This is a genomic window from Geodermatophilus sp. SYSU D00815 (assembly GCF_054050035.1).
On the sequence record NZ_JBJGYO010000022.1, the window covers coordinates 1 to 56382 of the forward strand.

General features: G+C 76.1%; 54 protein-coding genes (1 of these 54 only partly in view). 26 read left to right on the forward strand and 28 right to left on the reverse strand.

What is annotated here, in order from left to right:
• Positions 1-47: 47 nt before the first annotated feature.
• Together ACI78S_RS19530 and ACI78S_RS19535 are read right to left on the reverse strand one after the other, a co-directional pair.
• On the reverse strand, positions 48-1550 hold the full coding sequence (locus ACI78S_RS19530) for an MFS transporter (protein ID WP_456976405.1): 1503 nt from the start codon (positions 1548-1550) through the stop codon (positions 48-50).
• 121 nt (positions 1551-1671) lie between these two features.
• On the reverse strand, positions 1672-2517 hold the full coding sequence (locus ACI78S_RS19535; RefSeq protein ID WP_456976407.1) for an SDR family oxidoreductase: 846 nt from the start codon (positions 2515-2517) through the stop codon (positions 1672-1674).
• Positions 2518-2634: 117 nt separating this feature from the next.
• On the opposite strand from ACI78S_RS19535, the gene ACI78S_RS19540 reads away from it, so the two are divergent.
• Together ACI78S_RS19540 and ACI78S_RS19545 are read left to right on the forward strand one after the other, a co-directional pair.
• Positions 2635-3648: an iron-containing redox enzyme family protein gene (locus ACI78S_RS19540; RefSeq protein WP_456976409.1), complete on the forward strand. Its 1014-nt coding sequence runs from the start codon at positions 2635-2637 to the stop codon at positions 3646-3648.
• A gap of 65 nt (positions 3649-3713) precedes the next feature.
• Positions 3714-5270 (forward strand): methyl-accepting chemotaxis protein, encoded by a 1557-nt coding sequence (locus ACI78S_RS19545; protein WP_456976411.1) that lies wholly within the window; start codon positions 3714-3716, stop codon positions 5268-5270.
• Here the strand turns inward: ACI78S_RS19545 and ACI78S_RS19550 are convergent, their stop codons facing one another.
• The 3 genes from ACI78S_RS19550 to ACI78S_RS19560 all read right to left on the reverse strand — a co-directional run bounded on the left by ACI78S_RS19550 (position 5271) and on the right by ACI78S_RS19560 (position 7431).
• The gene (locus ACI78S_RS19550; RefSeq protein ID WP_456976413.1) at positions 5271-6155 is read right to left on the reverse strand and encodes a bile acid:sodium symporter family protein; all 885 of its coding nucleotides are present in this window, start codon (positions 6153-6155) and stop codon (positions 5271-5273) included. It abuts the gene before it with no gap.
• A 96-nt stretch (positions 6156-6251) separates the two neighbouring features.
• Positions 6252-6578 (reverse strand): CDGSH iron-sulfur domain-containing protein, encoded by a 327-nt coding sequence (locus ACI78S_RS19555; protein ID WP_456976415.1) that lies wholly within the window; start codon positions 6576-6578, stop codon positions 6252-6254.
• Positions 6579-6684: 106 nt separating this feature from the next.
• Positions 6685-7431: an aquaporin gene (locus ACI78S_RS19560; protein WP_456976417.1), complete on the reverse strand. Its 747-nt coding sequence runs from the start codon at positions 7429-7431 to the stop codon at positions 6685-6687.
• A 175-nt stretch (positions 7432-7606) separates the two neighbouring features.
• Here ACI78S_RS19560 and ACI78S_RS19565 point away from each other — a divergent pair, with 175 nt between their 5' ends.
• Both ACI78S_RS19565 and ACI78S_RS19570 read left to right on the forward strand, forming a co-directional pair.
• The gene (locus ACI78S_RS19565; RefSeq protein ID WP_456976419.1) at positions 7607-8272 is read left to right on the forward strand and encodes a chemotaxis protein CheB; all 666 of its coding nucleotides are present in this window, start codon (positions 7607-7609) and stop codon (positions 8270-8272) included.
• A 75-nt stretch (positions 8273-8347) separates the two neighbouring features.
• Positions 8348-9055, forward strand: a complete 708-nt coding sequence (locus ACI78S_RS19570) for a Crp/Fnr family transcriptional regulator (protein WP_456976421.1) — start codon at positions 8348-8350, stop codon at positions 9053-9055.
• Between the two features lie 5 nt (positions 9056-9060).
• On the opposite strand, the gene ACI78S_RS19575 is transcribed toward ACI78S_RS19570, so the two are convergent.
• The 5 genes from ACI78S_RS19575 to ACI78S_RS19595 form a co-directional block, all read right to left on the reverse strand.
• Positions 9061-12156, reverse strand: a complete 3096-nt coding sequence (locus ACI78S_RS19575) for a bifunctional [glutamine synthetase] adenylyltransferase/[glutamine synthetase]-adenylyl-L-tyrosine phosphorylase (RefSeq protein ID WP_456976423.1) — start codon at positions 12154-12156, stop codon at positions 9061-9063.
• Position 12157: 1 nt separating this feature from the next.
• Entirely contained in the window at positions 12158-12910 is a 753-nt protein-coding gene (locus ACI78S_RS19580; protein WP_456976425.1) for a type 1 glutamine amidotransferase, read from the reverse strand.
• A gap of 125 nt (positions 12911-13035) precedes the next feature.
• Positions 13036-14376: a glutamine synthetase family protein gene (locus tag ACI78S_RS19585; protein ID WP_456976427.1), complete on the reverse strand. Its 1341-nt coding sequence runs from the start codon at positions 14374-14376 to the stop codon at positions 13036-13038.
• A gap of 82 nt (positions 14377-14458) precedes the next feature.
• A complete protein-coding gene (locus tag ACI78S_RS19590) occupies positions 14459-15541 on the reverse strand; it encodes a flavin-containing monooxygenase (RefSeq protein WP_456976429.1) in 1083 nt (360 codons plus the stop codon).
• Between the two features lie 59 nt (positions 15542-15600).
• Positions 15601-18318, reverse strand: a complete 2718-nt coding sequence (locus tag ACI78S_RS19595; RefSeq protein ID WP_456976431.1) for an ATP-binding protein — start codon at positions 18316-18318, stop codon at positions 15601-15603.
• A 241-nt stretch (positions 18319-18559) separates the two neighbouring features.
• Here ACI78S_RS19595 and ACI78S_RS19600 point away from each other — a divergent pair, with 241 nt between their 5' ends.
• From ACI78S_RS19600 to ACI78S_RS19640, 9 genes are all read left to right on the forward strand, one after another.
• Positions 18560-18793, forward strand: coding sequence for a heavy-metal-associated domain-containing protein (locus tag ACI78S_RS19600; protein WP_456976433.1), 234 nt, complete (start codon positions 18560-18562; stop codon positions 18791-18793).
• A 28-nt stretch (positions 18794-18821) separates the two neighbouring features.
• A complete protein-coding gene (locus ACI78S_RS19605; RefSeq protein WP_456976435.1) occupies positions 18822-19295 on the forward strand; it encodes a hypothetical protein in 474 nt (157 codons plus the stop codon).
• A 10-nt stretch (positions 19296-19305) separates the two neighbouring features.
• Positions 19306-22557 (forward strand): heavy metal translocating P-type ATPase, encoded by a 3252-nt coding sequence (locus ACI78S_RS19610; protein WP_456976437.1) that lies wholly within the window; start codon positions 19306-19308, stop codon positions 22555-22557.
• A 28-nt stretch (positions 22558-22585) separates the two neighbouring features.
• Entirely contained in the window at positions 22586-23038 is a 453-nt protein-coding gene (locus ACI78S_RS19615; RefSeq protein WP_456976439.1) for an N-acetyltransferase family protein, read from the forward strand.
• Between the two features lie 78 nt (positions 23039-23116).
• A complete protein-coding gene (locus ACI78S_RS19620; RefSeq protein ID WP_456976441.1) occupies positions 23117-23938 on the forward strand; it encodes a slipin family protein in 822 nt (273 codons plus the stop codon).
• Between the two features lie 21 nt (positions 23939-23959).
• Positions 23960-24442, forward strand: coding sequence for a SixA phosphatase family protein (locus tag ACI78S_RS19625; protein ID WP_456976443.1), 483 nt, complete (start codon positions 23960-23962; stop codon positions 24440-24442).
• A 46-nt stretch (positions 24443-24488) separates the two neighbouring features.
• The gene (locus ACI78S_RS19630; RefSeq protein WP_456976445.1) at positions 24489-26327 is read left to right on the forward strand and encodes an NAD+ synthase; all 1839 of its coding nucleotides are present in this window, start codon (positions 24489-24491) and stop codon (positions 26325-26327) included.
• Positions 26324-27154 carry a 3-methyl-2-oxobutanoate hydroxymethyltransferase gene (gene panB / locus ACI78S_RS19635; protein ID WP_456976447.1) on the forward strand — a complete coding sequence of 277 codons (831 nt, stop codon included), beginning with the start codon at positions 26324-26326 and terminating at the stop codon, positions 27152-27154. The genes ACI78S_RS19630 and panB overlap by 4 nt, the downstream gene beginning before the upstream one ends.
• 93 nt (positions 27155-27247) lie before the next feature.
• Positions 27248-28366, forward strand: a complete 1119-nt coding sequence (locus ACI78S_RS19640) for a nucleotide disphospho-sugar-binding domain-containing protein (protein ID WP_456976449.1) — start codon at positions 27248-27250, stop codon at positions 28364-28366.
• On the opposite strand, the gene ACI78S_RS19645 is transcribed toward ACI78S_RS19640, so the two are convergent.
• From ACI78S_RS19645 to ACI78S_RS19690, 10 genes are all read right to left on the reverse strand, one after another.
• Positions 28302-28706: a DUF2784 domain-containing protein gene (locus ACI78S_RS19645; RefSeq protein ID WP_456976451.1), complete on the reverse strand. Its 405-nt coding sequence runs from the start codon at positions 28704-28706 to the stop codon at positions 28302-28304. The genes ACI78S_RS19640 and ACI78S_RS19645 overlap by 65 nt on opposite strands.
• Before the next feature lie 4 nt (positions 28707-28710).
• On the reverse strand, positions 28711-29490 hold the full coding sequence (locus tag ACI78S_RS19650; RefSeq protein WP_456976453.1) for a helical backbone metal receptor: 780 nt from the start codon (positions 29488-29490) through the stop codon (positions 28711-28713).
• The gene (locus ACI78S_RS19655; protein ID WP_456976455.1) at positions 29474-30409 is read right to left on the reverse strand and encodes an FRG domain-containing protein; all 936 of its coding nucleotides are present in this window, start codon (positions 30407-30409) and stop codon (positions 29474-29476) included. Before ACI78S_RS19655 ends, ACI78S_RS19650 begins: the two co-directional genes overlap by 17 nt.
• A gap of 121 nt (positions 30410-30530) precedes the next feature.
• Positions 30531-31142: a YceI family protein gene (locus tag ACI78S_RS19660; RefSeq protein ID WP_456976457.1), complete on the reverse strand. Its 612-nt coding sequence runs from the start codon at positions 31140-31142 to the stop codon at positions 30531-30533.
• 81 nt (positions 31143-31223) lie between these two features.
• Positions 31224-32084: a dioxygenase family protein gene (locus ACI78S_RS19665; protein ID WP_456976459.1), complete on the reverse strand. Its 861-nt coding sequence runs from the start codon at positions 32082-32084 to the stop codon at positions 31224-31226.
• 19 nt (positions 32085-32103) lie between these two features.
• A complete protein-coding gene (locus tag ACI78S_RS19670; protein ID WP_456976461.1) occupies positions 32104-33075 on the reverse strand; it encodes a quinone oxidoreductase family protein in 972 nt (323 codons plus the stop codon).
• Between the two features lie 16 nt (positions 33076-33091).
• Positions 33092-33451: a hypothetical protein gene (locus tag ACI78S_RS19675; RefSeq protein WP_456976463.1), complete on the reverse strand. Its 360-nt coding sequence runs from the start codon at positions 33449-33451 to the stop codon at positions 33092-33094.
• Positions 33448-34323, reverse strand: coding sequence for a DODA-type extradiol aromatic ring-opening family dioxygenase (locus tag ACI78S_RS19680; RefSeq protein ID WP_456976465.1), 876 nt, complete (start codon positions 34321-34323; stop codon positions 33448-33450). Before ACI78S_RS19680 ends, ACI78S_RS19675 begins: the two co-directional genes overlap by 4 nt.
• On the reverse strand, positions 34316-35158 hold the full coding sequence (locus ACI78S_RS19685; RefSeq protein ID WP_456976467.1) for a citryl-CoA lyase: 843 nt from the start codon (positions 35156-35158) through the stop codon (positions 34316-34318). Before ACI78S_RS19685 ends, ACI78S_RS19680 begins: the two co-directional genes overlap by 8 nt.
• Positions 35148-36338 carry a CaiB/BaiF CoA transferase family protein gene (locus tag ACI78S_RS19690; protein WP_456976469.1) on the reverse strand — a complete coding sequence of 397 codons (1191 nt, stop codon included), beginning with the start codon at positions 36336-36338 and terminating at the stop codon, positions 35148-35150. The genes ACI78S_RS19685 and ACI78S_RS19690 overlap by 11 nt, the downstream gene beginning before the upstream one ends.
• A 249-nt stretch (positions 36339-36587) precedes the next feature.
• On the opposite strand from ACI78S_RS19690, the gene ACI78S_RS19695 reads away from it, so the two are divergent.
• From ACI78S_RS19695 to ACI78S_RS19705, 3 genes are read left to right on the forward strand one after another with little or no spacing between them, the layout of a single operon-like run.
• Positions 36588-38057 (forward strand): amidohydrolase family protein, encoded by a 1470-nt coding sequence (locus tag ACI78S_RS19695; protein WP_456976471.1) that lies wholly within the window; start codon positions 36588-36590, stop codon positions 38055-38057.
• Positions 38054-39859: an FAD-dependent monooxygenase gene (locus ACI78S_RS19700; protein WP_456976473.1), complete on the forward strand. Its 1806-nt coding sequence runs from the start codon at positions 38054-38056 to the stop codon at positions 39857-39859. Before ACI78S_RS19695 ends, ACI78S_RS19700 begins: the two co-directional genes overlap by 4 nt.
• 17 nt (positions 39860-39876) lie before the next feature.
• Positions 39877-40695 carry an IclR family transcriptional regulator domain-containing protein gene (locus ACI78S_RS19705; RefSeq protein WP_456976475.1) on the forward strand — a complete coding sequence of 273 codons (819 nt, stop codon included), beginning with the start codon at positions 39877-39879 and terminating at the stop codon, positions 40693-40695.
• A 6-nt stretch (positions 40696-40701) separates the two neighbouring features.
• Here the strand turns inward: ACI78S_RS19705 and ACI78S_RS19710 are convergent, their stop codons facing one another.
• Together ACI78S_RS19710 and ACI78S_RS19715 are read right to left on the reverse strand one after the other, a co-directional pair.
• Positions 40702-41106, reverse strand: a complete 405-nt coding sequence (locus tag ACI78S_RS19710; RefSeq protein ID WP_456976477.1) for a hypothetical protein — start codon at positions 41104-41106, stop codon at positions 40702-40704.
• Between the two features lie 11 nt (positions 41107-41117).
• Positions 41118-41528 carry a rhodanese-like domain-containing protein gene (locus ACI78S_RS19715; RefSeq protein ID WP_456976479.1) on the reverse strand — a complete coding sequence of 137 codons (411 nt, stop codon included), beginning with the start codon at positions 41526-41528 and terminating at the stop codon, positions 41118-41120.
• Positions 41529-41565: 37 nt separating this feature from the next.
• Between ACI78S_RS19715 and ACI78S_RS19720 the strand changes: the two genes are divergently transcribed.
• The 5 genes from ACI78S_RS19720 (at position 41566) to ACI78S_RS19740 (ending at position 46928) form a co-directional block, all read left to right on the forward strand.
• On the forward strand, positions 41566-41949 hold the full coding sequence (locus ACI78S_RS19720) for a VOC family protein (protein WP_456976481.1): 384 nt from the start codon (positions 41566-41568) through the stop codon (positions 41947-41949).
• 8 nt (positions 41950-41957) lie between these two features.
• Positions 41958-43130, forward strand: a complete 1173-nt coding sequence (locus tag ACI78S_RS19725) for a glycoside hydrolase family 3 N-terminal domain-containing protein (RefSeq protein ID WP_456976483.1) — start codon at positions 41958-41960, stop codon at positions 43128-43130.
• A 197-nt stretch (positions 43131-43327) separates the two neighbouring features.
• Positions 43328-44752, forward strand: coding sequence for a DUF222 domain-containing protein (locus tag ACI78S_RS19730; RefSeq protein WP_456976545.1), 1425 nt, complete (start codon positions 43328-43330; stop codon positions 44750-44752).
• A gap of 95 nt (positions 44753-44847) precedes the next feature.
• Positions 44848-45090 carry a hypothetical protein gene (locus ACI78S_RS19735; protein WP_456976485.1) on the forward strand — a complete coding sequence of 81 codons (243 nt, stop codon included), beginning with the start codon at positions 44848-44850 and terminating at the stop codon, positions 45088-45090.
• 389 nt (positions 45091-45479) lie between these two features.
• On the forward strand, positions 45480-46928 hold the full coding sequence (locus tag ACI78S_RS19740; protein ID WP_456976487.1) for an MFS transporter: 1449 nt from the start codon (positions 45480-45482) through the stop codon (positions 46926-46928).
• Between the two features lie 4 nt (positions 46929-46932).
• Here ACI78S_RS19740 and ACI78S_RS19745 read toward each other — a convergent pair whose 3' ends face one another.
• Genes ACI78S_RS19745 through ACI78S_RS19755 form a run of 3 tightly spaced genes read right to left on the reverse strand, consistent with a single transcriptional unit; the run spans position 46933 to position 48543 of the window.
• On the reverse strand, positions 46933-47373 hold the full coding sequence (locus ACI78S_RS19745) for a PaaI family thioesterase (protein ID WP_456976489.1): 441 nt from the start codon (positions 47371-47373) through the stop codon (positions 46933-46935).
• Positions 47370-48017 (reverse strand): TetR/AcrR family transcriptional regulator, encoded by a 648-nt coding sequence (locus tag ACI78S_RS19750; RefSeq protein WP_456976491.1) that lies wholly within the window; start codon positions 48015-48017, stop codon positions 47370-47372. Before ACI78S_RS19750 ends, ACI78S_RS19745 begins: the two co-directional genes overlap by 4 nt.
• On the reverse strand, positions 47989-48543 hold the full coding sequence (locus ACI78S_RS19755; RefSeq protein ID WP_456976493.1) for an N-acetyltransferase family protein: 555 nt from the start codon (positions 48541-48543) through the stop codon (positions 47989-47991). Before ACI78S_RS19755 ends, ACI78S_RS19750 begins: the two co-directional genes overlap by 29 nt.
• Positions 48544-48575: 32 nt before the next feature.
• Between ACI78S_RS19755 and ACI78S_RS19760 the strand changes: the two genes are divergently transcribed.
• From ACI78S_RS19760 to ACI78S_RS19775, 4 genes are read left to right on the forward strand one after another with little or no spacing between them, the layout of a single operon-like run.
• Entirely contained in the window at positions 48576-49478 is a 903-nt protein-coding gene (locus ACI78S_RS19760) for an NAD(P)-dependent oxidoreductase (RefSeq protein WP_456976495.1), read from the forward strand.
• Positions 49475-49654, forward strand: a complete 180-nt coding sequence (locus ACI78S_RS19765; RefSeq protein ID WP_456976497.1) for a hypothetical protein — start codon at positions 49475-49477, stop codon at positions 49652-49654. Before ACI78S_RS19760 ends, ACI78S_RS19765 begins: the two co-directional genes overlap by 4 nt.
• Positions 49641-50888, forward strand: coding sequence for a helix-turn-helix domain-containing protein (locus tag ACI78S_RS19770; protein ID WP_456976499.1), 1248 nt, complete (start codon positions 49641-49643; stop codon positions 50886-50888). The genes ACI78S_RS19765 and ACI78S_RS19770 overlap by 14 nt, the downstream gene beginning before the upstream one ends.
• Before the next feature lie 9 nt (positions 50889-50897).
• Complete coding sequence (locus tag ACI78S_RS19775) at positions 50898-51677, forward strand: DinB family protein (RefSeq protein WP_456976501.1); 780 nt, start codon at positions 50898-50900, stop codon at positions 51675-51677.
• Here the strand turns inward: ACI78S_RS19775 and ACI78S_RS19780 are convergent.
• The 3 genes from ACI78S_RS19780 to ACI78S_RS19790 are packed head-to-tail and all read right to left on the reverse strand — an operon-like array spanning position 51664 to position 54220.
• Entirely contained in the window at positions 51664-52383 is a 720-nt protein-coding gene (locus tag ACI78S_RS19780) for an FAD:protein FMN transferase (protein ID WP_456976503.1), read from the reverse strand. The two genes, ACI78S_RS19775 and ACI78S_RS19780, sit on opposite strands and share 14 nt — an antisense overlap.
• Positions 52384-52418: 35 nt before the next feature.
• Complete coding sequence (locus ACI78S_RS19785; RefSeq protein ID WP_456976505.1) at positions 52419-52835, reverse strand: FMN-binding protein; 417 nt, start codon at positions 52833-52835, stop codon at positions 52419-52421.
• 5 nt (positions 52836-52840) lie between these two features.
• Positions 52841-54220, reverse strand: a complete 1380-nt coding sequence (locus ACI78S_RS19790; RefSeq protein WP_456976507.1) for a ferredoxin reductase family protein — start codon at positions 54218-54220, stop codon at positions 52841-52843.
• Between the two features lie 110 nt (positions 54221-54330).
• On the opposite strand from ACI78S_RS19790, the gene ACI78S_RS19795 reads away from it, so the two are divergent.
• Positions 54331-56382 carry the 5' portion of a lysylphosphatidylglycerol synthase domain-containing protein gene (locus tag ACI78S_RS19795; RefSeq protein WP_456976509.1) on the forward strand. Its footprint extends 264 nt past the window's final position, so 2052 of the gene's 2316 nt are visible here — the first part of the coding sequence; it begins with the start codon at positions 54331-54333; its stop codon lies off the right edge, out of view.

Consider the following 56382-nt stretch of genomic DNA (forward strand, 5'->3'; position numbering starts at 1 on the left):
GGCGCCGAGAGCGGTTCTGCTCTCGGCGCCGGGAGCGGGACGTGGGCTCAGTAGCGCGGTGAGGCGGACCCCTCGGCCCGGACGCCGGCCCGGCGGACGGCGAGCGGGGTGGCGACGTCCTCGAGGGACTTGTTCTCCGCGGCGACCCCGAGGAACGCGGCGATCAGCCCGCCGAGGGCCATCACCCCGGCGCCGAGGAGGTAGCCGTAGAACAGCGGGGTGCGGTCCTCGCCCTCGCCGATCAGCGCGCTGTAGATCAGCGGGCCGAAGGTGCCGAAGATCTGCGCGATCGAGAAGAAGACGGCGATCGCCTTGGCCCGCACCTCCTGCGGGAAGATCTCGCTGACGGTCAGGTACGCCGAGCTGGCACCGGCCGAGGCGAAGAAGAAGATGATCCCCCAGGCGACGGTCTGCGTCGTCGCGTCGAGGACGTCGGCGCGGAACAGGAACGCCGTCACCGCCAGCAGGACGCCGGAGAGGATGTAGGTGCCGGCGATCATCTTCTTGCGGCCGATCGTGTCGAACAGGTGCCCGAGGACCAGCGGGCCGGCCAGGTTGCCCACCGCGAAGGCGATGAGGAACAGCGGGACGTCACCGGAGTCGACGCCGTAGAAGTTTCCCAGCACCAGCGCGTACGTGAAGAAGATCGCGTTGTAGAGGAACGACTGGGTGATCATCAGCGTGGCGCCGTAGACCGCCCGCCGCGGGTACTCCTTGAACAGCACCCGGGCGAGGGCGAGGTAACCGATGTTCTCGGCCGGTGTCAGGTCGATCGCCTTGTCGGCGGGCACCTCCGGCAGCTTCCGGCCACCGCGCTCGACCTCGTGCTCGATGTAGCCGATCGTCTCCTCGGCCTCGTGCTCGCGGCCGTGCATGATCTGCCAGCGCGGGCTCTCCGGCAGGTGCCGGCGGACGAAGAGGATGACGATGCCCAGCACCGGGCCGAGCAGGAAGGCCAGCCGCCAGCCGACGCTGGGCTCCATGGCGTTGAGGAAGATGAACGTGCCCAGCGTGCCGAGGATCGAGCCGGCCCAGTAGGTGCCGTTGACGGCGAGATCGGTCCGGCCCCGGAACCGGGCGGGGATCAGCTCGTCGATCGCGGAGTTGATCGCGGCGTACTCACCGCCGATGCCCATGCCGGCGATGAACCGGGTGAGGTACAGGAAGCCGACCCACCCCCAGCCGTTGTTGAGCGTCAGCGCGGTCAGGCCGCTGCCGATCAGGTACACGGCCAGGGTGATCATGAACAGCTTGCGGCGCCCGAGCTTGTCCGACAGGCGGCCGAAGAACAGCGCGCCGACCACCTCGCCCGCCAGGTAGACCGACGCGATCAGCCCGACCTGGGTCGAGGACAGCGCCAGGGTCTCCGGTTCGGTGAGCCGCTCCACGACGGCGCTGGCGACGGTGATCTCCAGCCCGTCGAGGATCCAGGCGGTGCCGAGGGCGGCCACCATGCGGGTGTGGAACGGGGACCACGGCAACCGGTCGATCCGCGCCGGGATGAGGCTGCGGATCACGCCGGGTGCTGGTGCCTCGCGAGTTGTCGTCATCGAGCGTCCTCCGGGCTGGGGCCGTGTTCTGTTGTGGGCCGTTGCAGACCGAAACCGTTGTTGCCCAGCCGGGAACTCGATCAACCCCCCGTTCGTTCGACTCTTCTCGGCGGTACCCGGGTCAGCCGACGCGCTCGGCGACCTCCCGCGCCGTCCGCTCCCGGATCCGGTCGACCTGCCGGGACAGGACGGCGTCGAGCAGCCGGTTCACCGGCGTCACCTCGCCCAGCCGGGCCAGGCCGAACCACCGCGGGACGGCGACGGTGCGCGACCGCGGCGCGTCCAGGCAGCGCGCCACCGCCTCCGCCACCCGCCGCGGGTCGATGCCCGGGGAGAGCCGGCCGCGGGCGTCGTCGTCCGAGGCCGGGGGGTGGCCGTGGCCGCGGGCCAGCCACTCGGTGGCCACGAACCCGGGGTTGACGGTGTGCACCCGCACCCCGCGGGCGGTCACCTCCCGGCGCAGCCCCTTGACGAACCCCTGCACGCCGGCCTTGGTGGCGGAGTAGACGGTCAGCGGCGGCACCTGCGCCCAGCCGGCCGCCGAGCCGATGGTGAGGACGTCGGCCCGCCCCCGCTCCCGGGCGGCGGCGAGCAGGTGCGGCAGCGCGAGGCGGGTGAGCTCGACGACCCCGGTGAGGTTGAGCGCGACCATGCCCTCGACCGCCTCGCCGGGCATGTCCTCGACCAGGCCGGCCCAGCCGAGCCCGGCGTTGAGGACGACGGCGTCGAGCCGGCCGTGCTCGGCGAGCACCCGCTCCAGCAGCCGGGCCCGGTCGCCGGCGTCGGCGACGTCGGCGGTCAGCCCGGTCACGCCCGGGACACCGGCGAGCGCCGCCGCCAGCCGGTCGCCGTTCCGGGCGCAGGTCACCACGCGGGCGCCGTCGCCGGCCAGCCGGTGCACGACGGCACGGCCGATGCCGGCGCTGCCGCCGGTGACGAGGACGATCCGGGCACCCGTCGAGGTCATGCGGCGGTCCTACCCCTGGGCGTCACGGCTCCCACCCCCGGCGGCACGGCTCCTCCCCCCGGGCGACATCGCGCACAGGTGTGCATCGAAACCATCCGCCCTGGGCATGCGGGGACCATGCAGTTGCCCGAGCCCAGGGGCCCGCTGACCAGCGCCCTCGTCGCCGACCTCGCCGGCGGCACCACCCTCACCCCCGCCACCCTCGCCGTCGCCGAGCGGGTCGCGGCCGCTTCGGCGCAGCCGCTCCTGGACGACGACCTGCAGGTGGCCCTGGCGGTCTGCTACGAGCTGCACTACCGCGGCTTCGACGGCGTGGCCGAGAGCTGGGAGTGGGACCCGGAGCTGCTGCGGCTGCGCGCGCTGCTGGAGGGGGCGCACACCCGCGCCCTGCGCGCGCTGGTGGGCCCGCTCGAGGTCACCGGCGAGCCCGTCGACCGGCAGCTGACCGCGCTGATCGCGGCCGACGACTCCCCCTCGCTGTCGTCGTACCTGTCGAAGAAGGCCTCGCTGGAGCAGTACCGGGAGTACCTGGCGCTGCGCTCGGTGTACCACCTCAAGGAGGGCGACCCGCACACCTTCGCCGTCCCGCGGCTGTCCGGGCGGGCGAAGTCGGCGATGGTGGAGATCCAGGCCGACGAGTACGGCGGCGGGGCCGCCGAGCGGATGCACAGCGAGCTGTTCGCCGGGATGATGCGCGACCTCGGGCTCGACACGACGTACGGCGCGCTCTGGGACGACGCCCCCGCGATCGCGTTCGCCCTGGTCAACACCATGTCGCTGTTCGGCCTGCACCGCCGCTGGCGCGGCGCGGCGCTGGGCCACCTCGCCGCGGTGGAGATGACGTCGTCCGAGCCGAGCCGTCGCCTCTCGGCCGGCCTGCGCCGGCTGGGCTTCGACGAGCGGACGACGGTCTTCTACGACGAGCACGTCGAGGCCGACGCCGTCCACGAGCAGATCGCCTCGGTGGACATGTGCGGCTCGCTGGTCGCCGACGACCCCGGGCTGGCCGGCGACGTCCTGTTCGGGGCCGCCTGCGCGCTCGCCGTCGACGGGTTGACCGCCCGCGAGCTGATCGCCGCGTGGGAGGCGGGCCGCTCGGCGCTGCGGGGGAGCCGGTCGCTGGCCGCCTGACCAGCAGAAACGATACGGCACCGTTTCGGCTTCACCGCCGCTCGCGGCGACCGATGTCCATGGGCATGTGGCGCCGCACGGACCCCTCGACGACCGCCGTCCTCCCGCCGGAGCGGATGCCGCGGGACGTCGAGGCGCTGGAGCACGTCATCGGGCTGCTCGACGCCGGCGTGTCCGACCCGCTCGAGGCCGTCTGCGTGATCACCCGGGGCCTGGTGGACGCCACCGGGATGGCCTACGGCGGCGTGTGGTGGCCGGCCGGCGAGAGGCGGTTCCTGCTGCTCCGGGAGCACGGCGACCTCGTGCCGGCGATGAGCGCCCGCTGGGACGCCGCCACGGTGCTCGACGAGCACGCCGGCTACGGCGGGCAGGCGCTGCGCGAGCGCGACACGGTGCTGCTCACCGGCGAGCCGGTGCGCGGCCGCTGCCTGCGCTGGGAGACCGCGCACGCGGCCGGCGCGCTGCAGGGGGCGTTCCTGCCGCTGCTGGACGGCGACCGGGTGGTCGCGATCATCGAGTACTACAGCCGCCGGGAGCTGCCCTTCGTCGGCGGCCGGCGGGAGAAGTGGCAGTCGATCGGCCGGATCCTGGCGCACGCCCGCAGGGCCGCGCTCGCGTCCGCGGCCCTGCAGGAGAGCCTCGACGACCGGGTCGCCGTCACCACGGTCGTCTCGCGCGTCGGCGAGGCCCGCGACGAGGCCACCGCGCTGCGGGTGGCCCTCGACACGGTGCGCACCGCGTTCGGCTGGGCCTACGGCTCGTTCTGGGCGCTGGACACCGACGCGCGGGTGCTGCGCTTCGGCGTCGAGTCGGGTTCGGCCGGCGAGGAGTTCCGGGAGGTCACCCTCGAGGCCAGCTTCGCCGAGGGCGTCGGGCTGTCCGGTCGCGCCTGGCAGCGCCGCGACCTGGTGTTCGTCCGCGACCTGGCCGAGGTGACCGACTGCGTCCGGGCGCCCGCGGCGCAGCGGGCCGGCGTCCGCTCCGGCGTCTGCTTCCCGATCACCGCCGGCGGGCGGGTCATCGGCACGATGGACTTCTTCGTCACCGAGACCATCGAGCTGTCGGAGTCGCGGGCCTCGGCCCTGCGCAACGTGCAGACGCTCGTCTCGCAGCGGCTGGACGTGCTGCGGCGCGGCGAGGAGGACGCCGAGAACGCCCGCGCGCTGCTGGAGACGGTCTCGCGGCTGCGCGACGCCGCCGCGGCCGCCGGCCGGGTCGCCGAGCGGGCGGTGGAGCAGGCCTCGGCGATGACCACCCAGGTCGAGTCGCTCGGCGAGGCCTCCGGCGCCATCGGGGAGGTCATCCAGGTCATCTCCGGCATCGCCGACCAGACCAACCTGCTCGCGCTCAACGCCACCATCGAGGCCGCCCGCGCCGGCGAGCTGGGCAAGGGGTTCGCCGTCGTGGCCAGCGAGGTCAAGGAGCTGGCGCGCGAGACCGCCCGGGCCACCCAGCGGGTCACCGACCAGATCGTCTCGCTGCAGGCCAGCAGCGAGTCGGTGTCGGCCGGCATCCACACGACCGGCGGAATCGTCGGGGAGCTCGACGCCGTCCAGGCCCGGATCGGCGAGGTCCTCGAGGAGCAGGTCACGATGGCGGCCCGGTTCGAGAACCGGGGCTGATCAGGCCTCCACCGCCTCCTGCGGCGAGCGCCGCCCGGCCCGGGTGATCGCCCAGCCGAAGGCCGCGGCCACCGGGAACATCAGCACGCCGTACACGGCCGCCGGGACCGCGAGCTCGACGCTGCCGAGCACGCTGATCGCGACCGTGATCGCCAGCGTGCTGTTGTGCACGCCGATCTCGAAGGCGCTGGCGATCGCCTGCCGGTGCACCACCCCCAGCGCCCGCGGGACGACGAACCCCGTGCCGAGGCTGAGCAGGCAGAACAGCAGCGCGGGCAGCCCGACGTCGCCGAGGTAGTCGGCGATGTTCTCCCGCTCGGCGACGATCGTGCCGACGATGACGAGGGCGAGCACGACCGCCGAGACGATCCGCACCGGCCGGTCCATGCGCTCGGCGAACCCGGGCGCGCGGCGCCGCGCCAGCATCCCGATCGCCACCGGCACCAGCACGATCGCGAACACCTGCACCGTCTTGCCGAACTGCAGGCCGATCGAGCCGGCGTCGGCCGGGTCGAACCACGCGATCGCCAGGTTGGTGACCAGCGGCAGGGTGACGACGGCGATCAGCGAGTTCACCGCGGTGAGCGTGATGTTGAGGGCGACGTCGCCGCGGAAGAGGTGGCTGAACAGGTTGGCCGTCGTCCCGCCGGGCGAGGCGGCGAGCAGCAGCAGGCCGACCGCGAGGAGGGGCGGCAGGTCGAACAGGAGGACGAGGCCGAAGCAGACCAGCGGCAGCACGACCAGCTGCAGCGCCAGCGCGATCACGACGGCGCGCGGCTGGCGGCCCACGCGGGCGAAGTCGGCGACGGTCAGCGAGAGCCCCAGGCCCAGCATGACCAGGGCCAGCGCGGCCGGGAGCAGGACGGTGGTCAGCGCCGAGCCCATGGCGGCCTCCGGATCGGGTGCACGGGCCTCCTCGTCGAGACCGTGACGTGCATCCTGGGGCACGCCGGGCGCGCGGTCGAGCGCGGCGCCCCGCGGTCACCCCTCCGGGGACGCCTCCCGCAGCCGCGCGGCGCTGCGGATCCGCGCCGCCGGGCGCGGTCGCGAGGGGGCGCTGGGCGCGGAGAAGCCGGTGCGCTTGTGCGTGCCGTCGCAGAACGGCTTGATACCGGACTTGCCGCACCGGCACAGCGCGATCGTGTCGCGGCCGGGGTCGATCTCCACGCCGTCCTGGTCGACCAGGCGGAAGTCGCCGCGGACGATCAGCGGGCCGTCCCGGTACGGGGTGATCGTGGCGCCGGCGCCGTCCCGGGGCGCCGGGTCGGCGTCCTCGGGCAGGTCCGGGCGGGCAGCGGGTCGCGACACGGCTCCACCCTGCCCCGCGACGGCGGCGCGCACACCTGCCTCACCCGGCCGGGGGGCTGCGCCGCTCCTGCGCCTCGACCTCGACGGCGAGCACCTCCTCGGTCCTCTACCGCGCCTCGGGCACCTGGGCGCCCGTGGCGTCGCGGGACTCGTCCAGCAGCGCGGCCTCGGTCGCCCGCGGCGGGGTCAGCGCCCGGACGACGCCGACGGCGAGCACCGCCCCGACCAGCGGGGCCAGGACGAACAGCCAGACGTGCGCCAGCGGGTCACCGCCGGCGAACAGCGCGGGCCCCAGCGAGCGGGCGGGGTTGACGCCGGTGCCGGTGAGCGGGATGCCGATCAGGTGGACGGCGGCCAGCGTGAGGCCGATCGCCAGGCCGGCGAAGCCTGGCGTGGCGGCGCGGCCGGTGACCAGCAGCACGACCGCGACCAGCACGAAGGTCAGCAGCGTCTCCAGCACGAACGCGCCGGCGCCGTTGACGGTCACGCCCCAGTCGTTGGCCCCCAGGACGCCGGTCTGGTCGGTCACGTCGCCGAACCCGCTGGTGAGCAGCGCCAGCAGCGCCGCCCCGGCGATGCCGCCGGCGAACTGGGCGACCCAGTACAGGCCGGCCTCGCGGGCGGTCATGCCGCGAGAGAGCAGCACCCCGAGGGTGACGGCCGGGTTGATGTGGCATCCGGAGACCGGGCCGATCGCGTAGGCCAGCGCCAGCAGGACCAGGCCGAAGGCCAGGGCGACGCCGGTGGCGCCGACCGCGTCGATGCCGCCGACCGCCGCGCCGACGGCGAGGAAGACCAGCAGCAGGGTGCCGACGAACTCGGCGACCAGCGAGCGGACGAGGGTAGGGGGCACGGCGGGACCTCCGCGGCACCGCAGCCGCTCCCCCGGTCGCCGTCGGCGACAGCGGTGCGGATCGGGTCCAGGCTTCTCCTCCCCGGTCGCGACACGCCAGGGTTTCCGGGAACACCGCGACCCGTTCGGCGTCGGCGCTATGTCAGGTGCCGTACACACGCGTACCGTCGGCTTCGTGACGACAGGGGGCCCGGCCGAGCGCCGGCCACCCTTCGACGTGGTCGTGCTGGCGGCGTCGACGGGCGGCGTGGCGGCCCTGCGCACGGTCCTGGGCGGGCTGCCCGCCGCGTTCCCCGTCCCGCTCGTGGTGGTGCAGCACCGCGCGCAGGACGCCGGCGATCTCCTCACCGGCATCCTCGCCCGCACCACCCCCCTGCCGGTGCGGTCGGCGACCCCGGGCCCCCTGCTGCCCGGGGTCACCGTGCTGCCGCCGGGCACGTCCGCCGAACCCACGTCCTCCGGCGGGCTGGTCCTGCACCCCTCCCCGACCATCGAGGCCGCCGACCGGCTGCTGACCGCCGCCGCCCGCGCGTACGGCGGCCGGGTGCTGGCCGTCGTGCTCACCGGCCGGCTGTCCGACGGCGCGGCCGGCGTCCGGGCGGTGAAGCGGGCCGGCGGGCGGGTGCTGGCCCAGGACCCCGCCGACGCGCAGGCGCCGGGCATGCCGAGCGCCGCGCTGGCCACCGGCTGCGTGGAGCACGTGCTGCCGCTCCGGCTGATCGGGCCCGCGCTGGTGGCCTACGCGATGGCCCCCGGCGCCGCCGACCTGCTCGCCGTGCCACCCGCGCCCTGGGCCCGGCTGAGCCCGGCTGGGCCTGCCTCCCCCGGCCCCCCGGCCTGATCCGCGCCGCCGCGCCTCGCCTGCCCCGAGCCGAGGGGTCCGGCCTCCTCCCGGAGGTGTCCCGTGTCCGCACCGGTGCCTGACCCCACGACCAACCTGCTCCTGCGCGGCCTCCCCTGGGAGGAGCTCGACCGGCTCACCGGCCTGCTCGAACCGGTGTCGCTGGACGTGAAGGACACCGTCTACGAGCGCGGCAAGCGCATCGACCACCTGTACTTCCCCCTCGACGGGGTGCTCTCGCTGATCGCCACCGTGGAGGGCGAGGCGGCCGTCGAGGTGGCCACGATCGGACGCGAGGGCGTGTCCGGGCTGCCGGTGTTCCTCGGCGCGACGAGCAGCCCGCACGACTGCTTCTGCCAGATCGGCGGGTGCTTGCTGCGCCTGGCGACGGAGGACCTGCGCACCTTCCTCGCCTCCGACGGGGCGCTGCACGACGTCCTGCACCGGTACACCCAGGCGACGATGGTCCAGCTGGCGCAGAACGTCGCCTGCAACCGCCTGCACACCACCGAGCAGCGGTGCGCGCGCTGGCTGCTGCAGACCCGTGACCGGGTGGGCGCGGACGAGTTCGCGCTCACCCAGGAGTTCCTCGCCCAGATGCTGGGCGTGCGGCGCGGCACCGTGTCCCTCACGGCGGGCGTGCTGCAGCAGGCCGGGCTGATCCGATACACCCGGGGGCGGATCACCGTGCTCGACGTCGAGCGCATGCACGAGGCGGCCTGCGACTGCTACGACATCGTCCAGGTCGAGTACGACGGGCTCAGCGGCGCCCCCGAGACCTGACCGGGTCAGCCGGCCTGCCCGTAGAACACCTCGTCGACCACGCCGCGGGCCCGCCGGGTGGTGCGGCGGTACTCGTCGACGAACCGGCCGGGGTCGGTGTCGGGCCCGTACCCGCAGGCCCGGGCGACGCCGGCCAGCTCCAGCCCGGCGCGGGGCAGCTGGTCGCTCGGCCGCCCGCGGACCAGGAAGATCGCGTTGCGGGCCCGGCTGGCCAGCTCCCACGCCGCCCGCAGCACGTCGGCCTGCTCGGCGGTCAGGTCGCCCCGCGCGGCCAGGGCCGCCAGCGCGTCGACCGTCGAGGGCACGCGGAGACCGCCGTCCGCGGCGGCGTGCTGCAGCTGCAGCAGCTGCACCGTCCACTCGACGTCGGCCAGCCCCCCGCGGCCGAGCTTGGTGTGCGTGGCCGGGTCGGCGCCCCGGGGCAGCCGCTCGCGCTCCACCCGGGCCTTGATCCGCCGGATCTCGGCCACCTGCTCCGCCGTCAGCCCGCCCTCCGGGTACCGCAGCGGGTCGACCAGGGCGACGAACTCGGCGCCGAGCTCGGGGTCCCCGGCCACGGGGACGGCGCGCAGCAGCGCCTGCACCTCCCAGACGTCGACCCAGCGCTCGTAGTACTCGCGGAAGGCGTCGAGGCTGCGCACCAGCGCCCCGTGCCGCCCCTCCGGGCGCAGGTCGGCGTCGACCTCGAAGGCGGGGTCGGGCGCGGGCGCGCCGAGCAGCCGGCGCAGCGTGTGCGCGACGGCGTTGGCCGCGGCGGCGGCCCTGCCCTCGTCCGCCCCCGGCCGGGCGCGGTGCACGAAGAGCACGTCGGCGTCGGACCCGTAGCCCATCTCCCCGCCGCCGAGCCGGCCCATGCCGATGACGGCGAGGTCCATGGGGACGTCGGCGACGTCGGCGCCGGCCTCCTCCGCGTGCGCCCGCAGCGCCGCGTCGAGCCCGGCCTGCAGCGTGGCGACGGCGATGTCGGTGAGCGCGCGGCCCACCCGGACGACGTCGAGCCGGCCCAGCAGGTCGGCGCTGGCCACGCGCAGCAGCTCCTGGCGGCGCAGCGCGCGGATGACGCGGATGCCCTCCTCGGGGTCGGGGGCCCGCCGGGCCGCCGCGCGCCAGGCGCCGGCGAGGGCGGCCGCGCCGCGCGGCTCGAGCTCGTCGTCGTCGGCCAGGATCTTCAGCGCCTCGGGCGTGCGCGTGAGCAGGCCGGCGACGTACTGGCTGGAGCCGAGGAGCAGGGCGAGCCGCTCGGCCACCTGCCCCTCGTCGCGCAGCAGCCGCAGGAACCACTGGTTGCCGCCGAGGGCCTCGCTCACCTTGCGGTAGGCGAGCAGGCCGGCGTCGGGGTCGGCGCACGAGGCGAAGGTCTGCAGCAGCACCGGGAGCAGGTACTTCTGCATCGACGCCGACCGCGACACCCCGCCGGTCAGCGCCGCCATGTGCCGCAGCGCGCCCTCGGGGTCGGCGAAGCCGAGGGCCCGCAGCCAGTCGCCGGCCGCCTTCGAGCCCAGCTGCATCTGCTCCCCCGGCACGCGGGCCACGGCCGAGAGCAGCGGCCGGTAGAAGAGCTTCTCGTGCAGCCGCCGCACCTCGCGGTTGTGCAGGGCGAGCTCGGCGCGCAGGACGTCGACGGCGTCCCCGCGGTGGTCGGGCTTGTAGCCGAGCGAGCGGGCCAGCCAACGCAGCTGCTGCTCGTCGGTGGGCAGCAGGTGGGTGCGGCGCATGCGCAGCAGCTGCAGGCGGTGCTCGACGGTGCGCAGGAACCGGTAGGAGGCGATGAGGGTGTCGGCGTCGTCGCGGCCGACGTAGCCGCCGGCGCGCAGCGCCATCAGCGCCGGCAGCGTGCCGCCGACCCGCAGCGACGCGTCGGCGCGGCCGTGCACGAGCTGGAGCAGCTGGACGGCGAACTCCACGTCGCGCAGCCCGCCGCGCCCGAGCTTGATCTCGCGGTCGGCCTGCGCCGGCGGGATGTTCTCCTCGACCCGGCGGCGCATGGCCTGCACCTCGGCGACGAAGCCGGGGCGGTCGCCGGCCTTCCAGACCTGCGGGAACAGCGCCTCGACGTAGGCGCGGCCGAGGTCGGGGTCGCCGGCGACCGGCCGCATCTTCAGCAGCGCCTGGAACTCCCAGGTGCTGGCCCACTGCTCGTAGTAGCTGGTGTGCCCGCGGAGGGTGCGCACCAGGGCGCCGGCCTTGCCCTCGGGGCGCAGCGCGGCGTCGACCTCCCAGGCCGCCTCCCGGCAGATCCGCATCAGGGCGGCGGCGACCCGGGTGGCGCTCTGCACCGCCGGGGCCTCCGGGTCGGTGGGGTCGACCGGCTCGGCCACGAAGACGACGTCGACGTCGCTGACGTAGTTGAGCTCGCGCCCGCCGGCCTTGCCGAGGGCGATGACGGCCAGCCGGCAGGCCGCGGCGTCGGCGGGCTGCTCGGCGACCGCGATCGCCAGCGCGGCGTTGAGCACCGCGGCGGCGATGTCGGCGAGCTCGCCGGCGACGTCGTCGGCGCCCAGGCTCTCGCCCAGGTCGCGTCCGGCGAGGCTGACCAGCGCGCGGCGGTAGGCCAGCCGCAGCGCCGTCACCCGGTCGGGCGCGGCGTCGGGCGCCCCCTTGCCCAGCCGCACGCCCCACGGCGGGTCGTCGGGGTCGGCGCCGACGGCGACCAGCATCTGCCGCTCGAGGGCGTGCGCGGTGGGGCGGGCGCTGCCCCGGCCGTCGCCGTCGAGGACCGTCCAGTCGGCGGGGTTGGCGGCCAGGTGGTCGGCCAGCCCGGCGCTGGCCCCCAGCAGGGAGAGCAGACGGGCGCGCAGCGGCGCCGAGCCGCGCAGCCGCGCCAGCAGGGAGGCCGCCGAGCCGCCGCCGGGGTCCTCCTGGTCGAGCGCCTCCACCAGGCGGTGCAGCGAGCGCGCGGCCAGGTCGGGGTCTCCGGCGCGGGCCAGGGCGCTCACGACGGGGCCGGCCTCGGGGTCGGCCGGCTCGTTGCGGTCGAGGTCCCACAGGCCGATCGCAGGGTCGGAGAGGATCCGGGCCGCTTGCTCGCCGTCGTCGAACCCGAACCGGGCCAGCCGGACGACGGCCCGCCGCGGCACCTCCCGCGCGCCGGGTGCGGTCATCTCAGGCGGCCAGCCGGGCGCTGCCGCGCACCAGCTCCGCGAAACGGGCCGCGAACGGCGCCCACACCTGCTCGACGTCGGGGTGGGCGAGGTCCATGCGCAGGCAGATCGTGTCGAGGTCGAGCGGGCTGGCCGCGATGCCCTCGGTGTCCCGCTCGGCCCACGCCCGGGCGATCTCGGGGGTGGTCTCGATGTGGAACTGCAGGCCGTAGACGTTGCGGCCGACGCGGAAGGCCTGGTTGCCGTAGACCGGGTTGCTGGCCAGCAGGGTGGCGCCGTCGGGCAGCCGGGAGATCTCGTCGTGGTGCCACTCGATGACGTCGGGCGTCATGGGCAGCGGCCCGAACAGCGGGTCGGCATCGGCGGCGTCGCGCTTGGCCACCAGCGAGGCGCCGACCTCGGGCCCCTCGACGCCCTTGCGGGTGGCGCCGCCGCCGGCCTGGGCCAGCAGCTGCGCGCCGAGGCAGACGCCGAGGGTGGGGACGTCGTCGGCGATCGCCCGCCGCAGCAGCGCCCGCACGCCCACCAGCTCGGGGTGGACGTCGTCGGGCTCCATCGACGTCTGCGGGCCGCCCAGGACGAGCAGGCCGTCGTGGCCGTCGAGGTCGGCGGGCAGCTCGTCGCCGCCGTCCTCGGGGCGCACGTAGCGCTCGTCGAGCTCGAGGCCGGCCGCCCGCAGCCACTTCCCCAGCCGCGCCGGCGGATCGGTGCGGCTGGGGACGACGACGAGCAGGCGGGCGGCGCGGGCTGACACGCGATCGAGCCTAGTTCGCCCCCGCCGGCCCGCTCCCGGGACCGAACTCGCGCTGCGGGTGTCCTGCAGCACCCCGGGGAGCGCGAGCTCGCCCCCCGCAGCGCCCGCTCCTGCGGCGAGGTCTCCTACAGGCCCGGGAGGTAGCGGCGCAGCTCGAACGGCGTCACGTTCTGCCGGTAGGAGGCGAACTCCTCGCGCTTGTTGCGCAGGAAGAAGTCGAAGACGTGCTCGCCGAGGGTCTCGGCGACCAGCTCGCTGCCCTCCATCGCGCTCAGCGCCTCGCCCAGGGAGACCGGCAGGTCCTCGTAGCCGGCGGCGCGCCGCTCGGTGTCGGTGAGCGACCAGACGTCGTCCTCGGCCTCGGGCGGCAGCTCGTAGCCCTTCTCGATGCCGCGCAGGCCGGCGGCCAGCAGGACGGCGAAGGTGAGGTAGGGGTTGCACGCCGAGTCGGGCGAGCGGATCTCCACCCGCGCGGAGTTGGCCTTCGACGGCTTGTACGACGGCACGCGCACCAGCGCCGAGCGGTTGGCCCGGCCCCAGGTGACCGCGGTCGGCGCCTCGGTGCCGGCGAGCAGCCGCCGGTAGGAGTTGACCGTCTGGTTGGTGATGGCGGTGAACTCGCGGGCGTGGGTGAGCAGGCCGGCGACGAACTGCTTGCCGGTGGTCGACAGCCGGATCGGGTCCGACGCGTCGTGGAAGGCGTTGCGGTCGCCCTCGAACAGCGACACGTGGGTGTGCATGGCCGAGCCGGCCAGGTCGGTGAACGGCTTGGGCATGAACGTCGCGTACACGCCCTGGGCCAGCGCGACCTCCCGGACGACGTGCCGCAGCGTCATGATGTTGTCGGCCATCGACAGCGCGTCGGCGTAGCGCAGGTCGATCTCCTGCTGGCCCGGCGAGACCTCGTGGTGGCTGAACTCCACCGAGATGCCCATGGCCTCCAGCGCGAAGACGGCCTCGCGGCGGAAGTCGTGCGCCACGTTGTGCGTGGACAGGTCGAAGTAGCCGCCGGTGTCGGCCGGCTCGGGCGGGCTGCCGTCGGTGGGCAGGTCCTTGAGCAGGAAGAACTCCACCTCGGGGTGGGTGTAGAAGGTGAAGCCCATGTCGGCGGCCTTCGACAGCGTCCGCCGCAGCACGTGCCGCGGGTCGGCCCAGGCCGGCGAGCCGTCGGGCAGGGTGATGTCGCAGAACATCCGCGCGGTGTCGCTGGGCCGCCCCTCGCGGGCCGGCATCACCTGGAAGGTGCCGGGGTCGGGCTTGGCCAGCATGTCGGACTCGTAGACGCGCGCGAAGCCCTCGATCGCCGACCCGTCGAAGCCGATGCCCTCGGCGAACGCGGCCTCGATCTCGGCCGGCGCGACGGCGACCGCTTTCAGGTAGCCGGTGACGTCGGTGAACCACAGCCGCACGAAGCGGATGTCGCGTTCCTCGAGGGTGCGCAGGACGAACTCCTGCTGTCGGTCCATGCTCGCCATGATCTGATCCGCTCGTTTCCGCTCTGTGACGTCGCCCGCTACAGCTTTGCAGGCTGCCCCTCCCGGGGGACGGTCACACGGCCCCGGCCGGGGAGAGTCGCGCGTCGGCGGTACCCAGCAGGCGCCCGGCCAGCCACGCGGCGTCCTCCCCGACGAACCCGAGCAGCGCCGAGCCGCGGGTCCACTGCCACGGCAGGCCCAGGAACGCCAGGCCGGGCACCGGGCTGATCCCGCGCTCGTGGACCACCTGCCCGTCGACCACCGCGCCGGGGACGTCGAGCCAGGAGTGGTCCGGCCGGTACCCGGTGGCCCACAGGACGGCGTCGAACGCGGCCGACGTCCCGTCGGCGAACCGCACCACCCGGCCCTCGCCCGCGACCGCCCGCGGCCGCAGCGCGATCCCCCGCGACCGCAGCCCGCGCCACGTCGTCCCGACGACGAGCTCGCGGCCGCGGAACCGGCGGCCGAGGCGGGAGCCGGCGGTCGCCCGGATCAGGCCGAGGGTGGTGAGCCACCAGAACAGGTCGCGGCCCAGCGGCCGCTGCGGGACCGTCGTCGGCCGGGTCCCGACCGCCACCGTGACCGCGCGCCCCGCGGCGGCGAGCTCCTCGGCGATCTGCAGCCCGGAGTTGCCGGCCCCCACGACCAGCACGGCGCCGGCCGGCAGGTCGTCCGGGCGGCGGTAGCCCGCGCTGTGCAGCTGGGGCACCTCGGGGGCGAGGCCGAGCGCCGGCACGTGCGGCGTCTGGAACGGCCCGGTGGCGACGACGACCTGCCGGGCGGTGATCTCCCCCGTCGTCGTCCCGGCCAGGAACCCCTCGCCGGCCCGCGACAGGCGGGTGACCCGGCAGCCGAGGCGCACGGGCAGGTCGAACGCCTCCGCGTAGGCGGCGAGGTAGGCGGCGACCTCGTCCTTGGTCGGGTAGGTGCCGGCCGGCGCGGGGAAGGGCAGGCCGGGCAGCGCGTCGTGCTCGGCGGCGGTGAACAGGCGCAGCGAGTCCCACCGCGAGCGCCACACGTGCCCGACGGCGTCGCCGGCGTCGACGAGCAGGAACCGGGCGCCGGCCCGCTGCAGGTGGTGGCCGAGGGCGAGGCCCGCCTGGCCGGCGCCGATCACGAGGACGTCCAGGGGGTGCTCCAGCGTGGAGGTCGTCATGCGCTCGACGCTAGGGACGGCGGACGCGGGCTCGGACCGGTGAAACCACCGGGATCGGCTCAGTCGAGGGCCAGCGCGGCCAGCTCGGTCCGGCTGCTGACGCCGAGCTTGGCGAACACGTTGCGCAGGTGGAAGTCGACGGTGCGGGGGCTCAGGAACAGCCGGGCGGCGATGTCCCGGTTCGTCAGGCCCTGCCGCACCAGCGTGGCGACCTGCTGCTCCTGCGGGGTGAGCGCGGGCACCTCGCCCTGGTCGCGGCGGCGGGCGGTCTCCCCGGACGCGCGCAGCTCCTGGCGGGCCCGCTCGGCCCAGGGCTCGGCGCCGAGGTCCTCGAAGGTCTCCAGCGCGGCGCGCAGCTGCGCCCGGGCGTCGACCCGCCGGCGCGAGCGGCGGAGGAACTCGCCGTAGGCGAGCTGGGTGCGCGCCCGGGCGGGCACCCGCGCCGACCGGCCGTGCGCGGCCAGCGCCCGCCGGAAGTGCTCCTCGGCCGCCGGCCCGTCGGCGAGCACCGCCCGGCCGTGCTCGACCAGCGCGGTGGCCCAGTCAGAGCCGGTGGCCGCGGCGAACTCCTCCAGGTCGGCCAGCCAGTCGCGGGCCAGGTCCTCCCGGCCGGCGTGGACGGCGGCCTCGACCCGGTCGAGGCCCGCCCAGCGCCGGGCCAGCGGGTGCTCGATCTGCGCCAGGTACCGCAGGGACGCCGCGGAGCCGGCGCCGGCCCGCACGGCCCGCGCCCAGCGGGCCAGGTCGGTCACCGTGCCGGCCAGGATCCCCAGCGGCTCGGTGGCGACGATCTCGTCCAGCGCGGCCAGGTGCTCGTCGGCGTCCTCCCCCCGCCAGGCGGCGACCACCGCCAGCACGGCGAGCGGCAGCGCGGTCAGCCCCCGCTGGCCGGTGTTCTCGGCCAGCGGCAGCGCCTCGGCCGCCCCGGCCACCGCCGCGGACCAACGCCCGGTCGCCAGTTGCGGGAAGGCCTTCCGGGTCAGCGCGTAGAGCACCATCACCAGCGCGCCGGTGCTGCGGGCCCGCGCCAGCAGCCGGTCGTCGAACCGGAACGCCGCCGCGTCGTCGCCGATGTGCATGGCGGCGATGCCGAGGTTCGGCAGCAGGTCCTGGTCGTCGTCGGCGAGGTCCTCGGCCAGCGCCATGGCCCGGCGCAGGTGGGTCGCCGCCGTCCGCCAGTCGCCGGCCGGGACGGCGGCCAGGCCGCGGAGCAGGTCGTCGAAGCAGCGCACCCGCACGGGGGCGTCCGGCGGGGGCACCGGCACCAGCGACGTCGGCTCGATGCCGGTGCCCGACCGCGCGCCGAAGGCGGCCAGCGCGGCGGCGAACATGGCCATCTCCCGCGCCCGCTGCTCGTCGTGCGGCGCGACCTCGGCGGCGGCCTCCAGCACCAGCCGGTGCCCGAGGTCCAGCGACCCGGTGTTCCACTCGATCCGCGCCCGCAGCCGCCGCACGTCGGCGAGCAGCCCCGGCTCGTCGGCCTGCGCCGCCGCGGCGTCGGCCAGCCCCCGCGCGCGGGCCGGCTGGGCGGCCAGCCAGGCGCACCGGGCGGCGGTGTAGAGCCGCAGCGCCCGGCCCTCCCGGGACGGCGACAGCTCGGCGGCCCGCTCGGCCGCGGCGGCCGCCGACTCGTGCCCGCCCCGGTGGTGCGCGCGCTCGGCGGCCCGGTCGAGCTCGGCGACGACGGACTCGTCGGGCTGCTCCGCGGACGCCGCGAGGTGCCAGGCGCGGCGGTCGACGTCGTCCGCGGCCGTCATCGCCGCCGCCAGCGCCCGGTGCACCCGCCGCCGCTGCGTGCTCGTCGCGGCGCCGTAGACGGCCGAGCGCACCAGCGGGTGCCACAGCTCGAGCACGCCGTCGCGGAACCGGACGAGACCCGAGCGCTCGGCCGCCTCCAGCCCCTCCTCCCCCACGCCGAGCTCCGCCGCGGCCGCGCGGACCGTGGCGACGCGGCCCGAGTCGTCCGCGGCGGCGACCAGCAGCAGGGTCTGCGCGCCGTCGGGCAGGCGCCGGCTGCGCTCGAGGAAGGCCCGCTCCACGCCCTCGGTCAGCGGCAGCCGCTCGGGTAGCGCCTCCGCGCCGGACAGCTGCTCGCGGCCCAGGGTCCGGGCCAGCTCGACGAGGGCCAGCGGGTTGCCGCCCGTGCCGGCCACCAGCGCGTCGCCGACCGCCGGAGGCACGGCGACGCCCGCCAGCGCGCCGAGCAGCGCGGCCGCGGCCTCCCGGTCGAGGCCGCCGAGCTCGACCGCGGGCAGGTCGCCGGCGTCGAAGGTGCGCACGTCGCCGGTGCGCGCGGCGAACAGCAGCCCCACGTGCTCGAGCTCCAGGCGCCGGGCGGCGAAGAGCAGGGCGCTCGCGGAGGCCTCGTCGAGCCAGTGCGCGTCGTCGACGACGGCGAGCACCGGCTGCCGCTCGCCGGCCTCGGCCAGCAGGCTCAGCACCGCGAGGTAGACGAGGAAGCGGTCCTCGGCGCCACCCTCCACCTCGCCGAAGACCGCCCGCAGCGCCCGGGTCTGCGGTGCCGGCAGCCGGTCGGCCGCGCCCATGAGCGGGCGCAGCAGCCGCTGCAGCGCGGCGAAGGGCAGCGGGAACTCCGACTCGATCCCCTGGGTGCGCAGCAGGGTCATGCCCTCGGTCGCGGTGACCGCCTCGGCCAGCAGCGCGGACTTGCCCGCTCCCGGGGACCCGCGCAGCACCAGGGCGCCGCCGTGCCCGCCGCGGATCCGCTCGACCAGCCCGGCGACGGCGGCGCGCTCGGTCTCCCGGCCCTGCAGCACGGGGAGGCAGCCTAGTTGCGGGACGGGATCGGCCGGTAGCACCGCCGCCGCGTCGTCCCTCACCCCAGGGGGGTCCTCCCCCGCGTCCCACGGTGAGGGGGACCCGCCGGGATCGGGTCACCTGGTCGCGGCCGCGGCGAACCCGGCGATCGCCCTGGCGATTTCCCCGGCGCGACCCCGGTGGCCGGCGCACGAGTCTCGACGGCGTCCGATCCACCGGCCCCCGAGGAGCCCGATCCCCATGCTGAGCCACACCCCCCGCGCCTTCGTCGGCACGACCACCTTCCAGGTCGGCGGCATGACCTGCGCGCACTGCGAGCGCGCCATCACCGAGGAGATCAGCCGCGTCGACGGCGTCCGCTCGGTGCGCGTCGACCTGCCGACCGGCACCGTCACCGTCTCCGCCGAGCGCCCGGTCGACCGCGCGGACATCGCCGCCGCCGTCGACGAGGCCGGCTACGCCCTCCTCCCCTGACCAGCCCGCTCCCCGCCCGGAGAACCCCGTGAGCACCGAGACACCCCACGCCGAGACCCTGCACGCCGAGACCCTGAGCGCCGAGACCGCGCACGCCGAGGCCCCGCACGAGCACCGCCTCAGCAAGAAGAAGTTCGTCCTGCACTACCTCGAGATGGTCGTCGCGATGGCCGTCGGGATGGTGGCCCTGCACCCGGTCTGGAGCTACCTGCTCGACGCGCTCGACGCCTCCTGGCTGATGCGCGACGACTACACCGGCGCGCTGATCATGGCCACGAACATGACCGTCGCCATGTCGGCCTGGATGCGCTTCCGCGGCCACGGCTGGCGCCCGATCGCCGAGATGGGCGCGGCCATGTACCTGCCGTTCCTCGTCCTGTTCGTCCCGCTCGCGTTCGGCCTGATCACCGCCGGCGGGATGATGCTCTGGGGCCACATCGGGATGCTGTTCGCGATGGGCCTGGCCATGGCCCTGCGGCCGGCCGAGTACGCGCACTGCTGAGGCGCCGGCCATGACCACCACCGCCACCCCTCCCGTCACCCCTGCTGCCACCCCTGAGGTCACCGAGGCGTTCGCGATCGGCGGCATGACCTGCGCGTCGTGCGTCGGCCGGGTGGAGAAGGCCCTGCGCCGGGTCGACGGCGTCCGCGAGGCCACCGTGAACCTGGCGACCGAGACCGCCACGGTCGCGTACGACCCCGCGGTCACCGGCCCGGGCGACCTGGCCGCGGCCGTCGGCCGCGCCGGCTACTCGGCCACCGTGCGCCGTCCCGACCCCGACCCTGACCCCGGGCCCGCGGCGCCGGCCGCCCCGGCGGAGGCGGCGGACGACGACGGGCTGACCGCGCTGCGGCGGCGCTGGCAGGTGGCCCTGGCCACCGGCCTGGCGCTGATGGCCGTCATGTACGTGCCCGTCCACCTGGACACCATGGACTGGCTGATGCCGGCGATCCTCGTCGTCGCCAGCGTCGTGCAGTTCTGGGCCGGCCGCGACGTGTACCGGGCCGCCTGGGCCGCCGCCCGCCACGGCAGCACCACCATGAACACGCTGGTCGCGCTCGGCACCGCCGTCGCGTACGGCTACAGCGCCTTCGTCACCCTCTGGCCCGGGCTCGCCGAGAGCTGGGGCCTGCCGCTGCACGTCTACTTCGAGACGTCGCTGGTGGTCATCGCGCTCGTGCTCATGGGCCGGTGGCTGGAGGCGCGGGCGAGGAAGCGGACGGCGGCGGCCATCACCGCGCTGGTCGGGCTGGCGCCGACGACGGCCCGCGTGCTGCGCGACGGCGCCGAGGTCGACGTCCCGGTCGAGCGGCTCGTCGTCGGCGACCTGGTGCGCGTCCGGCCCGGTGAGAAGGTGCCGGTCGACGGCGTCGTCACCGAGGGCCGCACCACCGTCGACGAGAGCATGCTGACCGGCGAGAGCCTGCCGGTCGACAAGGCGGCCGGCGACCCGGTCATCGGCGCCACGCTCAACCGCACCGGCTCGGTCGTGCTGCGGGCCACCGCGGTCGGCCAGGACACCGCGCTGGCGCAGATCGTGCGGCTGGTCGAGGACGCCCAGGGCGGCAAGGCGCCGATGCAGCGCCTCGTCGACCGGGTGGCCGCCTGGTTCGTGCCGGTCGTGCTGCTGCTGGCCGCGGCCACCGCCGTCGTGTGGGCGCTGGCCGGGCCCGAGCCGGGCCGGCTGACCATGGCGATCACCACCACGGTCGCCGTGCTGATCATCGCCTGCCCCTGCGCGCTCGGGCTGGCCACGCCCACGGCGGTCATGGTCGGCACCGGCCGGGCCGCCGAGCTCGGCATCCTCATCGGCAACGGGGAGGCGCTGGAGCAGGCCCGGCGGATCACCGCCGTCGTCCTGGACAAGACCGGCACGATCACGCGCGGCCGGCCCGCCGTCGTCGACGTCGCCGTCCGGTCCGGCTGGTCCGAGGCCGAGGTGCTGTCGCTGGCCGCGGCCGCGGAGATCGGCAGCGAGCACCCCCTCGGCGAGGCGGTCGTGGGCGCCGCCCGCGACCGCGGCCTGCCGATCCCGCCCGCCGACTCGTTCGAGGCCGTGCCCGGCCGCGGCGTCGACGCCGTCGTCGCCGGCCGCCGGGTGCAGGTGGGCAACCGGGCGCTGCTGGCCGGGCGGGAGCTCGGCGACCTCGACGCCGCCGGCCGCGCCGCGGCGGCGGCCGGGCGGACGCCGGTGTTCGTCGCCGTCGACGGCGAGGTCGTCGCCGCGGTGACCGTCGCGGACCCGGTGCGGCCGGAGTCGGCCGACGCCGTGGCGCAGCTGCGGGCCCTCGGCCTCGAGGTGTGGATGCTCACCGGCGACGCCGCGGCCACCGCGCGCGCCGTGGCCGCGGAGGTCGGCATCGAGCACGTGGTCGCCGACGTCCTGCCGGCCGAGAAGGACGCCGCGATCGCCCGGCTGCAGGCCGAGGGGCACGTCGTGGCGATGGTCGGCGACGGCATCAACGACGCGCCCGCGCTGGCCCGCGCCGACCTCGGCATCGCCATCGGCACCGGCGCCGACGTCGCCGTCGCCGCCTCCGACGTGACGCTGGTCGGCGGCGACCTGCGCGGCATCGTGGCCGCGATCGCCCTCTCCCGGCGCACCGTCGCGACGATCCGGCAGGGCCTGGTCTGGGCGTTCGGCTACAACGTCCTGCTCATCCCCGTCGCCGCCGGCGCCCTGTACTGGTGGGACGGGCTGCTGCTCGACCCGGTGCTCGCCTCGGCGGCCATGGCGATGAGCTCGGTGAGCGTGGTGACCAACGCGCTGCGGCTGCGCCGGTTCCGCCGGCCCGCCGGCGCCGCGGAGATCGCGCACCCGCCGCTGCGGACCCGGGTCGGCTCGGCGGCCTACCTGCTCACCGTCGCGGTGGTCGCGCTCGCCCTCGGCGCCGGGTTCACCTGGCTCTCCCGCACCGAGGCCGCCTCGCGCGGCATGAACGGCCTGCTGGCCTGGACGGAGTCGACCGGCATGCCGATGCGCCCGGCGATGAGCGAGATGATGACCGCCGAGGTGCCGGCCACCGAGGCGGCCGAGGAGGGGCTGTCCGTGCGGCTCGACGTGCCCGCCGACGTGCGGCCCGGACGGCCCGCGCGGCTGGTCGCCACGGTCGTGGACGCCGACGGCCGGCCGGTCGAGGACCTCACCCGGTCCCACCAGGCGTGGATGCACCTCATCGCCACCCGCGCCGACCTCGGCACCTTCGCCCACGTGCACCCACAGCCCACGGGCCGGCCGGGCGAGCTCGCCGTCGACCTGGTGTTCCCGACCGCCGGCGACTACGTGGTCAACACCGAGTTCCGGCGCGAGGGCGAGATGGGCGACCTGCACCAGCGGCAGGTGGTGACCGTGCGCGGCGCCGCGCCGGCGCCCGAGGTGCTCACCGCCGGCCCGCGTGCCGTCGTCGTGGACGGCGTCCGCGTGGAGCTGCACGGCGAGGCGGAGGTGGGCGCCGCGAGCGACCTCGACTTCGTGCTCACCGACGCGGCGACCGGCCGGCCGGTCGACGACCTGCAGCCCTACCTCGCCGCGGCCGGGCACGTCGTGGTCATGCGCGCCGACGGCCGGACGTTCGCGCACGAGCACGCCGAGGTCACCGACGACGACGGCCGTCCGGTGTTCGCCGTCCCCGGCACGCGGTTCGGCCCGGAGCTCGCCGTGCACGCCGAGTTCGACACCCCCGGCGTCTACCGGTTGTGGGCGCAGTTCCGGCTCGCCGACGGCCGGGTGCTCACCGCCCCGTTCACCGTCGCCGCGTCCTGACACACCCCCTGGAGGAGAGATGAGGACGATGACCGTGCAGGTCCGCCGCGCCGGCCCGGCCGACGCCGCCGCCGTCCTGACGATGGTGCGCGAGATCGCCGCCCACGAGGGCGCCGCCTACGACGGCACCGAGCAGCGCTGGGCCGAGATGCTCGGCCGGGACGACGTCGTCGTGCTGCTCGCCGAGCGGGACAGCGAACCGGTCGGGTACGTCTCGGCGCTGCGCGGCCTGCACCTGTGGGAGGGCCGGGACGTCCTGCGCCTCGACGACCTGTTCGTGCGCGCCGGCGCCCGGGACGGCGGGATCGGCCGGCTGCTCATGACCGAGCTGGGCCGGCGAGCCGCGGCCGAGCGCCTGCTCGTCCGCTGGGAGCTGGAGGAGGGCAACGCCGGCGCCGAGCGGTTCTACCGCCGGCTGGGCGCCACCGTGCGCACGAAGAAGATCGCCGCCTGGCGCCCGGACGGAGCCGTTCCGGCTTAGCATCAGATCGCCATCAGGAGGCGTCGCGGCACGGACGCGACCTGCGCGTCCGCCGCGGCGCCGGTGGCGGAGGGCGAGATGGACGTCGTTCTCACGGTCCTCGTGGTGGTGCTGCTCGGCCTGGCGGTGCTCGCCGGCGTGAGCCTGCGCGTGGTGGACCAGTTCGAGAAGGGTGTGGTGCTCCGCTTCGGCCGGCTGCGCGGCGCGCCACGCGAGCCGGGGCTCACCTTCATCGCCCCGCTCGCCGACCGGCTGCACAAGGTGAACATGCAGGTGGTGACCATGCCCGTGCCGGCGCAGGAGGGCATCACCCGCGACAACGTCACGGTCAAGGTCGACGCGGTCGTCTACTACAAGGTCTACGACCCGGTCCGGGTGGTCGTGGGCGTGCAGAACTACCAGGCCGCGATCGCCCAGGTCGCCCAGGCGTCGCTGCGGTCGATCATCGGCAAGAGCGACCTCGACGACCTGCTGTCCAACCGGGAGCGGCTCAACCAGGGGCTGGAGCTGATGCTCGACAACCCGGCGGTCGACTGGGGCATCCACATCGACCGGGTCGACATCAAGGACGTCGCCCTGCCCGAGTCGATGAAGCGCTCCATCGCCCGGCAGGCGGAGGCCGAGCGGGAGCGCCGGTCGCGGGTGATCACCGCCGAGGGCGAGCTGCAGGCCTCCGAGAAGCTGTCGCAGGCGGCCGCGGTGATGAGCGCGCAGCCCGCCGCCCTGCAGCTGCGGCTGCTGCAGACCATGGTGGAGGTCGCCGCCGAGAAGAACTCCACCGTCGTGCTGCCCTTCCCGGTGGAGCTGCTGCGCTTCCTCGAGCGCGCCACCCCGCCGGAGCCGCGCCCCGGGGTGCCCGCGCCGCGGACGCCGTCGCCGGACGGGGCCGTCCCGGCCTGACCGGGCTGCCACACTCGGCCGGTGCAGCCGCGCCGACTCGTGCTGATCCGCCACGCCGAGGCCGCGGCGGGCCGCGTCGACGCCGACCGGCCGCTGACCGAGCGGGGGGAACGCGACGCCGCCGCGCTCGGCGCCGCGCTCCCCCGCCCCGACCGGGTGCTGGTGTCGCCCGCCCGCCGGGCGGTGCAGACGTGGGAGCGGGCGGCCACCGGCGTCGGCCCGGTGGTCGAGCCCCGCCTCTACGACAACGACGTCGACCTGCTGCTCGCCGTCGTCCGGGAGACGCCCGAGGAGGTGCGCACGCTCGCCGTCGTCGGCCACAACCCGTCGGTGGGCGGGCTGGCCCACCTGCTGGACGACGGCGCGGGCGCTCCCGCGGCCCGCGACGGCGTCGCCCTCGGCTTCCCCGCCGGCGGGGTCGCCGTGTTCGACGTCCCGGTGCCGTTCGCCGCGCTCGAGTTCGGCGGGGCGACCCTCGTCGGCTTCACCGCCCCCCGCCGCTGACCGCCCCGGATGGCCGCCGACCAGGCGCGACGGCGAGACTGGGGGCATGAGCGATCCGGTGCAGCTGCGGGTGGCACTCGCCCAGGTCGACACCCGCGTCGGCGACCTGGCGGGCAACGCCGAGCTGGTGACGACGTGGACGGCGAAGGCGGTCGAGGACGGCGCCCACCTCGTCGTCTTCCCCGAGATGACGCTGACCGGGTACCCGCCCGAGGACCTCGTGCTGCGGGAGTCGTTCGCCCGGGCCAGCGAGCAGGCGCTGGTCGACCTCGCGGCGGACCTGGAGCGGCGCGGCCTCGGCGGCGCCGCCGTCGTCGTCGGCTACCTGGCGCACACCGAGGGCACCGGCCCGGCGCCGGTCGACACCCCGCCCACCGACGAGGACGACCACCCCTCCGACGCCAACCCGCGCCGCGGCGCCCCGCGCAACGCCGCCGCGCTGCTGCACGGCGGCGAGGTCGTGGCCCGCTACTACAAGCGGCACCTGCCCAACTACGGCGTCTTCGACGAGGACCGCTACTTCGTGCCCGGCAACGAGCTGCACGTCGTCCGGCTGCACGGCGTCGACGTCGCGCTGGTCATCTGCGAGGACCTCTGGGTGGAGGGCGGCCCGTGCGGCGTCGCCGGGCAGGCCGGGGTCGACCTGGTCGTCTCCCCCAACGCCTCGCCGTACGAGCGGGCCAAGGACGACGCCCGGCTGCCGCTGGTGCGCCGGCGGGCCGCCGAGGCGCGCGCGCCGATCGTCTACTGCAACCAGGTGGGCGGCCAGGACGAGCTGGTCTTCGACGGCGACTCGATGGTCGTGCTGGCCGACGGCGAGCTGCTGGCCCGGGCGCCGCAGTTCGTCGAGCACCTGATGACCGCCGACCTCACCCTCGACCGGGCGGCGGTGGGCGAGCGCCGCGACGGCCGGATCGGCCCGATGACCGTGCACCGGCACGTGGTCTCCGAGGAGCCGGTCGAGCCCTTCGCCGCGCGGCCCTGCACGGTGGCGCGGCCGCTGTCGGACTGCGAGGAGGTCTGGCGGGCGCTGGTGCTGGGCCTGCGGGACTTCATCGACAAGAACGGCCTGCCGTCGGTGGTGCTCGGGCTGTCGGGCGGCATCGACTCGGCGCTGGTCGCCACGCTCGCCGTCGACGCGCTCGGGGCCGACCGCGTGCACGGCGTCGGGCTGCCGTCGAAGTGGTCCAGCGAGCACTCGCTGTCCGACGCCGAGGACCTCGCCGAGCGGCTGGGCCTGCACTACTCGGTGGTGCCGATCGCGCCGATCGTGGACGCCTTCGAGGGCCAGGTGGAGCTCACCGGCGTGGCGGCGGAGAACCTGCAGGCCCGGGTGCGCGGCACGCTGCTGATGGGCCTGTCCAACCAGCACGGCCACCTGCTGCTGGCCACGAGCAACAAGAGCGAGGTCGCGGTCGGCTACTCCACGCTCTACGGCGACGCGGCCGGCGGGTTCGCGCCGATCAAGGACGTGCCCAAGACGCTGGTGTGGGAGCTGGCCCGCTGGCGCAACGCCGCCGCCCGCGACCGCGGCGAGACCGAGCCGATCCCGCAGAACTCGATCGACAAGCCGCCGTCGGCGGAGCTGGCGCCCGGGCAGAAGGACTCCGACTCGCTGCCCTCCTACGAGGAGCTGGACGCGGTGGTGGCCGACTACGTCGACCGCGACCTCGGCATGGCCGAGCTGCTCGAGCGCGGGCACGACCCCGAGGTGGTGGCGCGGGTCCTCCGGCTGGTGGACATCGCCGAGTTCAAGCGCCGGCAGTCGGCGCCGGGAACGAAGATCTCGCTGAAGGCGTTCGGCCGGGATCGGCGTCTGCCGATCACCAACCGCTGGCGGGAGAGCCTGCCCAGCGTCCGCGAAGGAGCGGCATCGCACTCATGACCGAGAGCGTTCTCTACGGCGGGCAGTCCACCGCCCGCGTGCGCATCCACCACCTGCAGCAGGCCAAGGAGCGCGGCGAGAAGTGGGCGATGCTCACCGCCTACGACACCAACAGCGCCGCGGTGTTCGAGGAGGCCGGCATCCCGGTGATGCTGGTCGGCGACTCCGGCGGCAACGTTGTCCTGGGGCACTCGTCGACCGTGCCGGTGACCGTCGACGACATCCTGCTGATGACCAAGGCGGTCACCCGCTCAACGAAGCGGTCGCTGATCGTCGCCGACCTGCCCTTCGGCAGCTACGAGGCCTCGCCGCAGCAGGCGTTCGAGAACGCGGTGCGGCTGATGAAGGAGGGCGGCGCGCAGGCGGTCAAGCTCGAGGGCGGGGTGCGCGTCGCACCGCAGATCGAGCTGCTGGCGGCCAACGGCGTCCCGGTGATGGCGCACATCGGCTTCACGCCGCAGAGCGAGCACGCCCTCGGCGGCTTCCGGGTGCAGGGCCGCGGGGCGGGCGCGGAGCAGCTGCTGGCCGACGCGCACGCGGTGCAGGAGGCCGGCGCGTTCGCCGTCGTCCTGGAGATGGTGCCCGCCGCGCTCGCCGGGCAGGTGACCAAGGAGCTGGCCATCCCGACCATCGGCATCGGCGCCGGAGCCGACTGCGACGCGCAGGTGCTGGTCTGGCCCGACATGGCCGGCCTCACCGGCGGCCGGGTGCCGCGGTTCGTGAAGAGGTACGCCGACCTGCGCGCCGAGCTGCTGCGCGCGGCGCAGGAGTACGCGGCCGAGGTCCGCAACGGCACGTTCCCCGCTCCGGAGCACTCCTTCGACTGACTGCCCCCAGCCCGCTCGTCGGGGGACCCTCCGGCCCCGCTCCTCGGGGCACGGGCTTGAAAGCGGGGCCTCCCCGGGCCAGGGTTGCGGCTCATGCGCGTCCTCGTCGTCGCCTCGCCGCTGCCGGGTCACGTGCTGCCGCTGGTCCCGCTGGCCGCCGCGCTGCGCGACGCCGGGCACGAGGTCGTGCTCGCGACCGCCGCCGACGGCCTGGGGGCCGCCCCGGCGGGGCTGGCCGCGGAGGACGTCGCGCCGGGGCTGCGGATCGGGCCGCTGTTCCTGCGCGCGCTCTCCCGGCACCCGCGGCTGATGCGCGAGGAGATGGCCGGCCGCGCCGGCACCCGGGCGGTGCGGATCCTGTTCGGGGCGGTCGGCGAGCGCATGGCCGACGGCGTCGCCGAGCTGGCCCGGCGGTTCGGCCCCGACCTCGTCGTCCACGAGCCCCTGGCGCCCGCGGGGGCGGAGGCCGCGGCCCGGCAGCGGGTGCCGGCCGTGCTGGTGGAGGGAAACCTGTTCGACGCCGAGGAGCTGTTCGCCGCGGTGCTCGCCGACTACGTCCCGCGGCGGGGCGCGGCGGCGTTCCCGACGCCGGCGGAGGTGCTGGTCACCGCGCCGGCCAGCCTGGTGGGCCCGCGCCGCGGGCGGCCGATGCGCTTCGTGGCCGCGACCCCCGAGCGCCCGTTCCCCGAGGAGTTCACCCGCCCCGGCGCGCGGCCGCGGGTGCTGGTCAGCCGCAGCACGGTGGCCGACCCGCGCCGCGACCGGCTGATGATGGCGGTCGCCGCGGCGGCGGCCGGGACCGATCTGGACGTCGTCCTGGTGCGGCCCGACCGCTGGGTGGCGCGGAAGGAGCTGGCGCCCAACGTGCGGACGACGGACTGGCTCCCGTTCCCCGCCGTGCTGCCCGCCGCCGCCGGGATCGTCCACCACGGCGGCGCCGGCACGCTGCTCACCGCGCTGGCCGCCGGGGTGCCGCAGCTGGTCGTCCGCGGCGCCGGCGACCGCCGGGTCAACGCCGACCTGGTCGCCGCCCGCGGCGCCGGCCTCGCCGCCGACCTGCCGGACCTCTCCCCCGCCCTGCTCGAGCGGCTGGTCGCCGACGCCGCGCTCACCGCCGCGGCCCGCGAGGTCGCCGCGGAGATCGCGGCTATGCCGCCCCCGGCCGAGCTCGTGCCGGTGCTGGAGACCGCCGCCGCGCGCGTGCGCGGCTGAGCGCGAGCCCGTACCCGAGCGCGTTCAGGCCCGCCGCCACCGCGTACATGCCGACCTGCACCGCGGTGCTGCGCACGTCGAGCCCGAGCGGGGCGAACAGGTAGTGGCCCAGGAAGCCGCCCTCGTACGCCGGCGCGCCGGCCGCGGCCCGCAGGTCGAGCTCCCACACGGTCAGCGGGCAGGGCGCACCGGCCAGGTTCACCGCGAGGATGATCGCGGCCACCGGCGCGTGCAGGAGCAGCAGCCGCGGCCGGCGCGCCGCCAGCAGCGCGCCGGTGAGCATGAACAGCACCGCGGCGCCGTGCAGCACCGCCACCGCCACCGCGCCGGCCAGGAGCACGTCGTCAGTCTGCCCCGGATCGCAGCTGCCGCGTGAGCACCCGCGGGGCCTCGACCAGCGACGGCCCGTACCAGGTGAGGTGCCGGCCGCTGACGAACGCCGGCCGGGCCCGCGGCCACGCCTCGGGACCGTCGTCGGGCCCGAACGCGTACGGCTCGTCGGGGAGGACGACGAGGTCGGCGTCGACGGCGGCCACCTCGGCCGGGGTGAGCCGCGGGTACCGGTCGGCGTGCCGGGCGAAGACGTTGACCACGCCGAGCCGGGCCAGCACGTCGCCGGCGAAGGTGTCGCGGCCCAGCACCATCCACGGCCGCCGCCAGATCGGGACGACGGCGCGCACCGGCGGCAGCGACGGCGGTGGGCGCCACGCCGCGCGGGCCGCCCGCAGCCACGGCGGGTCGGGGTGGCCGAGGGCGGCGCAGAGCCGGCGGAGCGAGTCCAGCGCCCCGTCGACCGTCGCCGGCGCGGTGAGCCGGACCGGCACGCCGGCGGCCCGCAGCGCCGCGACGTCCTCGTCGCGGTTCTCCTCGGCGTTGGCCACGACCAGGTCGGGGCGCAGGGCCAGGACGCGGTCGACGTCGGGCCACCTGGTGCCGCCGACCCGGGCCACCTCCAGGCCGGCCGGGTGGGTGCACCAGTCGGTGGCGCCCACGAGCAGCCCGGGCGCGGTCGCCGCGATCGCCTCCGTCAGCGACGGGACCAGCGACACGACGCGCCGCGGCGGGGGGCCGGGACGGGCCGTCCCGCGGTCGTCGCGGAGCTCGCGGTCAGCCCGCGGCGGCATCGACGTCGTCGTGCGCCGGGACCACCTCGGGCAGCGGGTGGAGCCGGACGTCGCCGTCGCGCAGGGCGTCGCGGAAGCCCTCGACGTCGGGGTAGACGGTGCTGCGCCGCCGGTTGAGCGCGGTGAGGTGCTCGCGGATCTTCCGCTTCATGCGGGCGGGCACCACGACCGCGCAGAACGGCAACCGGCCCGGCCGGCCCGCCGCGCGCTCCCCGGGCGCGACCAGGCTCGCCAGCTTCTCCCGGCCCGGCGGCTCGGCGGACGGCAGCGGCAGGCCGTCGATGCCGGCCGGGGCGGGCCCCAGGGGCGCCGCCCCGGCGAGGAACAGGCCCTCCTGCGCCTGCAGCCGGGCGGTCCGCAGGGTCGGGCGGACCAGGAACGGCGACCCGGTCTTCGCCGACACGGCGAGCGCGTGGCGCAGCGACCACTCGAGCGGCCGCGCCCGGTCGTGCGGATCGGTCGTGCCGTACGCCGGGAGGTCGGTGACGTCGAAGGCGAACAGCACCCCCGCCTCGTCGCCCCCCTCGCAGGCGAACCACAGCGCCGTCATCGGGTTGTCGGTGACGTCGAGCAGCCGCGTGGGCACCCCGTGCTGGTGCAGGTGGGCGAGCAGGGCGAGGTCGGAGGCGTGCTGGCCGAGCTCCGGGGCCAGGCCCCACGCGCGGGCCTCCCGCAGGATCGCCACCTCCCGCTGCCGCAGCTCGAGCTCGGTGGGCAGCGGCTCGGACTCGTCGATGATCAGGCCGCGCAGCAGCCCCGACCGGATCCGGTGGGAGCGGTCGCCGCACCCCCGCCAGACGTAGCGCCGGCCGGGCGCCAGCGTGACGATCCGGGTGATCGCGCGGAACACCTGCTCCTGCGTCGTGACGGCGAGCCCCCAGCCGCTGCTGGTCCACCGCGGGTCGGCCTGGTCCGCCACGCTCCCCGAACACCCCCTCGTCGCCGACGCCGCCTCCCGGCGTCCGCGCTCGAGTCTGCGGCCGGGGTCGGACAACTTCCGCGCCGGCGGCGACGACCGGTGGGCCGAGCGCCGTCGGGGATCAGCCGGCGGGGGCGTCGCTGCGGATCGCGGAGACGTCGAACTCGATCTGGATCCGGTCGCTGACCAGCACCCCGCCGGTGTCGAGGGCGGTGTTCCAGGTCAGCCCCCAGTCGCTGCGCTTGATCGCCACCGCGCCCTCGAACCCGACGCGGAGGTTGCCCCACGGGTCCAGCGCGGAGCCGGTGAGCGCGAAGTCCACCGAGACCGGCCGGGTGACGTCCTTGATCGTCAGGTTCCCGGTGACCCGGTACAGGTCGTCGTCGATCTCCTCGACGGCGGTCGACTCGAAGGTGATCTCCGGGTAGCGCTCGACGTCGAGGAAGTCGGGCGAGCGCAGGTGGGCGTCGCGGTCGGCCACGCCGGTGTCGATGGTCGCCGTCCGGATGCGCAGGGCCACCGCGCTGGCCGCCGGGTTCTCGTAGTCGAGGTGCGCGGCGCCCTCGAAGTCGGAGAACGAGCCGCGGACCGTCGTGACCATGGCGTGCCGGGCCCGGATGCCGATCCGGGTGTGCTGCACGTCGACGACGTAGTCCCCGGTGACGTCGGGGACGGCGCTGGTCGGCGCCTCGAAGTCGCTCGCGTCGCTGTCCGGTGCCCGGTGTCTGCCCACCGTCGTCCCCCACTCCCCCAGATCCGTCCCCCGCGGCCCCCATCGTTCCCGATGACGCGGGGGACGGCACCGGTGGGGAGGTCAGCGGGGCTGGAGCACGAAGTCGTAGCGCGCCTCGTACCAGGGACGGTCGATGGTGCCGCCGTCGGGCGTCCCCCCCGGCGCGCGCTCCTCGTACTTCACCACGAGCTCGGCCTTGACGCCGAAGACGACGTCGCTGTCGAGGTAGTCGGCGCCCTCCTGGAACAGGTGGGTGATCAGCGGCTCGTAGCCGGGCACGTTGAGCAGGAAGTGCACGTGCGCGGGCCGGAAGTGGCTGATCTCGGTGCGCTGGATCAGCTCGCCCACCGGGCCGTCCATCGGGATCGTGTAGCCCAGCGGCGCCACCGTGCGCACGCAGTAGCTGCCGTCCTCGCGGCTGGTGTACTTCGCGCGCAGCCGGGCCTCGTCCACGTCGGCGTGCTGCGACTCGTAGAGCCCCTCGTTGTCGGCCTGCCAGATGTCGAGGACGGCGCCCGGCACCGGGTCGCCCTCGAGGTCGCGCACCACGCCGTGCACGTACAGCGGCGTGCCGGGCAGCCCCTGCGACATGTCCTCGCCGAAGCCGAGCTCCGGGGAGCCCTCGATGTGGAACGGGCCCAGCACGGTGGCCGGCGTGGCCCGCGGGTCGAGCCGGTGGTTCATCTGGACGACGAGCATCGACAGCCCGAGGACGTCGGAGGCGAGGATGAACTCCTCCCGCTTCTCGTCGCTGATCTGCCCGGTGCGGGTGAGCCACTGGATCGCGGCCATCCACTCGGCCTCGGTCAGCCGCACCTCGCGGGCGAAGGCGTGCAGGTGGCGCACGAGCGCGGACATGAGCTCCGCCGTCCGCGGGTCGTGCGCGGTGCCCCAGCGCTGGGCGGCCAGGTCGGTGATGTTGTCCTCGGTGACGAGCTGCACTGCGTGCCTCCACTGGCTCCTAGGGGATGAGGACGAACCGGACACCGGCGTCGCCGGCGGCCTGACGGTGCCAGGCCGCGGCCACGTCGGACAGGGGGAGCGTCTCGGCGGCGACGGTCAGCCGGCCGGCCGCGGCGTGGGTGGTGACGGCGGTCAGCGCCTCGCGGCGCTGCTCGACGGTGATGCCGTTGTTCGTGTAGCCCAGGACGCTGATCGTCCTCGACCGCAGCACCGAGGACGAGAACTCGGCCGTGTCGCCCATGGCGCCGCCGATGTTGACCAGCCGCCCGCAGGGGGCGAGCACGCGGGCCGCGGCCGTGGCCGCCGGCCCGAACACCGGGTCGACGACGACGTCGACGGTGCCGTCGAGCGCCGCGGTCAGCCGCTCGGTCAGCTCGTCGGGATCGGCGGCGAGCCGCACGACCTCCTGCGCGCCGGCTCGCCGGGCCCGCTCCTCGGCGGCGTCGTCGCGGACGACGGCGACCACCCGCGCCGCCCCGAGCGCCCGGGCCGCGCCGAGCGCCGCCTGGCCCACGGCGCCACCGCCACCGAGCACGAGCACGCGCTCGCCCGGTTCCAGCTGCGCCCGCCAGGTGAGCGCCATCCAGGCGGCCACCCCGGAGAGCCCCACCGCGGCGGCGAGCTCGTCCGGGACGCCGGGCGGCAGCGGGACGAGATCCTCCTCCGGGACCAGCGCGCGCTCCGCGAGGCTGCCGTCGCGGGGCACCCTGCCGGCGGCGGTGACGAAGAAGACCCGCGTGCCCGGGGCGTGCACGGCCGAACGCTCCACCACGCCCACGCCCTGGTCCCCCGGCACGTACGGCAGCGGCGGCGGGCCGAAGTACGACCTGCCGCTGGCGCAGAGCAGGTCGAGCGGCACCACCGGCGCCGCGGTGACGCGGACGAGGGCCTGGCCCGGGCCCTCCGCGGGGTCGGGGTGCTCGCCGAAGGCGGGCGGCTCCCCGTGCCGGCTCAGGACGGCTGCGCGCACGGTGGACCTCCTCCTCTCAGGTCGCGATGTCGGGGTACGGCAGCGAGATGTGCTCCATGGCCTTCGCGTAGGCCTTCTGGTACTCCAGCGGGCCGTGGTCGCGCTCGAACATCGCGATGAACAGCGTGAGCGTGAGGAACGGGTGCGCGCCCATCTGGAACAGCGCGACGTGGTCGTGCTCGGCCAGCGCCCGCCGCTCGTCGTCGGTGAACTCCAGCCAGGTGCTCTGCTCGGGGCCGGTGCAGTTGAGGATGCGGTTGGCCATCTCGGCCTCCCACCACCGCACGGTGCCGGCGGGGTCCTCGCGGTAGCGCTCGACCAGGTCGGCGTCGCGGTCGACGGTGTAGAGGAACTTGTCGAGCAGGTACTTGCTCACCGGGCCACCTCCGACGGGACCCCGTTCGGGTACCAGGTGAAGTAGGCCTCCATGGTGTGGAACAGGTCCAGGGTGTCGACGTGGTCGGCCTTCTGCCCCTCGCCGGCGACGCCCATCATCAGCATGAAGTCCATGAAGCCGTGGGTGGCGTTGCCCGGGGCGTGCAGACTGTCCAGCGTCACCTCGGCCAGGCAGCCGTCGATGTCGCCGGAGGCGATCCACTCCACGGCCCTGCGGTCGAACTCCGGGTCGGGCCCGTGCTCGCCGAACTGGCGGGGGCCGCCCAGCTCCAGCGACAGGTGACCGGTGCCGATGATCGCCACCCGCTTGTCGCTCTCCCAGGACTCGACCATCTCCCGGATCGCCCGGCCCAGCTGGACGAAGCGCCGCGGCTGGGGCAGCGGCGGGGCGAAGATGTTCGTGTAGACCGGCACGATCGGCAGGTCGGCCTGCGGGCGCAGCGTGATGATCGGGCACGTGATGCTGTGGTCGATCCGCAGCTCGTTGGAGAACGCCAGGTCGAAGTCGCGGTCGAGGCCGTCGCGCAGCAGGTGGGCGGCCAGGTCCTCCTCGCCGCGCAGCTTCATCCGCGGCAGGCCGAACTCGCGCTCTTCGTTGTACCAGTTGGCGTCGAACCAGGGCGCCTTGCCGATCAGGAACTGCGGCATGTTGTCCAGCCACAGCTGGTGGAAGTGGTCGCTGCCCACCATCACCAGGACGTCGGGCTCGGCCGCCGTGAGCGTCTCGCGGAAGCGCTCGATCTTGGCCACCCACTCGTCAGCGAACGGTGGGCGGTCGGCGCCGGTCGAGGTGCTCGCCCGGTAGTAGAAGGGGTGGTGGGTGGACGCGATCACCGCGGCCACTTCAGCCATCTCGGCCTCCGTCTCCATCGATGCTGTCCGGAACGTACGGGTCGGGGGCCACCGAGCGGTTGTTCAGGTCCACCGACAGGAAGATCTGGTCGGCCACCGGGTGGCGCAGCTCCTCGGCGAGCTGCCCGATGAGCCCCGCGGTGCGGGCCAGCAGGGCGAACCCGCGCAGCAGCTCCAGCGGCAGGCCGAGGTCGGCCAGCGCCGCCCCGCAGACGCCGGCGCCGTTGAGCGGCAGCGTCCTGCCCAGCACCCGCGGGTGCACCCGGCCGATCGCGGCGAACAGCGTCAGGTGCGGGCCGACCAGGCCCTCCTCGGCCGCGATCTCGAACAGCCGCGGGGTGCGCGGGTCGCCCTCCTTGTGCACGTGGTGGCCCAGCCCCGGCACGAACCGCTTCGCGGCCCGCTGGGCGGTGACCGTCTCCAGCGCGAGGGCGTCCCAGCCGGCGTCGTCGGTGGGCAGGTCGCCGTCCACCCCGGTGAGGACGTCGTGCAGGAACCGGCCGCAGTCCTCGGTGACGCCGAGGAAGCGGGAGCCGCCGCCGAGCAGCCCGGCGGCCAGCGCCCCCTGCACCGAGTCGGGCGCCGACAGGTGGGTCAGCCGGGTGACGATCGCCGTCGGCGTGAACCCGTGGTCGGCCAGCGCGGCCAGCACCGCCTCGAACACGCGCGTCTCGCCCGGCGAGGGCCGGCGCTGCGTGGCCAGCCAGAAGGCCAGCTCGCCGAAGCCCACCTTCCCCATGACGTCGTCGGCGAGGTCGTGCCCGAGCAGCGTGATGCGGTGCAGGCTCGAGGCGCCCAGCGCGGTCGGGTAGACCGGCGGCTCGTCAGCGGGCACGGCCGTCCCCCAGCCACGCGCGGATCTCCGCGCCGTGCTCGTCGACCGACGGCGGCGGCAGCCGGTAGTCGGGCGGGGTGTCGGAGAACCGGATCGGGTTGCGCACCGAGGGCACGGCGGCGTCGCCCTCGCCCACGGTGACCACCGGCTCCAGCCCGACCTCCTCGGCGAAGGCGACGCCCTGGTCGACGGTGTTGATCGGCCCGCAGGGCACGCCGGCGGCGATGATCTCGCGGAACCACTCCAGCTTGCCCCGGGTGCGCAGCCGCTCGACGAGCAGCGGGCGCAGCGCGTCGCGGTTGGCGGTGCGGTCCTCGTTGTGCGCGAAGCGCGGGTCGTCGACCAGCTCGGGCACGCCGAGCACCTCGCACAGCTTGCGGAACTGGCCGTCGTTGCCCGCGGTGACGATCAGCTCGCCGTCGGCGCAGGGCAGCGGCTCGTAGGGGAACAGGCTGGGGTGGCTGTTGCCCATCCGGAACGGGACGACGCCGCCGGCGACGAACGCGCTGGTCTGGTTGACCAGCCCCGAGAGCGCGCTGGCCAGGAGGTTGACCTGCACGTGCTGCCCGCGGCCGGTCTCGTGCCGCCGGTTGAGCGCCGCGAGGACGCCGATGGTGGCGTGCAGGCCGGCCATGACGTCGAAGACGGCGACACCGGCCCGGTACGGCTCGCCGTCCGGGTCGCCGGTGAGGCTCATCAGGCCGGAGATGGCCTGCACGATCAGGTCGTAGCCGGGCAGCTCCGCGCCGCCGGGCTGGCTGCCGAAGCCGGTGATCGAGGCGTAGACGACGCCCGGGTTGGTCGCGGCCACGGTGCCGTAGTCCAGGCCGAAGCGGGCCAGGCCGCCGGGCTTGAAGTTCTCCACCAGGACGTCGGCCCGCCGGGCGAGCTCCTGCGCCACCGCGACGTCGCCGGGGTCCTTGAGGTCGAGGGCGATCGAGCGCTTGTTGCGGTTGACGCCCAGGTAGTACGTCGAGACGCCCTGCCCGTCGACCTCGCGCACCGGCGGCTGCCAGGTGCGGGTGTCGTCGCCGCGCGGACCCTCGACCTTGACCACCTCGGCGCCGAGGTCGGCCAGCAGCATCGTCGAGTACGGGCCGGCCAGGATGCGGGAGAAGTCGGCGACGAGCAGGCCGGCCAGCGGGCCGCCCGGCCGCGGGCCCGGGGGTGCGGAGGTCATCGGTCGGTGCGCGCCTTCCCTCGTCGTCCGCGATGCGGACATGCGTCCGCTTTCGGCGGCAGTCTTCGACGCCCGCTCGACGGTGTCAAGCGAGCCCCGGCCGTTCCCGTGTCGCCGCTGGTCCGGGGCCATTCTGCCGCATCCGGGGGCTTGACATGTGCCGACCGTCACACCAGGGTGGCGGCGAGGACTGCCGACCGTACAGCGGACAGGCGTCCGACGAAGACGACGTCGTCGAGGAGGCCCAGCATGAGCCCGTCCGAACCCGCCGCCCTGGTGTTCCGGGGTGGCACCGTCCTGACCATGGACGCGTCCTGCAGCGTCCTCGACCGGGCCGACGTCCTGGTGGTGGGCGACCGCATCGAGGCGGTCGGGCCCGACCTGCAGGTGCCCGAGGGCACGCGGGAGATCGACGCGAGCGGCGGCATCGTGATGCCGGGCATGATCGACACCCACCGGCACATGTGGCAGACCGCGATGCGCGGCTACGGCGCCGACTGGACCCTCACCCAGTACTTCGTCTGGTACTACCTCGAGCACGGCAAGAAGTTCCGGCCCGAGGACATCGCGGCGGGCAACCGGCTGGCGGCCATCGAGTCCCTCGACGCGGGCGTGACCACCACCGTCGACTGGTCGCACAACCTCCAGTCGGTCGACCACGCCGAGGCCGCCCTGGAGGCGCTGCGCTCGGTGCCCGGCCGGTTCGTGCTGGCCTACGGCAACATCCAGGCCGGCCCGTGGGAGTGGACCGCCGACCCGGCCGTGCGCTCGTTCCTCGAGCGGCTGCGCGACGAGCGCGACGACCTGATGGGCGTGCAGATCGCGTTCGACGTCACCGGCGACCCCGCGTTCCCCGAGAAGGCGGCGTTCGAGGTGGCCCGGGAGCTCGGGCTGCCGGTGACCACGCACGCCGGGGTGTGGGGCGCCACCAGCGACACCGGCATCCAGCAGATGTACGACGGCGGCTTCATGACGCCGGAGACCACCTACGTGCACGCGGCCACGCTGACCCGCGACTCCTACCAGCGCATCGCCGCCACCGGCGGGTCGATCTCGATCGCCACCGAGTCCGAGTGCAGCGCCGGGCAGGGCCACGCGCCCACCGAGCAGGTGCTGCAGTACGGCATCCCGGTGTCGCTGTCGATGGACACCAGCGTCTGGTGGAGCGGCGACATGTTCTCGGCGATGCGCTCCACGCTCAACGCCGACCGCATGTCCGAGCACCTCGAGGCCCACCTCAAGGGCGAGACGATCACCCACCTGCGGCTGCGGGCCAAGCAGGTGGTCGAGTGGTGCACCCGGGGCGGCGCGCACACCATCGGCCGCGACGCCGACCTGGGCAGCCTCGAGGCCGGCAAGAAGGCCGACGTCGTCCTGCTCAAGAACGACGACTCGCCGGTGTCCTTCCCGCTGCTCAACCCGCTGGGGCACGTGGCCTTCCAGGCGCAGCGCGGTGACGTGCACACCGTCGTGGTGGGCGGCCGGGTGGTGAAGGAGGACCACCGGCTGGTCGGGATCGACCTCGCGGCCGTGCGCACGGAGGTCGAGAACACGATCGACTACCTCAAGGCGGAGTGCGGCGAGGAGGTCTGGCAGGCCGGGATGTTCCCGCAGATGCCGGAGGCCGAGCAGTCGATCCTCGAGAACCCGTACCAGTACAGCGACTTCAAGGACGAGTCGAAGCGGGCCGGCGGCGAGGAGCGGGTGCTGGGCCGGTGACCGGGGGGACGACACGGACCCGGGTCGCCGTCGTCGGCGGCGGCCCGGTCGGCCTCACCACCTCGGTGCTGCTCAGCCGGCTGGGGGTCGAGCACGTCCTGCTCGAGCGCCACCCGGGGACGTCGATCCACCCCAAGGCGATCGGGCTCAACCAGCGCACGATCGAGGTCTTCCGGCACCTCGGCATCGAGGACGAGGTCCGGGCGCACGCCGCGCCGCCGGAGACCGTCGGCCGCACCGGCTGGTACACCTCGTTCGCCGGGCCGACGCCGCTGCACGGGCGGCGGATCGCCGTCCGCGACGCCTGGGGCGGTGGGGCCTACCGGGAGGAGTACGCGGCGGCGAGCCCGAGCGGGTACGCGATGCTGCCGCAGATCCGGCTGGAGCCGCTGCTGCGCCGGGCCGCGGAGGCCCACCCGCAGGCCGACGTCCGGTTCGGCTGCACGGTCACCGGGCTGTCGGACCCCCACGGCGACACCGTCGACGTCTCGTTCGAGACCGCCGACGGCGCCACCGGCACGGTGACGGCCGACTACGTCGTGGCCGCCGACGGCGGCCGCACCGTGGGCGGGCTCCTCGGCATCGGCGACACCGGGCCGACCAACCTGCTCGACATGGTCAGCGCGCACTTCTCGGCCGACCTGACCCCGCACCTGGTCGACGACGGCAACCTCATCCACTGGTTCGTCAACCCCGACCACGCCGGCTCGATCGGCAGCGGCTACCTCTACCACCTCGGGCCGTGGGACGAGCAGGGCCGGTCGGAGGAGTGGGTGTTCGCCTGCGCCTTCCTGCCCACCGACCCGGCGCGGTTCGACGACGCGGACATGCGGGCGCGCATCAACCGCTCGCTGGGGCTGCCCGACCTCGAGGTGGAGCTGCACTCGGTCAGCCACTGGTACATCCGCTCGGTGGTCGCCGACCGGTTCCGGGCCGGCCGGGTGTTCCTGGTCGGCGACGCCGCCCACCGCATCCCGCCGTGGGGCGCGCTGGGCCTGAACACCGGCGTCCAGGACGCGCACAACCTGGCCTGGAAGCTCGCCGCGGCGCTGGCCGACCCGGCGCTCGCCCCGCTGCTGCACTCGTACGAGACCGAGCGGCGACCGGTCGCGCTGACGGTGGCGGCGAACTCGCTGGCCAACTTCCAGAACCACGGCGGCGTCGTCGACGTGGCGCTGGGCCTCGACCCGGCCGCTCCGCCGGCCGAGGGCTGGGCGGCGCTGGAGCGGCTGTTCTCCGACGGGCCGGAGGGGGAGGCGGCGCGGGCGTCGGTGGACGCGGCCATGGCCGTGCTGGACAAGGAGTTCCACGCCCACGGGGCGGAGCTGGGGTTCTACTACAGCGCGGGCGCGGTGCTGCGGGAGGAGGGCTCGCCGGGGGACTGCGTGCCCGACGACCTGCTCGTCCACCGGCCGACGTCGGCGCCCGGGCACCACCTGCCGCACGCCTGGGTGGAGACCGCCGACGGCCGCCGCTCCACGCTGGACCTGGTGCGCCCGGGGCGGTGGCTGCTCGTCGTCGACGAGGCGGCGGACGCCTGGCGGGCGGCGGTGGCGGGGGGCTCGGCGCTGGCCGGGTTCGTCGACGTCGTCGACGTCGGGCCGGGCGTGGAGCGCACCGTGCGCAGCGACGCGGCGTGGACGGCGGCGCGCGAGGTCGGCCCGGGCGGGGCCCTGCTGGTCCGGCCCGACACGATCGTGGCCTGGCGCAGCGCCGACCTGCCGGCCGACCCGGCCGCCGTGCTGGCCGACGTGCTCGACCGGCTGACCGCCGCGCCGGAGCCGGCGCCCGCCGGCGGCTGAGCGGCGGGAGGAGGGGCATGGCGGGACGCGGTGCGGGTCCGGACTTCGTCGAGGCGCTGGCGCGCGGCCTCGACGTCCTGGCCTGCTTCGACGCCGCCCACCGGACGATGTCCCTGACCGAGGTGGCCACCGCCGCCGGGCTGGCGCGCCCCACGGCCCGGCGGCTGCTGCTCACCCTCGAGGAGCTGGGCTTCGTCCGGGCGACGGCCGCGGGCTTCGAGCTCACGCCGAAGGTGCTCACGCTCGGCATGGCCTACGTGGGCGCGCTCGGGCTGTGGGACATCGCGCGGCCGCACATGGAGCGGCTGGTCGCCGAGACCGGCGAGTCGTCGTCCATGGCCCAGCTCGACGGGTCGGACATCGTCTACGTGGCGCGGGTGTCGGTGCCCAAGCTGATCGCGCTGCGGGTCGACATCGGCACCCGCTTCCCGGCGCGCCAGACGTCGCAGGGCAAGGTGCTGCTCGCCGCCCTCTCCCCCGCCGAGCTCGCGGCGGCGCTGGCGGAGCCCAGCCGCGCCGGCCTGCCGCCGTCCACCACGTCCACCGCGCAGCAGCTGGCGGCCGAGCTGACCGAGGTGCGGGCCCGCGGCTGGGCGCTGGCCGACGAGGAGCTCGCGCCCGGCGTGCGTTCGGTGGCGGTGCCGGTGCGCGACCGCGACGGCGTCGTCCGGGCGGCGATGAACGTGACCGTGCACGCCGCCGAGACGTCGGTCGACCGGCTGCTCGGCGAGCACCTGCCGCGCCTGCTGCGCACGGCCGGCGAGGTCAGCGCGGAGTGGGCGCTGTGGCAGGGCCGCCCGCACGTCGAGCTGCCGCGGGGCACCGCCACCGGCTGAGCCCGGTCAGGCCTCCCCGGACGGACGCCGGTCGTGGGGGGCGCTGTCGCGGCGGACCAGCGACGCGACGCCCTCCTCCAGCCGGGCCCAGGTGGAGCTCCACTCGACCAACGGCTCCAGCACCCGCTCGAAGACCGCGAGCTGCTGGTCGAACGCCTGCAGCTGGGCGGTCATCGCCTGCAGCTGCTGCCGCTGCGCCTTGACCGCGTCGGACACCGCCCGCAGCTGGGCGGCCGACATCGCGCCGGGGGGGCTGGGCAGCCGGGGCAGGCTGAACCCCGCGGGGAGGGCGCCGCCGGCCAGCCCGCGCGCGCGGTCGGAGAAGGCGCGCAGCTGGTGCACGAACTCCTCGATGGAGCGGCTGACGAAGCCGGGGCTCTCCGGCTCCTCGGGGCGCTGCTGCTCGGTCATTCCTCTCCTCGCTACTCGCGGACGTCGGCCGGGCCGGCATCGGTGGGCAGCCCCGCGGCCAGCCACGCCTCGACGCCGCCGGCCAGGTCGGTGGCGCGGGTCAGGCCGAGCGCCCGCAGCGACGCCGCGGCCAGGCTGGAGCTGTAGCCCTGCCGGCACACGACGACGAGCTCGCGGTCGACGCCGGACGCCTCGGGGACGCGCGTCGCGCTCGTGGGGTCCAGCCGCCACTCCAGGACCGTCCGGTCGATCACCAGCACGCCGGGCAGCAGATCGCGGGGCAGCTCGCCCTGGCGGCGGCGCTGCGCCTCGGTGCGGGTGTCGACGACGAGCGCGCCGCGCCCGGCCGCCTCGACCACCTCCCGCGGGGAGTACCGGCGGACGCCGGCGCGGCTGGCCGCGAGCAGGTCGTCGACGGTCATGCCGGACAGCCTGGCAGGGGTGCGTCAGGATGGCCGCATGGAGGTGCTGAGCAGCCGGGTGCTCCTCCGCCCCGCCGACCTCTCCCGCAGCCAGGCGTTCTACCGCGACGTCCTGGGCCTGGCGGTGCACCGGGAGTTCGGGCCGCCGGAGGCGCCGGGCCTGGTGTTCTTCACCGGCAACGGGCTGCTCGAGGTGTCCGGCAGCTCCTCCGGCCCGGTCGGCGGGATGGCGCTGTGGCTGCAGGTCCGCGACGTCGCCGCCGAGACCGACCGGCTCGCGGCGGCCGGCGTGCCCGTGCTGCGCGGACCGCGACAGGAGCCGTGGGGGCTCGTGGAGGCGTGGCTGGCCGACCCGGACGGCGTGCGCATCGTCCTCGTCGAGGTGCCCGAGGGCCACCCGCTGCGCCGGGACCAGCGCTGACCGGGGCGGTGCGGCGGGCCGCCGCGGCCGCGCTGGCGGTGCTGGCGCTGGCCGGCTGCTCGTCGTCAGGGCCCCGGCCGCCGTCGGCCACGACGACGCCGGCGACGTCGTCGTCCGCCCCGTCCCCGGCGCCGGACGCGCTGCCGCCGGAGGTGACCGCCGCGCTGGAGGGGATGGACCGGCGCGCGCAGGTGGCGCAGCTGTTCGTCGTCGGCGTCCCGCTGGCCGACCTCCCGGCCGGGGACGCGCTGGTGGCCCAGGGCGTGGGCGGGGTCTTCCTGCAGGGGCGGTCGTCGGCGTCGACGGCCGAGATCGCGGCGGTGACCGGCGGGTGGACGGCGGCCGCGCCGGGCGGCGTGCGGCCGTGGATCGCCGCCGACCAGGAAGGCGGTCAGGTGCAGGCGCTGTCCGGGCCGGGGTTCGGCGACCTGCCCTCGGCGCTTGAGCAGGGTTCGCTGCCGCCCCCGGAGCTGGCCGCGCTGGCCGACGGCCTCGGCGCGTCGCTCGCCGAGGCCGGCGTGACCCTCGACCTGGCGCCGGTGGCGGACGTCGTGCCGGCGGGGACGGCGGCGGCCAACCCGCCGATCGGCGCCGTCGACCGGCAGTACGGGGACACCGCGGCCGAGGTGGTCGCCGCCGCCCGCACCGTCGTCCGCGGGATGGCCGCGCACGGCGTGACGGCGACGGTCAAGCACTTCCCCGGCCTCGGGGCGGTCACCGAGAACACCGACTTCAGCGCCGACGTCGTCGACGGCACGACCACCCGCGACGGGGAGCAGGTGGCGGCGTTCGGCGTGCTGGCGCGGGACCGCGCGCACCCGTTCGTCATGGTGTCGTCGGCGACCTACGAGCTGATCGACCCGTCGGCGCCGGCGGTGTTCTCGCCGGTCGTCATCGACGAGGTGCTGCGGGGCGAGGTCGCGTTCGACGGGGTGGTCATCACCGACGACGTCGGCAGCGCCGCGGCGGTGCGCGACGTCCCGCCCGGCGACCGCGCCGTCCGCTTCCTGGCGGCGGGCGGCACGCTCGTGCTCACCGTCACGGCGGCGGTGCTGCCGGAGATGCTCGACGCCGTCCTGGCTCGCGACGCCGTGGACCCGGCGTTCGCCGAGCGGGTGGACGACGCGGTGTGGACCGCGCTGGTGGCGAAGGCCCGCGCGGGTCTCCTGCCGCCCGCCTGAGTTCTGCACCGCTCGTGGTCGGCGGGCGCGGAGTTCGTCACGCGCTCGGTGGACCCGGCATTCGCCCGACACGGTGTTGCCGGCGCTGGTGGCCGAGGCGGGCGCAGGTCTCCTGCCATCGGCCATCTTGCTGCATCGGCCCTGCTCACAGGCTCGGAACTGTCGTACCCGGTCCGTAGGTTCGGGGCGTGCCGCGGATGTCGGGTTCCTCGACGGTCGAGGGTGTGCTGATCGACTGGTTCCTCGACCAGCCGGCCGCGCCCGCGCGGGTGCCGGTGGAGTGGATGACGCAGTCCCAGGTGGCCGCGGAGCTGCAGCGGATCGACCGCAGCCGCGCGCTGCAGGCGGCGCGGGAGGCGGCCCTGATCGGCCGGTTCGCCGAGCTCGACCCCGCCGACGACGACCCCTCTCCCGGCACGCCGGGTGCCCGGTCGCGGACGTGGCGGGTGACCGACCCGGAGTTCCCCGGGGTGAGCGAGTTCGCCCCCTCCCACCTGGGCGCGGTGCTCAACGTCAGCCCCGGCACCGCGGCGCACCGGATGCGCCGGGCGTTCACCTGGCGCGACAGCCTCCCGCTGACCCTGGCCGCGCTGTCGCGCGGCGAGCTGGACGAGCGGCGCGGGCAGGTCCTCGCCGACACCCTGGCCCACACCCCGGCGGAGCTGGCCCGCCGGGTGGAGGCGGTCGTGCTGCCCGAGGCGGCGGGGCTGACCTTCGCCGGGCTCAAGGCCCGCATCCTGGCGGTGCTGCTGGAACTGGACCCCGCGTCGGCCGATGAGAACCGGGCGCGGGCGCAGCGGGACGCCGACGTGTTCGTCGAACCGGCCGGCGACGGCATGGCCACCCTCGGCGCCGACCTGCCGGCCGACGAGGCCGCCGAGGCGCTGGACCTGATCGGCTCCCTCGCCGCCGCCGCCAAGGCCGACGGCGACGACCGACCGATCGGGCAGATCCGCGCCGAGGTCTACTCCCTGCTGGTGCGCGGGACGGCCGTGGGACTGCTCGGGGCGCGGGCGACGCTGCTCGTCACCGTCTCGCTGGCGTCACTGGAGGGCGGCAGCACCGCGCCCGCCCGGGTGAACGGGCACGCGATCACCCCCGCGCACCTGCGCGAGCTGCTGCGCCGGGTCGGCGCCCTCGGCCTCACCGCCCCCGACGACGGCGAGCTGACCTTCGCGCTCACCGACGCCGGCGGCCGGCTGCTCGGCACCCTCACCGCCGCCGACCTGCAGCGCCTCGTGCGCCGCGGAGAGGGGGTGGGCCCGCCGCCACCGGTCGACCGGCACGACCCCACCCCCGCCCAGCGCCGCTTCGTGACCACCCGCGACCGGTCCTGCCGGTGGCCGCTGTGCCCCGGCCGGGCGGGCTGGTCCGACCACGACCACGTGATCCCGCACGCCGAGGGCGGCGAGACCGACTGCGCCAACCTCTGCTGCATGTGCCGCACCCACCACCGGCTCAAGACCTTCGCCAAGGGATGGCGTTTCGTGATGGGACCCGACGGCACCCTGCACGTCACCACCCCGTCCGGCATCACCCGCACCACCCGGCCGCCCGGACTGCGCCGACCACCAGCCGAAGCGCCCCCGCCCCGACCCGACGACGATCCCCCACCGTTCTGACCGACCGAGGCACGTGTCGTCCCGCCGAGAAGTCGACGAGCCGACACGTGCCCGGTCCCTGCATCCGTTCCCGCCCCGCCGCGGGAAGGGCATGCGTGGTGTGGATGGCGCCGGAGCGGCAGTACTGGATCATCGAGCCGCTGCTCGACGCGGGACTCGGCCTCGACGAGATCAGCGACCTGATCGTCCGCCTCGGCTTCGAGTCGGTCGTCGCCGAGGGCGACGGCACGCTCGCCGCCCTCGGCGACGTGGTCGAGGACCACCCCGCGGTCGTTCGGGCGGCGTGGACGCGGACGCTCGACCGGATGCTCTCGGCCGGGCCCGATGCGGTCCGGTGATCAGCCCCCTGGTCGGCGCCGTACCGGCGGCGGGCCCAGGCGCGGAACCCGAGGACGACGACGAGCAGGAGCACCACGGGAGCTCCTTGGCCAGGGTGCGGCTGACCGGTCCGCCGAAGCGGTCCCGCACCCAGACGGCGTTGCGCCGCTCGTCCGGCTCCCTGGCAGCCGCGTAGCGCTGCTGCCACGAGCCGTTCCGTCCTGAGGACACCGACCGCTCCCCTCGGCGAGAGGGCTCCGGCGCAGCTCCCCCCAGCTGTCGATCGCTGGCCGGCTCGGACGCTCCACGGGACAGCTCCGGCCGACCGCGCCGGCCGGGCAGGCGGAGAGCCGGCTGGCCCGCCCCTCCGCCCGGTCCCGGGGCCTGGGCGACCAGCCCACGGTCAGCGGTGTCCCGACGTCGCGGTCCTCCGGCGGCCCGGCGCGCCAGGGAGTGCCGGGAAGCGCGTCGACACGAGGGCTCGTCGACACGGCCCCTCGTCGACACGAACGCTGGTCGACACGGGCCCTCGTCGACATGGCGCGAAACCGTCGGTCACCGGCGCACCCCTCACTGGTCCGCGGCGCGCGGGTGGACGAGAGTCGGCTGCGCCAGACCGAGCGCGACGGGATCGGAGGTCCCGGACGACGATGCCCCCGTCCCCCTCGAGCCCGCCCGTGCCCGCCGGCCACGACGAGCCCCGCCGGCGCGACCGCTGAGCGCTCTCCTCGGGCTGTGCCTGGTCGAGCTCCTCAGCTGGGGCGTCCTCTACTACTCGCTCCCGGTGGCGGCTCCGCGCATCGCCGCCGCGGAGGGCTGGTCGTCGGCCGTCGTGCCGTCCGTGTACGCCCTCTCCCTGCTCGCCGCCGCCGCGGCGGGCCCGCGCATCGGCCGGCTCACCGACACCTGGGGGCCGCGCGCGGTCATGACCGCGGGCGCGGCGGGCGGCGCCCTCGCCATGGCCGCATCCGCGCTCGCCACGACCCCGGTCGTCTTCGCGGCCTGCTGGGCGGCGGTGGGCGTGGCCCAGGCCTGCACGCTCTACCCGCCCGCCTTCGCCGCCGCGTCGCAGTGGTTCGCCGGTCGCGGGGCGTGGCCGCTCACCGTCATCACGCTCGCCGGCGGCGTGTCGTCGACCGCCCTGGCACCGGTCACGGCGTGGCTCGCGGAGAGCTGGGGGTGGCGCAGCGCGTTCGCCCTGCTGGCCGCCCTCTACGGGGTGGTCTGCACGGCCGCGGCGGCGCTCCTCCTCTCGCCACCGTGGCAGCGGCCGGTGCGCACCGGCGCCGCCCACCGGGAGTACCTCCGCGCCATCACCCGCAGCCGTCGCTTCGTGAGCGCCCAGGCCGCCCTGGCGCTCACCGGGGCCGGCCTGTACGCCGTCACCCTCACCATGGTCCCGCTGCTGCAGGAACGCGGGTTCTCCTACCGCGACGCGGCGTTCGTCTTCGGCCTCGTGGGCGCGGGCCAGTTGCTCGGCCGGCTCGCCTTCCTGCCGCTCAGCGCCCGGGGCACCCCGCGCGGCCGGCTCGTCCTGCAGGTGTGGCTCAGCGCAGCCGCCCTGCTCGTGGTCTTCCTGGCGAGCGCGCCGGCGGCCCTCGTCGTCCTCGGCGCCGTCCTCGTCGGCGCGGTGCGCGGCGCGCACACGCTGACGGTCGCCACGGCGGTCTCCGACCGGTGGGGGCGGGAGGCCTACGCGTCGGTGCTCGGCCGGTTCCACGCGCCGGTGGCCGCCGCCATCGCCGTCAGCCCCCTGCTCGGGGAGGTGGCCGCGCGGGCGGTCGGCTCGTACGCGACGGCCACCCTCTGCTTCGCCGGTCTCGCCGCGGCGGGCGCCCTGCTGGCCCGGCGGACCTGAGCGGCTAGTCGACGACGTCGCTGCGCCCCCGGACGGCGGCCAGCGTCGCGGTCATCACGGCGACGAGCTCCTCGCCGCCGTCCGCCTGCCGCATCCGGGCCCGCGCCTGGCAGACGACCAGCGTCCGACCGGCCTGCACCACCTCGGCCCGGGCGACCAGCCGCTCACCCCTGGCCGGCCGCAGCAGGTTCACCTTGAACTCGGCGGTGAGCACGCCGACGCCGTCGTCCATGCGCGTCAGCGCCGCGAACCCGCACGCCGTGTCGAGCGCCGTGGAGACCACGCCGGCGTGCACGAAGCCGTGCTGCTGCCCCAGCCGCGGGCCGACGGCCAGCTCGACGGTGACCTCGCCGTCACGCACGTCGGTCAGCTCCGCGCCGAGCAGCTCCAGGAACGCCTGCCGCCCGAACTGCCGGCGGACCCGCTCCTCCTGCCCGGGTCTCACCGTGCCCGCCGGGACCGGCCGGCCGGACCGGCCGCGGCGTCCAGGAGCGGCCCGAGCTCCGCCTCGACGTCGTCGAGGGGCCCCAGGTCACGGCGCGCGCGGGACAGCACGATCGCGCCCTCCAGCGCGCTGATGCAGACCGCCGCCAGCCGCGGTGCGCGCGCCGCCGGCACCCCGGCGAGCTGGAGCGCCTCCTCGACGGCCTGCTGCCACACCGCGAAGAGCTGCTCGGCCGCGGCCCGGAGGGCATCGCTGCCGGTGACGGCGTCGGCGACGGTGGCCACCGCGGGGCAGCCCTGGGCGTAGCCGGAGTCGGTGAGCCAGCCCCGCCACGGCCGCACCATCGTGGCGATCACGTCGGACGGCCGGATCGGCCCGGGGGCGTCCTGCAGCCGGGTGACCGTGCGCGACGCCGTCCGCCGGGCCAGCGCCAGCGCCTCCCGGACGAGCTGCTCCTTGCCCTCCGGGAAGTAGTGCTGCAGCGACCCCCGCGGCGCGTCGGCGTGCTCGACGACCTGGCGCATCCCGGTGCCGCTGACCCCGTGCGCCGAGATCAGCGCCATGGCGCTGCGCACCATGCGCTCGCGCGGACCCAGCTCGCGCGGCGCCCGCGGGTCACCGGGCGTCGTCATCTCGTCCTGCACGGCAGGGGACCTCCGCTCCCTGGAGCCCCACCTCGACGTGGACGACGAAGCCCTCGCGGCGGGTCGTGGCCGGGCCCAGTATGCGGCGGACGGTGCCCACCAGCGGCTCGGCCTGCGCCAGGACGTCGCACCGCAGCGCCGTCACGCCGCGGCGCCGGGCCCGCTCGGCGAGGACGGCGAGCAGGAGCGACCCGAGCCCGTGCCGCTGCCGGGCGTCCTCGACCAGGAGGGCGACCTCGGCCACCGGCCGCGCCGGGTCGTCCAGCCGCCGCGCCGAGCCGAGCGCGACGACGGTCCGCGCGCCGGCGACGGCGGTCCCGGCGTCCTCCACGACCAACGCGTCGTGCAGGCACGGATCGGCGGTGAGCGCCTCCTCGAGGTACGCCCGGGGCAGCTCGCCCACCCGGCCGTGGAAGCGGCGCGCCACGGTGTCGGCCGAGCAGCGGCCGAACATGCGGGCGAGCGGCCCCGCGTCGGAGGGCCCGGCGGGCCGCAGGACCAGCCCCGCCGACACGCGGAGATCCATGTCAGTTGTCATGACGACGTCGAGCGTCCATCATGACGACCGTCATGGTCAACCGGGAGGCAGTCGTGCGCGTGGGCTTTCTCGGCCTCGGTCTCATGGGGCAACCGATGGCGCTGAACCTCGTCCGGGCCGGGACGCCGCTGCTCGTCTGGAACCGCACCCCCGGGAAGACCGAGCCGCTGCGCGCCGCCGGCGCCGCCGTCGCGGCCGACCCCGCGGAGGTGTTCGCCCGCACCGACGTCGTGCTGCTCGTGCTGGCCGACGAGCCGGCGCTCGACACCACGCTGGACCGCGGCGGGCCCGGGTTCGAGCGGCGGGTGGCCGGGCGGACCGTCGTGCACATGGGGACGACCCCGGCCGCCTACTCCCGCGGGCTGGAGGCCGACGTGCGGGCCGCGGGGGGCCGCTACGTCGAGGCGCCCGTCTCCGGCTCCCGGAAGCCGGCCGAGGAGGGGCGGCTGGTGGCCATGCTGGCCGGCGAGGACGACGCCCGCCGCACGGTGCGGCCGCTGCTGCGCCCCCTGTGCCGCTCCGTCGTCGACTGCGGCGCCGTCCCCAACGCCGCGCTGATGAAGCTGGCCGTCAACCTGTTCCTGATCACGATGGTGACCGGGCTGGCGGAGGCCGTGCACTTCGCCCGTCGGCACGACCTGGACCTCGGCGTGCTGGTCGAGGTGCTCGCGGCCGGGCCGATGGCCAGCGACGTGTCGCGGGTCAAGGCCGCCGCGCTGGTCGGCGAGGACTTCCGCCCGCAGGCCGCGATCGCCGACGTCCTGAAGAACAACCGGCTGATCGCGGAGGCCGCTCGGGATGCCGGGGTGGCCTCGCCCCTGCTCGACGTCTGCCACGCCCTCTACGGCGAGGCGGTGGCGGCCGGCCTCGGCGGGGCGGACATGGCCGCGGTGGTCCGGGCCATCGAGGCGCGCGACCGGTGAACCGCACACCGTCGACCCTGCGCCGGGCCCTCGGTCGCTGGTACCGGGCGCAGGTCGCCCTGTGGGAGCTGGCGCTGGCGCCGGCCGACGCGCACCCGTCGGGGCACGAGCTGCGGCGCCTGCTCCTCGACCGGGCGCGCGCGGCGGAGGCGGACGGCGGCCGTGCCGCTGCGTGACGTGTGCGCCCTCCTGGGCGGGGTCGCCGTGCCCTTCGAGCTCGGCGTCGTGTGCGAGGTGTTCGGCATCGACCGGTCCGACGACGGCGTGCCGTCGTTCGACTTCGCCGTCGTCGCGGAGCGCGCCGGGCCGCTGCCCAGCCTCGGCGGCCTCGCCGTGCAGCCCGGCTACGACCTGTCCCGGCTGGAGTCGGCGGACCTCGTCTGCATCCCCACCTGGCCGCTGGACGACGCCGCGCCGTCCGACGCCGTCGTGTCCGCCCTGCACCGGGTCGTCGAGCGCGGGGGCACGGTCCTCGGCATCTGCACCGGCGCCTTCCTGGTCGCGGCGACCGGGCTGCTGGACGGCCGGCGCGCGGCCACCCACTGGATGCACGCCCGGCTGCTCGCCGACCGCCACCCGCAGGTGCGCGTGGCCGCCGACGTCCTCTACGTCGACGAGGGGCAGGTCGTGACCAGCGCCGGCACGGCCGCCGGCATCGACGCGTGCCTGCACGTGGTGCGGCGGGAGTTCGGCTCGGCCGCGGCGAACGCGATCGCCCGCCGGATGGTCGTGCCACCGCACCGCGACGGCGGTCAGGCGCAGGTCGTCGGCACGCCCGTGCCCGGCGAGCGCCGGGCGGGCGCCGACGGCCTCGCGGCGCTGCTGGACTGGGCGGTCGAGCACCTCGACGAGGACCTCTCGGTCGACGCGCTGGCCTCCCGCGCGCACATGAGCCGCCGGACCCTGGCCCGCCGGTTCCGGGAGCTCACCGGCGAGACGCCCTACCAGTGGGTCCTGGCGCAGCGGCTGCTGCTCGCGCAGCGGCTCCTGGAGGAAGGGGCGTCGGTGGAGGCGGCCGCCCGGCGCAGCGGCTTCGCCGGCGCGCACAGCCTGCGGATCCACTTCCGGCAGAGCCGGGGCGTGTCCCCCTCCGCCTACCGGCAGGCCGCCCGCTCGCGGGATCTGGCCGGAAACGGCCCGTCGCCGTCCGTTCCCGCACTTCTGCGCGAAGTCGCGCCGCGCGACGGTGGTGCCGTGCTGCTGCTGCGCTGCCCGGTGACCGGGGAGGAGAACCTGGTCTCCCTCGGCCAGGTCCGGTCCGTGCGGAACACGCCGGGGTGCATCGCGCTCGAGGTCACCTGCCCCTGCGGGGGCACGCACACCTACCGCTCCGGCGCCGCCGCGGAGGCGACCCGCGCCGGGACGGGCACCGCGGCCACGGCGCCGCCGGACCTGCCGCTGGGCCCCTAGCCTGCCCGCATGACCGGGACCGAGCCGACGCCGCAGGTGCACACGAACACCCGCGCCTTCCGCGGCGCGACGTTCCACTACGCCGACCTGGGCGGCGCGACCTTCCGCGACTGCGACATGCGGGGCGTGCGCATCGTCAGCTCGTTCGTCGACGGCCTGGTGATCGGCGGCTTCAGCGGGCGGTCCGGCCCGGTGGTGGTCGACGACGTCGACGTCAGCGCCTACGTGGCCGGCGAGCTCGACCGGCGCCACCCCGAGCGGGTCGGGTTGCGCGAGGCGCGCACCGCCGCCGACCTGCGGACCGTCTGGGCGGAGGTCGAGCGCCTGTGGGACGGCACGCTCGCCCGTGCCGGCCGGCTGCCCGAGGCCGCCCTGCACGAGCGGGTCGCCGGCGAGTGGTCGTTCGTGGAGACGCTGCGCCACCTGGCGTTCGCCGTCGACACCTGGGTCGGCGGCTGGCTGCGCGGCGGGACGGCGCCGTTCTCGCCGCTCGGCGTGCCGCCGACCGACCTGCCCCGCGAGGAGTGGCCGGCGATCGGGCTCGACCCCGACGCCCGCCCGTCCGCCGCCGAGGCGACGGCGCTGTTCGCCGACCGCCGCGGGCAGGTCCGCGCCGCCTTGGAGGCGGTGACCGACGAGCAGCTCGACGAGCCGCGCACCGCCACGCCGGTGGCCGCCTGGGGCGAGGAGACGCACGACGTCGGCGAGTGCTTCCGCGTGGTGCTCGAGGAGCACATCGAGCACCGCCGCTTCGCCGAGCGCGACCTCGCCGCGCTCACGCCGCGCTGACCACGGGCTCGACCACGGTGGTCGTCCCGTCCGCCCGCACCACCAGACCCGAGCGGCCCGGCCGGGTCCCCAGCCACCGGGCGGCCCCGGCGCCCAGCGCGTAGGCGGCGGTGGCGTCGACGTCGGCCTCGGTCAGCGAGCCGGCCACCACGGTCACCGACGCGATCCCCGCCGGCGGTCGGCCGGTCCGGGCGTCCACCAGGTGCTCCCCGCGGTGCGCCGTCCCGGACGTCGCCACCGCGCCCGTGAACACCGGCACGACCGCGACGATGCGCCGCGGATCGGCCGGGTCCTCCACCCCCACCCGCCAGGGCGGGCCGTCGGGATCGGCCGTGCGGCACGTCATGTCGCCGCCCGCGGAGAGGCAGAAGCCGGTGTCGGGGAGGCCCGCGAGCGCGACCGCGGCCCGCTCGACCGCCCAGCCCTTCACCACGCCGCTCGGGTCGAGCACGCCGCCCCGGCGGACGTCGAACGCGCCGCCCGACTCCACGCGCGCCCGCTCCCCCAGCGCCAGCACCTCCGCCACCTCCACCGGGCAGTCCTCCACCCGGAGCTCACCCCGCCCGAGCCGGGAGACGTACGAGTCGGGCCGGTAGGTGCTGAACACCCGGTCGGCCGCGCGCAGCGAGGCCAGGACGTCGGCCCAGGCGCCGCGGGCCGCGGCGTCGCGCGCGTGCCGCCCGCGCAGGGCGAGGCTGACGGGCATGCCCATCACGTGCGCGACGTACCGCGCCGGCGCGCTCACAGCCCCGCCGCGTCGAGCGCGCTCTGCAGCGACTCGACGTAGCCCTCGCTGGTGTCGGTGGCGCCGCTGACCATGTCGATGTCGGCGCCCTGCGCGTCGAGGGTCTCCTGCACCAGGATCGGCAGCGCCCGGGCGTTGATCTGCGCGCTCCGCCCGCCGTCGCCGGGGGTCCGCACCACCTCGACGGCGGTGACCGCGCCGTCCTCGATCGTCAGCCGCACCTGCACCGGCCCGTGCTCGGTGTCGACGGCGTCGCCGGTGACCGTGACGGCGTCCGCCGCGGTGCCGCCCTCCGCGGGCGCCACGACGGCCGACCCCGCGGCGGCCGGGGTCGACGACGTGGAGGTCGGGTAGCCGAACAGCAGCACCAGCGCGGTGACCGTGCCGGCGAGCCAGAGGACGATGCGCCGCACGCCCGTCACCACCCGAAGCTCTCGACGTGGCACCGCGCGGCCGGCAGGCCGGCGGCCTCGGTGGTGCGGCGGACCGCCGCCGCCCACTCCTCGGGTCCGCACACGAACACGTCCCGCTCGGCGATGTCGGGCACCCACCACCGCAGGGCGGTCAGGTCGTCGACCGGTCCCACCGCCGCGGGCAGCCAGGAGCCGGGGCGCCGGGCACCGGGGAGCCGCACCACCTCCAGCCCGCGCTCGGCGGCCAGCGCGGCCAGCTCCCGCTCGAACAGCGGCCGGCCGGAGCAGCGGTGGATCAGCACGGCCTCCCCCGGCGCGTAGTCGAGCGCCTCGGCCAGCGCGCGCAGCGGGGTGATGCCGATGCCGGCGCCGAGGAGCGCCACCCGCGGGCGGGTGCGGGCCCGGGCCGAGAGCCGCCCGAACGGGCCCTCCACCAGCACCCGCGTCCCCGGGCGCAGCGCCCGCAGCGCGGTGTCGCCCACCTCCCGCACGGTGATGCGCAGGCTCGGCCCGTCCGGGGCCGCCGACAGCGAGTACGGGTGGGCGCGCGTCCAGCCGCGGCCGGAGAGGAAGCGGAAGGTGAGGAACTGCCCGGCCTGCGCCGGCGTCCGCCGGCCGGCGAGGTGCACCGAGACGACACCGTCGTCCTCCGGCACCACCGCGGTGACCCGCAGGCCGTACCGGGCGCTGCGCCACAGCGGCACGGCCACCCGCCAGACCAGCACCGAGCCGGCCGCGGCCAGCCACAGCCCCCACCAGAAGACCGTCCGCCCGGGCGAGCCGGTGAACTCCTGGCCGGTCCACAGCTGGTGCGGCAGGGCTAGGGCCACGCCGAGGTAGGCGTAGAGGTGCAGCAGGTGCCACGACTCGTAGCGCAGCCTCCGCCGGGCCGCCCGGGCGCTCGTGGCGACGACCAGGACCAGGCAGGCGGTGCCGGCCACGGCCAGCAGCACCCCCGGGGAGTTCGCCGTCAGGTCCCACAGCGTCGCCGGGGCCGCGGCGAGCGACCCGGCGGCGTAGCCCCAGGTGATCAGCCCGACGTGCGCCACCATCAGCGTGAACGAGGTGAACCCCGCCAGCCGGTGCAGCCGGGCCAGCCGCTGCTGCCCGAACGCCCGTTCGAGGACCGGTAGCCGCGCCATCAGCAGCACCTGCGCCAGCAGCAGGAAGGACGCCACCAGCCCGGTGAGCCGGCCGGCCGAGGTCAGCCCGCTGTCCCAGCCGGCCAGCTCGGCGAGGCCGCCCCCGGTGGCCCACCACCACGCGACCAGCAGCAGGCCCGCCCCGAGGGCGACGGCGGAGCCCCGCCGCACGCCCGCGTCGAGGCGGGCCGGGGAGGGTCCGGTGCGGACGGCGGTCGCGGGCGGCGCGGCCAGTGCGGTCATGCGGCCCACCGTGCCGGAGGCGCCTGCACCCCCTCGATGCGCCGCCTGTGGGGTCGCTGTGCGTCGGGCCGACGTCGGCCGCAGTGCCGCGGGTGCGAATACTGCAGGTCGTGGACGGAGGTGACGCCGGTTCGTTCTGGCCCCGCGGCCGGATCCGCCGCCCCGTCGACGTCGGGCGGCTGTGCTGGACGGCGGGTGGCCTGCTCGCCCTGGTCCTGCTGTCCGTCCTGGTCCCCGGCGCCGCCCAGGCCTCCGTGCCCGCCGGCCTGCTCGGCCTGCCCCGGACCGTGGTCTCGATCGCGAGCGCCGCCGCGTCCCTCGCGGTGCTGGTGGCGCTGCTCGCGCTGGCGGTGGACGCCCTGCGCCACCGCAGGTACTCCCTCACCTCGGCGGGCCTGGCCGGGGTGCTCGCCGCCGGGCTGGCCGTCGCCGCCCAGCAGGCCGGCGCGGCGGGGTGGATCGCCGCACTCGGCCCGGCCGACCGGACCGGCGTGGTGCCGGTCGCCGTGGGCATCGCCGTCGTGGTCGGCGCGGACCGGTCCCGCAGCGCGCGGCTGACGGCCCTGGCCGCCGGCGGGCTGGCCGTGGTGGTCGGCTGCGCCCTGGCCCTCGGCAGCCTGACCGTGGCCGGCGCGGTCGCCGCCCCCCTGATCGGCGCGGTGGCCGGCTTCGCGGTCCGCGTCGCCGCCGGTGTCGTGCCCGCGCAACCGGCCGAGCCGGTGGTGCGGGCGGTGCTGGCGCGGGCCGGCCTGGTCGTGGACGCCCTGCGGCCCCTGCAGGTGGCGGCCGGCCGGGTCCGCTACGCCGCGAGCGACCCCGGCGGCGACCTGCTGGTCACCGTCGTCGACCCGGACCGCCGCGGCGTCACCGTCACCCGGCGCCTGTGGCGGGTGCTGCGCTTCCGCACCCCGGCCGTCGGCCGGCCCGCCCTCACCCTGCGCGGCGTCCTCGAGCGCCAGGCCCTGGTCGCCGGCCTCGCCGGCTCGGCCGGTGTCGCCGTCCCCCGGGTGCAGGCCCTGCTGGCGGCCGGGCCGGCCCTCGTCCTCGTCGAGCGGCCCCTCCCCGGGACGCCGCTGGCCGCGGACGAGCCCGGCAGGGGGACGCTGGCCGCCGCCTTCGCCGCGCTGCGCCGCCTCCACGACGCGGGGGTCGCCCACGGCGCGCTCACCGACCGCGCCGTCGTCCTCCTCCCCGACGGCGAGGTGGGGCTCACCGACCTGCAGTTCGCCCAGCCCGCCGCGGGCGAGCTCCAGCGCGACCTCGACGTGGTGGCCCTGCTCGTCGCGGTGGCGGCGCGGGCCGGGGTGGAGCCGGCCGTCGCGGCGCTGCGCCACGGCTGCGCGCCGGGGCGCGCGGAGGAGGCGCGGCTGGCGGCGTTGCTGCAACCGCTGGCCCTGACCCGGCCGGTCCGTCGCGCCGCGGCGGGGACGTCGGTCCTCGCCGACCTGCGCGCCGAGCTCTCCGGTCCCGACGGCGGCGCCGTCCCGACCCCGCGCCTGGAGCGCGTGCGCCCCCGGACGCTCGTCAGCGTCGCGGGCGCGACCGTGGCCGCGTACCTGCTGGCCTCCCAGCTGTCCGACGTCCCGCTCGCGAGCGCGCTGCAGCAGGCGCGGCCGGGCTGGCTCGTCGTCGCGCTGCTCGGCTCCGCGCTGACCTACGTGGGCGCGGCGCTGGCCCTCGCCGCCTTCAGCCCGGAGCGGTTGCCGCTCGGCCGGACCTCCCTGGTGCAGCTGGCGTCGTCGTTCGTCACGCTGGTGACCCCGCCGACGGTCGGGCACGTCGCGCTCAACGTCCGCTACCTGCAGCGCTCCGGGGTGCCGACCGCGGGCGCGGCGGCGACCGTCGGGGTCAGCCAGGTGGTCACCGTCGCCGGCACGCTGCTCGTGCTCGTCGTCGCCGGCTGGCTCAGCGGGGTGTCGCCGTCCCGGCCGTCGCTGCTGCCCAGCGGCGGCGTCCTCGCCGTCCTCCTGGTCGCGGCCGGGCTCCTGGCGCTGGCGGCCGCGATCCCGGCGGCCCGCCGGATGCTCCGCCGCCGGGTGGAGCCGCTGCTGCGGCGGACGATCCCGCAGCTGCTCGCCGCCGTCACCGACCCGCGGCGCCTGGCGACGGCCGTGCTCGGGATCGTGGTGCAGATCGGCGGGTACGTGCTCGCCCTCGACGCA

Bases quoted from the DNA above. Each gene is read 5' to 3' on its own strand.
- ACI78S_RS19530 (WP_456976405.1), bottom strand. From the start codon at position 1,550: ATGACGACAACTCGCGAGGCACCAGCACCCGGCGTGATCCGCAGCCTC.
- ACI78S_RS19535 (WP_456976407.1), bottom strand. From the start codon at position 2,517: ATGACCTCGACGGGTGCCCGGATCGTCCTCGTCACCGGCGGCAGCGCC.
- ACI78S_RS19540 (WP_456976409.1), top strand. From the start codon at position 2,635: ATGCAGTTGCCCGAGCCCAGGGGCCCGCTGACCAGCGCCCTCGTCGCC.
- ACI78S_RS19545 (WP_456976411.1), top strand. From the start codon at position 3,714: ATGTGGCGCCGCACGGACCCCTCGACGACCGCCGTCCTCCCGCCGGAG.
- ACI78S_RS19550 (WP_456976413.1), bottom strand. From the start codon at position 6,155: ATGGGCTCGGCGCTGACCACCGTCCTGCTCCCGGCCGCGCTGGCCCTG.
- ACI78S_RS19575 (WP_456976423.1), bottom strand. From the start codon at position 12,156: ATGACCGCACCCGGCGCGCGGGAGGTGCCGCGGCGGGCCGTCGTCCGG.
- ACI78S_RS19585 (WP_456976427.1), bottom strand. From the start codon at position 14,376: ATGGACCGACAGCAGGAGTTCGTCCTGCGCACCCTCGAGGAACGCGAC.
- ACI78S_RS19590 (WP_456976429.1), bottom strand. From the start codon at position 15,541: ATGACGACCTCCACGCTGGAGCACCCCCTGGACGTCCTCGTGATCGGC.
- ACI78S_RS19600 (WP_456976433.1), top strand. From the start codon at position 18,560: ATGCTGAGCCACACCCCCCGCGCCTTCGTCGGCACGACCACCTTCCAG.
- ACI78S_RS19610 (WP_456976437.1), top strand. From the start codon at position 19,306: ATGACCACCACCGCCACCCCTCCCGTCACCCCTGCTGCCACCCCTGAG.
- ACI78S_RS19615 (WP_456976439.1), top strand. From the start codon at position 22,586: ATGACCGTGCAGGTCCGCCGCGCCGGCCCGGCCGACGCCGCCGCCGTC.
- ACI78S_RS19620 (WP_456976441.1), top strand. From the start codon at position 23,117: ATGGACGTCGTTCTCACGGTCCTCGTGGTGGTGCTGCTCGGCCTGGCG.
- ACI78S_RS19630 (WP_456976445.1), top strand. From the start codon at position 24,489: ATGAGCGATCCGGTGCAGCTGCGGGTGGCACTCGCCCAGGTCGACACC.
- panB (WP_456976447.1), top strand. From the start codon at position 26,324: ATGACCGAGAGCGTTCTCTACGGCGGGCAGTCCACCGCCCGCGTGCGC.
- ACI78S_RS19640 (WP_456976449.1), top strand. From the start codon at position 27,248: ATGCGCGTCCTCGTCGTCGCCTCGCCGCTGCCGGGTCACGTGCTGCCG.
- ACI78S_RS19650 (WP_456976453.1), bottom strand. From the start codon at position 29,490: ATGCCGCCGCGGGCTGACCGCGAGCTCCGCGACGACCGCGGGACGGCC.
- ACI78S_RS19680 (WP_456976465.1), bottom strand. From the start codon at position 34,323: ATGGCTGAAGTGGCCGCGGTGATCGCGTCCACCCACCACCCCTTCTAC.
- ACI78S_RS19690 (WP_456976469.1), bottom strand. From the start codon at position 36,338: ATGACCTCCGCACCCCCGGGCCCGCGGCCGGGCGGCCCGCTGGCCGGC.
- ACI78S_RS19695 (WP_456976471.1), top strand. From the start codon at position 36,588: ATGAGCCCGTCCGAACCCGCCGCCCTGGTGTTCCGGGGTGGCACCGTC.
- ACI78S_RS19705 (WP_456976475.1), top strand. From the start codon at position 39,877: ATGGCGGGACGCGGTGCGGGTCCGGACTTCGTCGAGGCGCTGGCGCGC.
- ACI78S_RS19710 (WP_456976477.1), bottom strand. From the start codon at position 41,106: ATGACCGAGCAGCAGCGCCCCGAGGAGCCGGAGAGCCCCGGCTTCGTC.
- ACI78S_RS19715 (WP_456976479.1), bottom strand. From the start codon at position 41,528: ATGACCGTCGACGACCTGCTCGCGGCCAGCCGCGCCGGCGTCCGCCGG.
- ACI78S_RS19720 (WP_456976481.1), top strand. From the start codon at position 41,566: ATGGAGGTGCTGAGCAGCCGGGTGCTCCTCCGCCCCGCCGACCTCTCC.
- ACI78S_RS19730 (WP_456976545.1), top strand. From the start codon at position 43,328: ATGTCGGGTTCCTCGACGGTCGAGGGTGTGCTGATCGACTGGTTCCTC.
- ACI78S_RS19755 (WP_456976493.1), bottom strand. From the start codon at position 48,543: ATGGATCTCCGCGTGTCGGCGGGGCTGGTCCTGCGGCCCGCCGGGCCC.
- ACI78S_RS19760 (WP_456976495.1), top strand. From the start codon at position 48,576: ATGACGACCGTCATGGTCAACCGGGAGGCAGTCGTGCGCGTGGGCTTT.
- ACI78S_RS19775 (WP_456976501.1), top strand. From the start codon at position 50,898: ATGACCGGGACCGAGCCGACGCCGCAGGTGCACACGAACACCCGCGCC.
- ACI78S_RS19780 (WP_456976503.1), bottom strand. From the start codon at position 52,383: ATGCCCGTCAGCCTCGCCCTGCGCGGGCGGCACGCGCGCGACGCCGCG.
- ACI78S_RS19790 (WP_456976507.1), bottom strand. From the start codon at position 54,220: ATGACCGCACTGGCCGCGCCGCCCGCGACCGCCGTCCGCACCGGACCC.